Annotated in this window: 48 protein-coding genes (2 of these 48 running past the window's edge); 28 read left to right on the top strand and 20 right to left on the bottom strand. The window is 65.3% G+C overall.

The features are described from left to right. The 6 genes from mobB to RM463_RS02190 all read left to right on the top strand — a co-directional run. A protein-coding gene (gene mobB / locus RM463_RS02215) for a molybdopterin-guanine dinucleotide biosynthesis protein B (protein ID WP_311428806.1) crosses the window boundary here: on the top strand, positions 1-393 show its 3' portion. Its footprint begins 198 nt before the window's first position; 393 of the gene's 591 nt are visible here — the last part of the coding sequence; its start codon lies off the left edge, out of view; the stop codon is at positions 391-393. Then, positions 390-1,658, top strand: a complete 1,269-nt coding sequence (glp, locus tag RM463_RS02210; RefSeq protein WP_311428805.1) for a gephyrin-like molybdotransferase Glp — start codon at positions 390-392, stop codon at positions 1,656-1,658. The genes mobB and glp overlap by 4 nt, the downstream gene beginning before the upstream one ends. Before the next feature lie 11 nt (positions 1,659-1,669). Beyond that, complete coding sequence (gene moaC / locus RM463_RS02205) at positions 1,670-2,482, top strand: cyclic pyranopterin monophosphate synthase MoaC (RefSeq protein ID WP_311428804.1); 813 nt, start codon at positions 1,670-1,672, stop codon at positions 2,480-2,482. A gap of 3 nt (positions 2,483-2,485) precedes the next feature. After that, entirely contained in the window at positions 2,486-2,935 is a 450-nt protein-coding gene (moaE, locus tag RM463_RS02200) for a molybdopterin synthase catalytic subunit MoaE (protein WP_311428803.1), read from the top strand. A 25-nt stretch (positions 2,936-2,960) separates the two neighbouring features. Next, a complete protein-coding gene (gene moaA / locus RM463_RS02195; RefSeq protein ID WP_311429116.1) occupies positions 2,961-3,953 on the top strand; it encodes a GTP 3',8-cyclase MoaA in 993 nt (330 codons plus the stop codon). 227 nt (positions 3,954-4,180) lie between these two features. Next, positions 4,181-4,471, top strand: a complete 291-nt coding sequence (locus tag RM463_RS02190) for a hypothetical protein (protein WP_311428802.1) — start codon at positions 4,181-4,183, stop codon at positions 4,469-4,471. 96 nt (positions 4,472-4,567) lie between these two features. Here the strand turns inward: RM463_RS02190 and RM463_RS02185 are convergent, their stop codons facing one another. The 4 genes from RM463_RS02185 to RM463_RS02170 all read right to left on the bottom strand — a co-directional run bounded on the left by RM463_RS02185 (position 4,568) and on the right by RM463_RS02170 (position 8,734). After that, the gene (locus RM463_RS02185; RefSeq protein WP_311429115.1) at positions 4,568-6,178 is read right to left on the bottom strand and encodes a ribonuclease J; all 1,611 of its coding nucleotides are present in this window, start codon (positions 6,176-6,178) and stop codon (positions 4,568-4,570) included. 335 nt (positions 6,179-6,513) lie between these two features. Next, the gene (locus RM463_RS02180; RefSeq protein ID WP_311428801.1) at positions 6,514-7,275 is read right to left on the bottom strand and encodes an amino acid ABC transporter ATP-binding protein; all 762 of its coding nucleotides are present in this window, start codon (positions 7,273-7,275) and stop codon (positions 6,514-6,516) included. Continuing rightward, a complete protein-coding gene (locus RM463_RS02175) occupies positions 7,272-7,946 on the bottom strand; it encodes an amino acid ABC transporter permease (protein WP_195688207.1) in 675 nt (224 codons plus the stop codon). The genes RM463_RS02180 and RM463_RS02175 overlap by 4 nt, the downstream gene beginning before the upstream one ends. A 17-nt stretch (positions 7,947-7,963) precedes the next feature. Continuing rightward, on the bottom strand, positions 7,964-8,734 hold the full coding sequence (locus RM463_RS02170; RefSeq protein WP_311428800.1) for an amino acid ABC transporter substrate-binding protein: 771 nt from the start codon (positions 8,732-8,734) through the stop codon (positions 7,964-7,966). 235 nt (positions 8,735-8,969) lie between these two features. Here RM463_RS02170 and purU point away from each other — a divergent pair, with 235 nt between their 5' ends. The 5 genes from purU to RM463_RS02145 all read left to right on the top strand — a co-directional run bounded on the left by purU (position 8,970) and on the right by RM463_RS02145 (position 14,526). Next, positions 8,970-9,824, top strand: a complete 855-nt coding sequence (purU, locus tag RM463_RS02165; protein WP_195688205.1) for a formyltetrahydrofolate deformylase — start codon at positions 8,970-8,972, stop codon at positions 9,822-9,824. A gap of 12 nt (positions 9,825-9,836) precedes the next feature. Next, the gene (locus RM463_RS02160; protein WP_311428799.1) at positions 9,837-10,508 is read left to right on the top strand and encodes an energy-coupling factor ABC transporter permease; all 672 of its coding nucleotides are present in this window, start codon (positions 9,837-9,839) and stop codon (positions 10,506-10,508) included. Positions 10,509-10,513: 5 nt separating this feature from the next. Then, positions 10,514-11,878, top strand: coding sequence for an MATE family efflux transporter (locus tag RM463_RS02155; RefSeq protein ID WP_311428798.1), 1,365 nt, complete (start codon positions 10,514-10,516; stop codon positions 11,876-11,878). A 98-nt stretch (positions 11,879-11,976) separates the two neighbouring features. Further along, the gene (locus RM463_RS02150) at positions 11,977-13,158 is read left to right on the top strand and encodes an acyl-CoA dehydrogenase (RefSeq protein WP_311428797.1); all 1,182 of its coding nucleotides are present in this window, start codon (positions 11,977-11,979) and stop codon (positions 13,156-13,158) included. A gap of 162 nt (positions 13,159-13,320) precedes the next feature. Further along, positions 13,321-14,526 (top strand): CaiB/BaiF CoA-transferase family protein, encoded by a 1,206-nt coding sequence (locus tag RM463_RS02145; RefSeq protein ID WP_311428796.1) that lies wholly within the window; start codon positions 13,321-13,323, stop codon positions 14,524-14,526. 56 nt (positions 14,527-14,582) lie between these two features. Here the strand turns inward: RM463_RS02145 and RM463_RS02140 are convergent, their stop codons facing one another. After that, a complete protein-coding gene (locus RM463_RS02140) occupies positions 14,583-15,416 on the bottom strand; it encodes a pyruvate, water dikinase regulatory protein (protein WP_311428795.1) in 834 nt (277 codons plus the stop codon). Between the two features lie 439 nt (positions 15,417-15,855). Here RM463_RS02140 and ppsA point away from each other — a divergent pair, with 439 nt between their 5' ends. Then, a complete protein-coding gene (gene ppsA, locus RM463_RS02135) occupies positions 15,856-18,228 on the top strand; it encodes a phosphoenolpyruvate synthase (protein WP_195688200.1) in 2,373 nt (790 codons plus the stop codon). A 97-nt stretch (positions 18,229-18,325) separates the two neighbouring features. Here ppsA and RM463_RS02130 read toward each other — a convergent pair whose 3' ends face one another. After that, positions 18,326-19,171: a glycine betaine ABC transporter substrate-binding protein gene (locus RM463_RS02130; RefSeq protein WP_311428794.1), complete on the bottom strand. Its 846-nt coding sequence runs from the start codon at positions 19,169-19,171 to the stop codon at positions 18,326-18,328. 185 nt (positions 19,172-19,356) lie between these two features. On the opposite strand from RM463_RS02130, the gene RM463_RS02125 reads away from it, so the two are divergent. Beyond that, entirely contained in the window at positions 19,357-21,192 is a 1,836-nt protein-coding gene (locus tag RM463_RS02125; protein WP_311428793.1) for a gamma-glutamyltransferase family protein, read from the top strand. Positions 21,193-21,221: 29 nt separating this feature from the next. On the opposite strand, the gene RM463_RS02120 is transcribed toward RM463_RS02125, so the two are convergent. Next, positions 21,222-23,120, bottom strand: a complete 1,899-nt coding sequence (locus tag RM463_RS02120; protein WP_311428792.1) for a glycerophosphodiester phosphodiesterase family protein — start codon at positions 23,118-23,120, stop codon at positions 21,222-21,224. Positions 23,121-23,150: 30 nt separating this feature from the next. Further along, entirely contained in the window at positions 23,151-23,636 is a 486-nt protein-coding gene (rraA, locus tag RM463_RS02115) for a ribonuclease E activity regulator RraA (RefSeq protein ID WP_311428791.1), read from the bottom strand. 355 nt (positions 23,637-23,991) lie between these two features. Here rraA and RM463_RS02110 point away from each other — a divergent pair, with 355 nt between their 5' ends. After that, the gene (locus tag RM463_RS02110) at positions 23,992-24,963 is read left to right on the top strand and encodes a DUF523 and DUF1722 domain-containing protein (RefSeq protein WP_311428790.1); all 972 of its coding nucleotides are present in this window, start codon (positions 23,992-23,994) and stop codon (positions 24,961-24,963) included. Positions 24,964-24,988: 25 nt separating this feature from the next. Continuing rightward, entirely contained in the window at positions 24,989-26,203 is a 1,215-nt protein-coding gene (locus tag RM463_RS02105) for a methyltransferase (protein WP_311428789.1), read from the top strand. A 26-nt stretch (positions 26,204-26,229) separates the two neighbouring features. Here the strand turns inward: RM463_RS02105 and RM463_RS02100 are convergent, their stop codons facing one another. The 4 genes from RM463_RS02100 to RM463_RS02085 all read right to left on the bottom strand — a co-directional run bounded on the left by RM463_RS02100 (position 26,230) and on the right by RM463_RS02085 (position 30,885). Further along, positions 26,230-27,408, bottom strand: coding sequence for an extracellular solute-binding protein (locus RM463_RS02100; protein WP_311428788.1), 1,179 nt, complete (start codon positions 27,406-27,408; stop codon positions 26,230-26,232). After that, positions 27,401-29,149 (bottom strand): chloride channel protein, encoded by a 1,749-nt coding sequence (locus RM463_RS02095; protein ID WP_311429114.1) that lies wholly within the window; start codon positions 29,147-29,149, stop codon positions 27,401-27,403. Before RM463_RS02095 ends, RM463_RS02100 begins: the two co-directional genes overlap by 8 nt. 124 nt (positions 29,150-29,273) lie before the next feature. After that, on the bottom strand, positions 29,274-29,666 hold the full coding sequence (locus RM463_RS02090; RefSeq protein WP_311428787.1) for a glutaredoxin: 393 nt from the start codon (positions 29,664-29,666) through the stop codon (positions 29,274-29,276). A gap of 76 nt (positions 29,667-29,742) precedes the next feature. Further along, positions 29,743-30,885, bottom strand: coding sequence for a ChaN family lipoprotein (locus RM463_RS02085; RefSeq protein WP_311428786.1), 1,143 nt, complete (start codon positions 30,883-30,885; stop codon positions 29,743-29,745). 207 nt (positions 30,886-31,092) lie between these two features. Here RM463_RS02085 and RM463_RS02080 point away from each other — a divergent pair, with 207 nt between their 5' ends. The 6 genes from RM463_RS02080 to RM463_RS02055 all read left to right on the top strand — a co-directional run bounded on the left by RM463_RS02080 (position 31,093) and on the right by RM463_RS02055 (position 38,662). After that, positions 31,093-32,076 carry a metal ABC transporter solute-binding protein, Zn/Mn family gene (locus RM463_RS02080; RefSeq protein WP_311428785.1) on the top strand — a complete coding sequence of 328 codons (984 nt, stop codon included), beginning with the start codon at positions 31,093-31,095 and terminating at the stop codon, positions 32,074-32,076. A gap of 3 nt (positions 32,077-32,079) precedes the next feature. Beyond that, positions 32,080-32,889, top strand: a complete 810-nt coding sequence (locus tag RM463_RS02075) for a metal ABC transporter ATP-binding protein (RefSeq protein ID WP_311428784.1) — start codon at positions 32,080-32,082, stop codon at positions 32,887-32,889. After that, positions 32,883-34,097 carry a metal ABC transporter permease gene (locus RM463_RS02070; RefSeq protein ID WP_311428783.1) on the top strand — a complete coding sequence of 405 codons (1,215 nt, stop codon included), beginning with the start codon at positions 32,883-32,885 and terminating at the stop codon, positions 34,095-34,097. The genes RM463_RS02075 and RM463_RS02070 overlap by 7 nt, the downstream gene beginning before the upstream one ends. Then, on the top strand, positions 34,094-35,017 hold the full coding sequence (locus tag RM463_RS02065; protein WP_311428782.1) for a metal ABC transporter permease: 924 nt from the start codon (positions 34,094-34,096) through the stop codon (positions 35,015-35,017). The genes RM463_RS02070 and RM463_RS02065 overlap by 4 nt, the downstream gene beginning before the upstream one ends. Before the next feature lie 114 nt (positions 35,018-35,131). Beyond that, positions 35,132-36,907 carry a mechanosensitive ion channel domain-containing protein gene (locus tag RM463_RS02060; RefSeq protein WP_311428781.1) on the top strand — a complete coding sequence of 592 codons (1,776 nt, stop codon included), beginning with the start codon at positions 35,132-35,134 and terminating at the stop codon, positions 36,905-36,907. 81 nt (positions 36,908-36,988) lie between these two features. Next, positions 36,989-38,662 (top strand): MBL fold metallo-hydrolase, encoded by a 1,674-nt coding sequence (locus RM463_RS02055; protein WP_311428780.1) that lies wholly within the window; start codon positions 36,989-36,991, stop codon positions 38,660-38,662. 27 nt (positions 38,663-38,689) lie between these two features. Here the strand turns inward: RM463_RS02055 and RM463_RS02050 are convergent, their stop codons facing one another. The 3 genes from RM463_RS02050 to RM463_RS02040 all read right to left on the bottom strand — a co-directional run bounded on the left by RM463_RS02050 (position 38,690) and on the right by RM463_RS02040 (position 40,767). After that, positions 38,690-39,595, bottom strand: coding sequence for a cation diffusion facilitator family transporter (locus RM463_RS02050; RefSeq protein ID WP_195688187.1), 906 nt, complete (start codon positions 39,593-39,595; stop codon positions 38,690-38,692). A 160-nt stretch (positions 39,596-39,755) separates the two neighbouring features. Then, positions 39,756-40,361: an NAD(P)H:quinone oxidoreductase gene (wrbA, locus tag RM463_RS02045; RefSeq protein WP_311428779.1), complete on the bottom strand. Its 606-nt coding sequence runs from the start codon at positions 40,359-40,361 to the stop codon at positions 39,756-39,758. Positions 40,362-40,479: 118 nt separating this feature from the next. Continuing rightward, positions 40,480-40,767, bottom strand: coding sequence for a hypothetical protein (locus tag RM463_RS02040; RefSeq protein WP_311428778.1), 288 nt, complete (start codon positions 40,765-40,767; stop codon positions 40,480-40,482). A 287-nt stretch (positions 40,768-41,054) separates the two neighbouring features. Here RM463_RS02040 and RM463_RS02035 point away from each other — a divergent pair, with 287 nt between their 5' ends. Next, positions 41,055-42,599, top strand: coding sequence for a glutamate synthase-related protein (locus tag RM463_RS02035; RefSeq protein WP_311428777.1), 1,545 nt, complete (start codon positions 41,055-41,057; stop codon positions 42,597-42,599). A gap of 9 nt (positions 42,600-42,608) precedes the next feature. On the opposite strand, the gene RM463_RS02030 is transcribed toward RM463_RS02035, so the two are convergent. From RM463_RS02030 to RM463_RS02015, 4 genes are all read right to left on the bottom strand, one after another. Beyond that, positions 42,609-43,319 (bottom strand): SIMPL domain-containing protein, encoded by a 711-nt coding sequence (locus tag RM463_RS02030; RefSeq protein WP_311428776.1) that lies wholly within the window; start codon positions 43,317-43,319, stop codon positions 42,609-42,611. Positions 43,320-43,482: 163 nt separating this feature from the next. Continuing rightward, a complete protein-coding gene (locus tag RM463_RS02025; protein WP_311428775.1) occupies positions 43,483-45,072 on the bottom strand; it encodes a BCCT family transporter in 1,590 nt (529 codons plus the stop codon). 313 nt (positions 45,073-45,385) lie between these two features. After that, positions 45,386-46,543 (bottom strand): alpha-hydroxy acid oxidase, encoded by a 1,158-nt coding sequence (locus RM463_RS02020; protein WP_311428774.1) that lies wholly within the window; start codon positions 46,541-46,543, stop codon positions 45,386-45,388. A gap of 26 nt (positions 46,544-46,569) precedes the next feature. Continuing rightward, on the bottom strand, positions 46,570-47,877 hold the full coding sequence (locus RM463_RS02015) for a divalent metal cation transporter (protein ID WP_311428773.1): 1,308 nt from the start codon (positions 47,875-47,877) through the stop codon (positions 46,570-46,572). 409 nt (positions 47,878-48,286) lie between these two features. Here RM463_RS02015 and RM463_RS02010 point away from each other — a divergent pair, with 409 nt between their 5' ends. The 3 genes from RM463_RS02010 (at position 48,287) to RM463_RS02000 (ending at position 52,641) form a co-directional block, all read left to right on the top strand. Continuing rightward, positions 48,287-49,498, top strand: coding sequence for an SWIM zinc finger family protein (locus tag RM463_RS02010; protein WP_311428772.1), 1,212 nt, complete (start codon positions 48,287-48,289; stop codon positions 49,496-49,498). A gap of 169 nt (positions 49,499-49,667) precedes the next feature. After that, positions 49,668-51,923: an OsmC domain/YcaO domain-containing protein gene (locus tag RM463_RS02005; RefSeq protein WP_311428771.1), complete on the top strand. Its 2,256-nt coding sequence runs from the start codon at positions 49,668-49,670 to the stop codon at positions 51,921-51,923. Between the two features lie 262 nt (positions 51,924-52,185). After that, a complete protein-coding gene (locus tag RM463_RS02000) occupies positions 52,186-52,641 on the top strand; it encodes a YbaK/EbsC family protein (protein ID WP_311428770.1) in 456 nt (151 codons plus the stop codon). Between the two features lie 74 nt (positions 52,642-52,715). Here the strand turns inward: RM463_RS02000 and RM463_RS01995 are convergent, their stop codons facing one another. Continuing rightward, entirely contained in the window at positions 52,716-53,036 is a 321-nt protein-coding gene (locus RM463_RS01995) for a hypothetical protein (RefSeq protein WP_311428769.1), read from the bottom strand. A gap of 150 nt (positions 53,037-53,186) precedes the next feature. On the opposite strand from RM463_RS01995, the gene RM463_RS01990 reads away from it, so the two are divergent. From RM463_RS01990 to RM463_RS01980, 3 genes are all read left to right on the top strand, one after another. Next, the gene (locus RM463_RS01990) at positions 53,187-54,422 is read left to right on the top strand and encodes an EAL domain-containing protein (protein WP_311428768.1); all 1,236 of its coding nucleotides are present in this window, start codon (positions 53,187-53,189) and stop codon (positions 54,420-54,422) included. 80 nt (positions 54,423-54,502) lie between these two features. Further along, complete coding sequence (locus RM463_RS01985; RefSeq protein ID WP_195688176.1) at positions 54,503-55,564, top strand: efflux RND transporter periplasmic adaptor subunit; 1,062 nt, start codon at positions 54,503-54,505, stop codon at positions 55,562-55,564. Beyond that, positions 55,561-57,671 carry the 5' portion of an efflux RND transporter permease subunit gene (locus RM463_RS01980; protein ID WP_311428767.1) on the top strand. Its footprint extends 943 nt past the window's final position, so only the first 2,111 of its 3,054 coding nucleotides appear in the window; it begins with the start codon at positions 55,561-55,563; its stop codon lies beyond the right edge, outside the window. The genes RM463_RS01985 and RM463_RS01980 overlap by 4 nt, the downstream gene beginning before the upstream one ends.

The following is a 57,671-nucleotide window of genomic DNA, read 5'->3' as shown; positions in this document are numbered from 1 at the left end:
CTGCGCCAGGCCGGTGCCAGCCCGATGCTGGTGGCCTCCAGGGAGCGACTGGCGCTGATGATGGAAACCCCGAACCAGGAGGAGGCGGATCTTCAGGCGCTGCTCGCCATGGTGGCAACCCAGCGGCCCGACCTGGTGCTGGTGGAGGGCTTCAAGGCCTGGCCGCTGCCCAAGCTTGAGCTGCATCGCCCGGCCCTGGGAAAGTCCTTGCGGGTGAACGAGGACCCCTGGGTGCGTGCCGTGGCCACGGATGCCCCGCTGGCGTTGCCCGATGGAGTCGAGCGGCTCGACCTCAACGACCTACCAGCCCTGACCGAGTGGATCGCCGCCTGGCCGGCGCGCTGGCCCGCCGAGCGCGAGCCGCGGACGCTGGGGGAGGTAACGCCGACATGACCCTTTCCTGCTTCGAGCTGGGCGAGCGCATGCTGGCCGCGGAGGAGGCCCGTGAGGCGGTAGTGGCGCTGGCTTCGGGACCGCTGCCCGCCGAGCGAGTGGCGCTCGCGTCACTGCGTGGCCGGGTGCTGGCCGAGTCGCTGCTGGCCCCCATCGATGTGCCCCAGAACACCAACGCCGCCATGGATGGCGTGGCCCTGGCCTGGCGGCCGGAGGCACTGCCCTCCAGCGGCTTTCGACGGGTCGCCGAGGTGCTTGCGGGACACTCGCTCGAGCGGCCCCTCGCGCCCGGCGAGTGTGCCGGGATCACCACCGGCGCGCCGCTGCCACCCGGTGCCGATACCGTGATCATGCGCGAGCAGTTGAGTGTCGACACGGAAAGCGATGGCGAGGTACGCGTCCGGGTCGAGCTCCCCGAGCGCGTGCGCCGTGGCCAGAACGTGCGCCAGGCCGGCGAGGACATTCCCCGTGGCGCGCAAGCGCTGGCGGCCGGAACTCGCCTGGGGGCCGCCGAGCTGGGACTGATCGCCTCCCTGGGGTTCGGCGAGGCGAGGGTGGTGCGCCGGCCGCGGGTCGCGGTGTTCTCCACCGGCGATGAGGTGATGGCGCCGGGCGAGGCGCTGCCGAGCGCCGGGATCTTCGATGCCAACCGCTTTGCCCTGATGGCGTTGGTGGAGGAGCATGGTGGCGTGGTGATCGACCTGGGTATCCTGCCCGATACCCGTGACGCCATTGCCGACGGGCTGTCGCGTGCCGCACGCGACGCCGACCTGGTGCTCTCCAGCGGTGGTGTCTCGGTCGGGGATGCCGACCATACCCGGGCGGCGCTGCTCGAGCAGGGCGAGCTGGGCTTCTGGAAGATCGCCATTCGACCCGGACGCCCGCTGGCCTGCGGTCGACTGGGCCCGCGTGGCGTGCCCTTCCTGGGGCTGCCGGGCAACCCCGTGGCCAGCATGGTGACCTTCCTGCAGTTCGCCGCGCCGCTGCTGGCCCGACTGCAGGGGCGTGACGATGCCTGCCCGCCGCGGCTGACGGCGGTGGCCGAGCAGTCGCTGAGGAGCCGCGAGGGGCGTGTCGACTACCTGCGTGGCCACTACGCCAGTGCCAGCGACGGCCGTCTGATGGTGAGCGATATCGGTGCCCAGGGGTCCGGTATCCTCTCCTCCATGGTGCGGGCCAACTGCCTGATCGAGATTGACGCGGCCCGCGGCAGTGTGGCCGCGGGCGAAAGCGTCACCATTCAACCCCTGTTCCGACTTCCATGAGGTGTCGATCCATGTCTTTGACCCATCTCAATGCGCGCGGCGAGGCCCATATGGTCGATGTTGCCGACAAGCCGGAGAGTCGCCGCGAAGCCTCGGCCTCGGGCCGCATCCGCATGCGCCCCGAGACCCTGGCGCTGCTCGCCGATGGTGGACTCCCCAAGGGGGATGTGCTGGCCACGGCACGCATCGCCGGGATTCAGGCGGCCAAGCGTACCCATGAGCTGATCCCGCTGTGCCACGCCCTGGCGCTGTCGAAGGTGGCGGTCGACTTCCACTTCGACGAGGCCGAGAGCTGCGTCACCGTGACCGCCACCTGCCGCCTCAACGGCCGCACCGGCGTGGAGATGGAGGCACTCACCGCGGTATCGGTGGCCTGCCTGACGCTCTACGACATGTGCAAGGCGGTAGACAAGTCGATGGAGATCGGTGCCATCCAGCTCGATACCAAGAGCGGCGGCAGGTCCGGCGACTATCGGCGTGATGCCGTCGCGCCGCGGCCGGCTCCCATCGTTACCGGCGAGGGGCAGGCCGGCGAGGTCAGTCTCGGTAGCCGCTGTGATATCGCCTCGCCCTGCATCCGCGTCAAGTGTCTGGCCGAGCTGCGCGAGCGCCTCGGCGTGGGCGAGGTTGCCGTGGAACTGGATAGCCTGGAAAGCTTCGATGTCGCCGGTCTCAAGGCGGCCCTCAAGGCGCTCGATCCGCGCTTCTCGCGGCTCGATGAGGGGCGGGTGCTGTGCGCCGTCAACCAGGTGATGGCCTCGGACACCACGCCGGTGACCAACGAGGATGAGGTCGCCTTCTTCCCACCGGTTACCGGAGGCTGAACCATGATTCGAGTACAGGAGGCCCCCTTCGATGCCGGCACCGAGCAGCGGGCGCTGCTGGCCGGGCGTACCGATATCGGGGCCGTGGTCAGCTTTACCGGCCTGGTGCGTGACTTCAACGAGCACCCCGAGGTGTCGGCACTGACCCTGGAGCACTATCCCGGGATGACCGAGTCGGCACTGGAGGCGATTGTCGAGGACGCGCGTGGGCGCTGGTCCCTGGATGCGGTCACGGTGATTCACCGGGTTGGACGCCTGACCCCGGGAGACCCTATCGTGTTGGTAATTGTCGCCAGTGCCCACCGCCGTGCCGCCTTCGAGGCCTGTGACTTCATCATGGACTACCTCAAGACGCGGGCCCCCTTCTGGAAGAAGGAACACGCCGGCGACGGTGACTACTGGGTATCGGAGCGGGATTCCGATCACTCGGATGCCCGCCGTTGGGAAGCTTGAATCGGGAGATTGCAACATGACCACTCTGCCCCGCGAATTGATCGACGACTTTGGCCGGCGCGTCAACTATGTGCGCATCTCGGTCACCGATCGCTGTGACTTTCGCTGCGTCTACTGCATGAGCGAGGAGATGACCTTCCTGCCTCGCGCCCAGGTGCTTACCCTGGAGGAACTGGCGATGGTGGCGCGTGCCTTTGTCGAGTTGGGTGTGGAGAAGATACGCCTGACCGGGGGAGAGCCGCTGGTCAGGCGAGATATCGGCTCACTGGTCGAGCAGGTCGGCGAGCTGCCGGGGCTCAATGACTTCGCCATGACCACCAATGGGGCCAGCCTGCGCAAGCATGCCAGGCAGCTTCGCGAAGGGGGGCTGAAGCGACTCAATATCAGCCTCGACTCCCTGGATGCCGAACGCTTCCGCCGCCTGACGCGCACCGGAAATCTCGAGCGGGTCATCGATGGCATTCGTGCCGCCCGCGAGGCGGGATTCGAGCGCATCAAGCTCAATGCGGTCATCCTCAAGGGGCGCAACGATGACGAGGTGCTCGACCTGGTCGAGTTCGCTCGCCACGAGAAGCTCGATATCAGCTTTATCGAGGAGATGCCGCTGGGCGATGTCTCCGACCACAGCCGTGCCGAGACCTTCTGTTCCAGTGACGAGGTGCAGGAGATTATCGAGAGCCGTTATCCGCTGATTCCGACCACCGAGTCGACCCCGGGGCCGTCACGCTACTTCCGCATGGGTGACAGTGATTCACGGATCGGTTTCATCTCGCCCCATAGCCACAACTTCTGCTCGACCTGCAACCGTGTCCGGGTGACGGTAGAGGGGCGGCTGCTGCTGTGTCTCGGCAATGAACACTCGGTCGACCTGCGCCGTGTGCTGCGCTCCCACCCAGGCGACATGGATGCCCTCAAGCATGCCATTGTCGCCGCCATGCCACTCAAGCCTGAGCGCCATCACTTCACTACCGATGGTGATGTGCAGGTGGTCCGCTTTATGAACATGACCGGAGGTTGAGGTTTAAGCGAGCGTTTTCCCGCTTCCTGCCTTCCCGCGAGCGGCGCCCCAGGGCGCCGCTTTTTGATAGTGTTATTCGCCAATGCATCGTCGTATTTTGTGTTCAAGACGTTAGAAAACCCCTCGATATTTCTTGCGACTTTTCTTGCCAAGCGGTGGCAACTGCATATACTTTTCATTGCGTAAGGTAATGTCACCGTCTCATTTATTCGGCTCAGGAGGGACTGATGTCCAGCGAAACCCTGGAACGCATCGCTCGCAACAAGAACGTGGCACGCGCCGCGGCACGCCAGCTCAGCATGGAGCAGCTGCACAAGCTCGCCGAGGTGATCGAGGAGATCATCGAACAGAAAAAGGATGAGGAGCAGCAGCGTCAGCAGGAGGAGGCCGAGAAGGAACGCAAGCGTTCCGAGATCCTCGAGGCGATCAACGAGGCGGGGCTTTCCGTGGATGATCTGGTGGTGGAACCGCCGCGTCGCAAGCGGGGACGTCCGCCCAAGAATGCCAGCAAGGAGTAGCCATCCCGGGAAGCATCGTCGGGGCTACTGGATTCCCATCAGAGAGAAGAACGAAGCCGCTCACGATGAGCGGCTTTCGACTATCAGAGCGAAGGGTTACTCAGAATGGCCAGCCGTCGGGGCCTCCATGGCGAGAATCTGCAGGTGAATCACCGGCAGGCGTCTCAACCGGTCGGCAAACCAGCCCATCAGGCGTGGCTGCAGGGCCAGGCGGAGATCGGCCAGTGTTTCGGCACGCAGTGAGGCCAGGAGGTCATCGAGCCATTCGCACAGGTCGGTCTCGTCGAAGGCCTGGCTCTCGCTGGCATCAAGCATCAGCCGTCCGATGCGTGTCCAGCCGCCCTCGTCGGTGGCGGCCACCGATAGCGCCAGATAGAGGCTGCCGTGGCGGCTCTCCCTGCCTTGCTGGCCGCCCAGGCCGGGGAGCGGTGCCACGGCATTCTGATCGACGATGCAGGGGGGCTGCGGGTGGCGGCTCTCCAGGGTAAGGCCATCGGCATCGAGGCGGATCATGTCGCCGTTCAGGGGCGACAATGGCGCCTGGATACCGAGTGCCTCGGCGAGCTCACGGTGGGCCTGTTGATGGCGGGGTTCGCCATGAACCGGCAGCAGATGGCGGGGCTTCACCCAGCCATAGAGGGTGCGCAACTCCTCCTGGGCCGGGTGGCCCGAGGCGTGCAGCTCGGGATGGTTGAACTCATCGAGTACCTCGACCCCCAGCTGACGCAGTCCTCTCTTGAGGCGTTCGATCAGCAGCTCGTTGCCGGGAATTGCCTTGGCCGAGAAGATCACGCTGTCGCCGGAGCCCAGCTCCAGGGAGCGATGCCGGCCCCTGGCCAGTCGCTGCAGGGCGGCGCGCGGCTCCCCCTGGCTGCCGGTGGCGATCACCAGTACCTCCTCGGGGGGCAGGTAGCCGAGATCGCTGGTGGGCACCAGGGGTGGAAAGTCATCCAGATAGCCGAGTCCCCGAGCGATGGCCACCATGCGCTCCATGGAGCGCCCCATCAGGCTGACCCGGCGACCGCAGCGCTCGGCGGCGCGGCCGATGGCCAGCACCCGGGCCAGATTGCTGGCGAAGCAGGTCACCACCACGCGGCCCTCGCAGCGGGCGATGGTGTGATCCAGCGCCTTGGCCACCTCGCCTTCGCTGCGTGATTCGCCGGGCAGCGGGGCGTTGGTGGAGTCGCCGACCACCAGGTCCACCGGGGCCAGGGCGCGGAAGGTGGCCGGTGATATCGGGGCGCCGAGCAGCGGGTCGGGATCGAGCTTCCAGTCACCGGTGTGCAGCACGCGGTGCTCGCCGGCGGCGATCAGCAGCGAACAGCTCTCGGGAATCGAGTGGGGCACCGGCAGGAAGCGCAGGGTAAAGGGGCCCGTGTCCATGGCCTCGCCGGGTTCGATCACCCGAATGGCGTCGCTGGCGAGCCCGCGCTCATGGAACTTGGCACGCAGCAGGCCGGCCGCCAGCGGAGTGGCGTAGATGGGGCAACCCCATTTCGGCCACAGCCAGGCCGCGGCACCGATATGGTCCTCGTGGCCATGGGTGATGATCAGCGCCCCGGGCGCGATGCCGAGAGCCTCCAGGCTGGCCAGGTTGGGCACCTGGAGCGGCGAGTCGGGAAGATCCTGGCGAATCATCATGCCGCAGTCCACCGCGATCCAGGCGGCATCCTGACCCTCACCATGGCCATAGAGGCTGAGGTTCATGCCGATTTCGCCACAGCCGCCCAGCGGCAGAAAGCGCAGGGGAGGGCGGCGGCGAGGACGGATCTGGACTCGAGACTTGAGCATCACGAAGGAGGCTTCCTAGTATATGACGGTTTCACTATACGGGAAGGCCCCCGGAGGCCACAACGCGCCAGGGCTGTCGCCGTTAGCCGAACCAAGGGGCGCTGGGGACAAGCCGGAGGGGAGGTCCTATGCCATGGACGGCATCGGTAGCGTACAGGGAAGTATTCACCGCGCCTCCTCGTCGGTCCGGCGCTCCGGGGCTTGTCGCCAGATCAGCCCCGAGCTACCCAACGTGGCCTCGGGTATAGGCGTCAGTGCGAGCCCCCCAGCGATACCTGGCTGGCGAGCACCTTGCGCAGGAAATTACGGGTACGCGGGTCCCTAGGCGAGGCGAACAGCTGGTCGGGTGGTCCCTGTTCGACGATGCGCCCCCCTTCCATGAAGATCACTCGGTCCGCCACATCCCGGGCAAAGCTCATCTCGTGGGTGACCACCAGCATGGTCTGGCGCTCTGTGGCCAACTGTTTCATCAAGCCGAGGACCTCCTCGACCCACTCGGGGTCCAGCGATGAGGTCGGTTCGTCGAAGAGTATCACCTCGGCCTGGGCCGCCATGGCGCGGCCGATGCCGACACGCTGCTGTTGACCCCCGGACAGCGAGGCGGGGTAGGCGTCGGCCTTGTCGGCCAGCCCGATGCGCTCCAGGATCTCCCTGCCGCGCGCCAGCGCCTTCTCCTTCGGCCAGCGGTTGACCACGATCAGCCCCTCGGCGATGTTCTGAAGCGCCGTCTTGTTGGCGAACAGCGCATAGTTCTGGAACACGAAGGCGGTTCGCCGGCGTGCCGTGAGGATATCGGCACGGCTGGCCCGGGTGACATCGACATCGAGGTCACCGATGGTCAGCCGGCCGGCATCCGGCCTCTCGAGGAAGTTGAGGCAGCGCAGCAGCGTCGACTTGCCGGTTCCGGAGGGGCCGATGACCACGATGATCTCGCCCTGATCGATGGCGAGGTCGATGCCGTCGAGCACGGCGACCCCACCGAAGCGCTTGATGAGTCCCTCTACCTTGATCATCGCCGATATGCCTCGTTGAGTCGGGTCTCCAGGCGCCGCTGGAACCAGGCCAGCAGCTCGACGATGATCCAGTAGAAGAGAGCCACGGTGATAAAGGCCTCGAAGTAGAGGAAGCTGCCGGCGGCCTCCTTCTGGGTGGCGCCCATCAGCTCGGTCACCCCAAGCGTAAATGCCAGGGACGTGGCCTTGATCATGTCGATGAAGTAGTTCATCAGCGTGGGCACCGCGACGCGGGTCGCCTGAGGCAGCACGATGCGTCGCATCAGCTGGCCATTGGTCATGCCGATGGAGAGTGCCGCCTCGGTCTGGCTGCGGTCCACCCCGACGATGGCGGCACGGATGGACTCCGCCATATAGGCCGAGAAGTGCAGGGTCAGGCCCATGATGGTAGCGGTGATACCATTGATCTGGGTCAGGAAGGCCAGCAGCTGGGGCAGGCCGTAGTAGAACAGGAACAGCTGCACCAGCAGTGGCGTGCCGCGAAAGAAGGAGATGAACAGCAGGGTGGCCGCGTTGAGCCCCGGGATCCGCAGGACGCGGATCACGGCGAGGCCACAGGCGAGCACCAGGGCCAGCGCCATGCCCGCGGCGGCCATCTGCAGGGTCAGTGGCAGATAGCGCAGCAGAACGGGGACCAGCCCCAGCATGTAGTCGAGATCGAGTACGGACATGGGCGCGGCTCAGCGCCTCACGGGCTGGTGATGTCGGTCGCGAACCACGCTTCCGAGATCGTGCGCAGCTCGCCCGATTCGCGCAGGGTGGTCAGGGCTTCATCGACCCGGTCACGCAGGGCGCGGTCCTCGTCGGTGTCCCGGAAGGGCAGGGCATTGCGAATCTGCGAGAAGGGCTTGCCGGCCAGTGCCAGGGGCATCGGCTTCTCCTTGATCACCTGGCTGGCGCTTACCCGGTCCATGACAAAGGCGTCGACGCGGCCCAGGGCGGTATCCTGCTCGATATTGCTCTCATAGGTGCGGATGTCGATCTCGTCGGCGTAGGGCAGCTCGCGCAGCAACGCCTCATAGTTGGAGCCGAGGTTGACGGCCACGGTCTTGCCCTTCAGATCCTCGATGGACTGGATCGTGTCATTGCCCTTCTTGACCACGACCTGGGCACCGTCGTAGACGTAAGGCTCGGTAAAGGCGTACTTGGCGGTGCGCTCTTCGGTAATGGTGATCTGGTTGGCGATGGTGTCGATGCGGCCGGACTCGAGCATGCCGAACAGGCCCGAGAAGTTCGCCGTGATGAACTCGACCTCGACTCCCATCTCCTCCGCCACGGCTTCCATGACATCGACCTCGAAGCCCTGAAGCTTGTCCTGCTCGACGAAGGTGAAGGGGAAATAACCACCGGACATGCCGACCTTGATGGTCTCATCGATAGTTTCATCGTCGGCCTGAGCCAGGCCGGCGACGGAGACGATACCTGCGGCCAGGGTGGTAAGGACAATGCGCTTGAGCATGATGTGCTCCCGTATGGTGTATGGAGTAGCGCTAAGACGACGTAGCCTAATGGCATTTCAGGATGCCCAAAGTAGAGAATATAGCGGCTAAGTTCCAATAGCGCTTGGTTATATATTGGTAATGCAGGCACCACCCATCAATGTCCGGGTGCTCTTCTAACATGTGCCTGTGCGTGCCGGAAAGCGCTGCATTCGCTACACTGTCGCGCCCGTTACGCCCAGCCTGGAGCCTGTGATGTCACATTACTATCGTCTGGTGGTTTCCTGTCCCGATCGAGTGGGAATCGTTTCCCGCGTCTCCGGCTTTATCGCCGGACACGGTGGTTCGATCACCGAGGCCAGCCAGCACTCCGATCTCGAGTCGGGGCGTTTCTTCATGCGCTACGAGATCCTGGCCGACTCCATCGGCATGCCACCCGAGACGCTGCGCGAGGCATTTCGTCCCGTCGCCGAGGAGTTCGACATGACCTGGGCGCTGGCCGATACCCGTCAGCGGCGGCGCGTGGTGCTGATGGTATCGAAGGAGTCGCACTGCCTGGTCGATCTGCTCTACCGCTGGACCGCCGGCGAGATCGACTGCGAGATCGCGGCGGTGATCTCCAATCACGAGACCATGCGTGGCCTGGTCGAGTGGCACGGGATCCCCTATTACCATGTGCCGGTACCGTCGGATGAGAAGCAGGCCGCCTTCGAGGAGGTGGAGAGCATCGTCGAGGAGGTGCGTGCGGATTGTGTGGTGCTGGCTCGCTATATGCAGATCCTGCCGCCGACGCTCTGTGAGCGCTATGCCGGTAGGGTGATCAATATCCACCACAGCTTTCTGCCCAGCTTCGCCGGCGCCAAGCCCTATCACCAGGCTCATCAGCGCGGGGTGAAGCTGATCGGTGCCACCTGCCACTATGTCACCGCGGAGCTCGATGCGGGTCCCATCATCGAGCAGGATATCCATCGGGTCAGCCACTGCCATACCCCCGACGACCTGGTGCGCTTCGGTCGCGACGTGGAGAAGGCGGTGCTGGCGCGAGGGCTGCGCTGGCATCTCGAGGATCGCGTGTTGATCCACGGTAACAAGACCGTGGTCTTCGCCTGACCAGGAGGCCTCATGTCCTTCTCCGAACCGGTGCTGGCTCCCTGGCTGCTGGTGAGTGCCAGCCTGGTCGCCTTTGCCCTGCTGGGATTGGCGCTGGCTCAGCGCCCCTGGCGGATGCTGCTGGCCGATAGCGGGCTGCAGCATCGCTGGCTGGCCGCCACCGTGGCGGTGCTGCTGATGTGGCAGCTGCGCGCCCAGGCGGTGGACTGGTTGACCCTGCATCTGATGTTTACCGCGCTGCTGGTGCTGGTATTCAAGGCGCCGCTGGCGCTGCTCTCCCTGCTGCTGGTCAATCTGGCGATGGTGGTGACCGGCCGGGTGGACTGGACCCTGCTGGGGGTCAACCTGCTGGTGACCGGCGTCGTGCCGGCGCTGACCATGGTGATCATCTGGCGGCTGGTGGATCGTTACCTGCCCGATAACCTGATGGTGTTTCTGTTCGTCTGCGGCTTCTTCGGCGCCGCGCTGTCGTCGCTGGCCGCCGGTCTCTCCGCGGTAGGGCTGATGCTGCTCGGTGCCAGCGATGCCCACGCCCTCTATCAGGCCCTGGAGTACGCGCGCTTCCTGCCGCTGCTGATGCCCTCGGAGGCGTTCATCACCGGCATGCTGATGAGCATACTGCTGGTCTACCACCCGCACTGGGTGGCGACCTTCAACGATCACCGTTACATCGATACCAAGTAGGTCCCATGAGCCCTCCCTCCACTGCATCGCCACGCCGGCCGGCTCGACGCGAACTGCTGGAAGGCCCCATCGCCGCCACGCTGCTGAGAAAGACCCTGCCGGTGATCGGCGGCATGATCGCCATGCTCAGCTTCAACCTGGTGGACACCTGGTTTATCTCGCGGCTGGGTACCGAACCCCTGGCGGCGGTGTCGTTCACCTTTCCGGTGGTCTTCACCGTGATCAGCCTGGCCATCGGGCTGGGCATCGGTACCTCCGCCGTGGTGGCGCGGCGCCTGGGGCGCGGCGAGTTCGAGGTGGTGCGTCGCCGTGCCACCGATGCCGCGCTGCTGGGGCTGATGGTCGGCCTGATCATGACCCTGCTCGGGCTGGCGAGTCTCGAGCCGCTGTTTCGGCTGCTGGGGGCCGATGACGTCCTGATGCCGCATATTCGTGACTATATGGGCGTCTGGTACTTCGGCGCCGCGGCGATGATCGTGCCACGCGTGCTCAACAGCCTGCTGCGCGCCCACGGCAATACCGCGACCCAGGGCCTGATGATGGCCCTGGCCGCCGTGATCAATGTGGTGCTGGACTGGTGGCTGATCTTCGGCGCCGGGCCGCTGCCCGCCATGGGGGTCTCCGGCGCGGCCCTGGCCACGGTGCTGAGCTGGGGGGTGATGGCGGTGGCCCTGCTCTTCCAGCGTGAGCTGCGCGGCCTCGTCGACATCCGCGGGATGACGCGCGGGGGAGTGCTCGAGTCGTGGCGGGAGCTGGGGCGCATCGCCGGCCCCGCGGCGGTGACCAGTGTCTTCACTCCGCTGGCCATGGGATTGCTGACGCGCATCGTCGCCGGCCACGGTCATGATGCGGTGGCCGGCTTCGGAGTCGGCACGCGCCTCGAGGCATTCTCCCAGATCGTCGTGCTGGGCCTCTCCATGACTCTCTCGCCCCTGGTCAGCCAGAACGCCGGTGCCGGTCAGTACGCTCGGGTACGCCGTGCCATCTTCGGCTGCTTCATGTTCGTGCTCGCCTGGCAGCTGCTGGTCTGGGGGGTATTGCAGGCGCTGGCCCCCTGGTTGGTAAGCGCCTATGCCGAAAGCCAGGCCGTGGGCGAGGTGCTGCGCCACTTCCTGTGGCTGGTGCCGCTGGGATTGGGCGCCCAGGGTGTGGTGATCCTGGCGGTATCCTCGTGCAACGCCCTGCATCGCCCGTCCCGGGCCATGCGGCTCTCGGTGGTGCGGCTGTTCGTGCTCAGCGTGCCCCTGGCCTGGCTGGGAGGGCGCCTTGCCGGCACCACCGGCGTATTTGCCGGCATGCTGGCGGCCAACCTGCTGATGGCCGGAATCGCCTGGTGGCAGATACGGGTGGTCCTCTCCCGTTACCGGTAGATTTTTTATCGCCAAGGGGCTTGGCAGGCTCGCGGTTCTGCACTACATTTGATGAAAATGTAGACATTAAAGTCCAGCCACGTCACCGAGGATACCTCATGAGCCAGATCACCCCCGTCACCTGGGACGACCCTTTCCGCCTCGTCGACCAGCTCTCGGAAGAGGAGCGCATGGTCCAGCAGACCGCCCAGGACTACTGCCAGGAGAAGCTCCTGCCACGGGTGCTGGAGGCCAACCGCCACGAGATCTTCCATCGTGAGATCATGAGCGAGATGGGTGAACTGGGCCTGCTCGGTGCGACCATCGATGGCTACGGCTGTGCCGGTCTCAACTACGTCAGCTACGGGCTGATCGCCCGCGAGGTGGAGCGGGTCGACTCCGGCTATCGCAGCGCCATGAGTGTGCAGTCGAGCCTGGTGATGTATCCGATCCACGCCTTCGGCAGCGAGGAGCAGCGCGAGAAGTACCTGCCCAAGCTGGCGACCGGCGAGTGGGTCGGCTGCTTCGGCCTGACCGAGCCTGACCACGGCTCGGACCCGGGTGGCATGTCGACGCGTGCCGTTCGCACCGAGAATGGCTGGCGCCTCAACGGGACCAAGACCTGGATCACCAACTCGCCCATCGCCGATGTCTTCGTGGTCTGGGCCAGGGACGAGGAGGGGGTGATCAACGGCTTTATCCTCGAGAAGGACATGCCGGGTCTGACGGCGCCCAAGATCGAGGGCAAGTTCAGCCTGCGTGCCTCCATTACCGGCCAGATCGCCATGCAGGACGTGGAGGTCTCCGACGCGCAGCGCCTGCCCCACGTCAAGGGGCTGAAGGGCCCCTTCTCCTGCCTCAACCGGGCCCGCTACGGCATCGCCTGGGGCGCCATGGGTGCCGCCGAGGCGTGCTGGCACGCCGGCCGCGACTACACCCTGGAGCGCAAGCAGTTCGGCCGTCCCCTGGCCGCCAACCAGCTGATCCAGAAGAAGCTCGCCGATATGCAGACCGAGATCACCCTGGGCCTGCAGGCGGCGCTGCGAGTGGGCCGCATGATCGATGATGGCCAGCTGGTGCCCGAGACCATCTCGCTGATCAAGCGCAACAACTGCGGCAAGGCCCTGGATATCGCCCGGGTGGCCCGCGATATGCACGGCGGCAACGGCATCTCCGATGAGTATCATGTGATTCGCCACATGATGAACCTCGAGGCGGTCAACACCTACGAAGGCACCCACGACGTCCACGCCCTGATCCTGGGCCGTGCCCAGACCGGCCTGCAGGCCTTTACCAGTTGATGGCGCACAACGACGCTGAATAACGATAACGAAGGGCGCCGGAATCAGCCTAAGGAGAGATCCGAGGACTCTGAGTGGCCAAGGTGGCGTACAGGGAGGTATTGATGTCGCCTCCCTGCAGGCTGGTCGCCGGGCCGGCGCCGAGCGAGCAAGGAGCTGCAGATGAGTGGACCGCTTGAGGGCATCACGGTGCTCGATATGTCACGGGTGCTGGCGGGCCCCTGGGCGGGCCAGCTGCTGGCCGACCTGGGTGCCCGGGTGATCAAGGTCGAGCACCCCGAGCGGGGCGACGACACCCGCGGCTGGGGACCGCCCTGGCTGGCCGAGGAGAGCGAACGCGACCGAGTCGCCGCCTACTACCTCTGTGCCAACCGCGGCAAGCACTCCCTGGCCGTGGATATCGCCTCCGAGGAGGGCCAGGCGCTGGTGCGCAGGCTGGCGGAAGGCGCCGACATCCTGCTGGAGAACTTCAAGGTCGGTGGCCTTGCCAAGTACGGCCTCGACTATGCCAGCCTGCACACGCTCAATCCGCGCCTGATCGGCTGCTCCATCACCGGCTTCGGTCAGGATGGCCCCTATGCCCATCGCGCCGGCTACGACTTCATGATCCAGGCCATGGGGGGGCTGATGAGTCTGACCGGGGAGGCCGATGGCCTGCCGATGAAGACCGGGGTGGCGATCACCGATGTAATGACCGGCCTCTACGCCACCGTGGGTGTCCTGGCCGCGCTGCAGGAGCGTGAGCGCACCGGGGTCGGTCGCCACGTGGATGTGGCACTGCTCGATGTCCAGGTGGCCACCCTGGCCAACCAGGCGCTCAACGTTCTCGTCAGCGGGCAGAGTCCGGAGCGTCACGGCAACGCCCATCCCAATATCGTTCCCTACCAGGCCTTCGCCTGCGCCGACGGCTATCTGGCATTGACCGTCGGCAACGATACCCAGTTTGGCCGTCTCGCCGCCCTGCTGGAGCGCCCGGAGTGGGCGCGGGACCCGGCCTATGCCACCAACGCCGCCCGAGTCGGCAATCGTGAGGTGCTGGTGTCGATGATCCAGGCGATTCTCGTTACCCGCTCTCGGGATGAATGGCTCACCGAGCTGGAGGCCCGCGGCATACCGGCCGGGCCCATCAATACCCTCAGCGAGGTGTTCGAGGACCCTCAGGTGCAGCATCGCGAGATGTATCGCACCCTGAAGCGTGGTGAACTCGAGGTGCCCCAGGTGGCCAATCCGTTACGCTTCGATGGTGCCTCTGCCACCAGCGAACTGGCCCCGCCGCGCCTGGGCCAGGACAGCGACGCCCTGCTTAGCGAGATGGGGCTCACCGCCGATGATATTGTCAGGCTCAGAAAGGCAGGAGTGGTGAGGTAGGGCGAGGTTCGAGGGACGAGCGAGCCCCTCGCCCCTCGAACCTTGTTTCTTGTTTCTCAGCGTGGCGAGAACCGCCGTACCAGCCCCATTTCGGCGATCATCCGGGTGGAGATCTCCTCTACCGAGAAACGTGTGGTGTCGATAAAGGGGATATGCAGCTGGCGGTAGACCCCCTCGGCCTGACTCACCTCCTGAACACACTGATCCATGGAGCTGTAGCGGCTGTTGGGCCGGCGCTCGTGGCGGATTGCCGCCAGCCGCCTGGGATCGATGGTCAGGCCGAACAGCTTGCGCTGGTAGGGGGCCAGCACCCTGGGGAGCTTGAGGGCGCCGTCCTCATCGAGGTCGTCCTCGGTGAGCGGGTAGTTGGCCGCGCGGATGCCGAACTGCAGCGCCAGATAGAGTGAGGTGGGGGTCTTGCCGCAGCGCGACACGCCGATCAGGATCACATCGGCCTTGTCGTACTGATGGGTGCGCGCGCCATCGTCATTGTCCAGGGCGAAGTGCACCGACTGGATACGATCCATGTAGGCCTCATCCTTGCCGATGGAGTGGGTGCGCCCCACGGTATAACTGGAGTGGGTCTTGAGCTCCTGCTCCAGGGGCTCGAGGAAGGTCGAGAAGATGTCGATGTTGAAGCCGTCGGAATCGCTGATGATCTGACGGATATTGCTGTCGACGATGGTGTCGATGATGATCGGTGACTCGCCGTCGCGTACCGCCACTCCGTTGATGACCTCCACCAGTTCGTGCGCCTTCTCGAGGGTGTCGATATAGGGCTTGGTGATCATGCGGATCTCGAGGTTCTCGAACTGCGCCAGCAGGCTTCGGCCCAGGCTCTCGGCGGTGATGCCGGTGCCGTCGGAGATAAAGAAGGCGGTACGGGTCATGGTGGAATCGCTTGGTCGATAAAAGATTCATTGTCGGCCTCCATGCCTTCCACGACAAGCCGCTCCTAATGCTATCGCGGTTACCGACAGGGTGATAGTGAAAGGCGCCGGGGACAGGTCGGAGAGGGGGTCCGAGGACCAGGGACGGCCGAGGTAGCCTACAGGGAAGTACTCGTAGCGCCCCCTCGACGGTCCGGCGCTCCGGGGCCTGTCGCCGGAACAGCCTTGAGCGGTACGGCCATCTGCGAAATCCCTACAGTGCCACCGTGATTTTTGCAGCAGACTACAGAATCACGGGGAAAGTGGGCGGTGTTGTAAAAATCCTCCAGTGACTTCGCTATTAGACCAATGGCGAATATTGCCATCGCTTGGTAGAGTCGCCAGCATTCCGTCATGCCCACTGGCATGACGACTCTTCGTCGCTAGCTAAGGGGGTCCCGTGGACGATTACATTCTGTGGTTCGATGAGCTGGGCATGGACGATGTGGAACGCGTGGGGGGCAAGAACGCTTCCCTCGGCGAGATGATCTCCAACCTGGCCGGCGCGGGGGTCACCGTACCCGGTGGCTTCGCCACCACCGCCCACGCCTACCGCGAATTCCTGTCCCACGAGGGCCTCAACGAGCGGATCAACCAGGCACTGGCCACCCTCGACGTGGATGATGTGGCCGAGCTGGCACGCGTTGGCGCCCAGATCCGTCAATGGATCATCGACACCCCGCTGCCCCCGACCTTCGAGCAGCACCTGCGTAGCGCCTACGATACGCTGCTTGCTCGGCATCCCAACCTCAAGGCGGCGGTGCGCTCCTCGGCCACCGCCGAGGACCTGCCCGATGCCTCCTTCGCCGGCCAGCAGGAGACCTTCCTCAATATCGAGGGCTTCGACAATATCAAGCGCGCCGTGCATGAGGTGTTTGCCTCGCTGTTCAACGACCGCGCCATCTCCTATCGCGTGCATCGTGGCTACGCCCACGAGAACGTGGCGCTCTCCGCCGGCGTCCAGAAGATGGTGCGTTCCGAGACCGGTGCCTCCGGCGTGATGTTCACCCTCGATACCGAGTCCGGCTATCGCGATGCGGTCTTCGTCACCGCCTCCTGGGGCCTCGGTGAGACCGTCGTGCAGGGGGCGGTGAACCCTGACGAGTTCTACGTGCACAAGCCGACCCTGGCCGCCGGCCGGCCGGCCGTGCTGCGCCGCAATCTGGGCTCCAAGCTGATCAAGATGGTCTACGGCCAGGAGGCCAGTGCCGGCAAGTCGGTGGAGACCGTGGATGTGCCGCTCAAGGAGCGCGGCCGCTTCTGTATCGATGATGAGCAGGTGATGGCGCTGGCTCGTCAGGCGGTGACCATCGAGCAGCACTATCAGCGACCCATGGATATCGAGTGGGCGCTGGATGGCGATGACGGCAAGCTCTATATCGTCCAGGCGCGTCCCGAGACCGTGGTCTCCCAGCAGCAGGGTGGCAAGCTCGAGCGCTTCCAGCTCAAGGAGAAGGGGCGCAACCTGGTCAGCGGCCGAGCCATCGGTCAGCGCATCGGCAGCGGTACCGTCAAGGTGGTCTTCTCGCCGGATGACATGGAGAAGGTCAACGCCGGCGACGTGCTGGTCACCGACATGACCGATCCCGACTGGGAGCCGATCATGAAGCGTGCCTCGGCCATCGTCACCAATCGCGGCGGACGGACCTGCCACGCGGCGATCATCGCCCGTGAGCTGGGCATCCCGGCGGTCGTGGGCTGCGGTGATGCCACCGAGATACTCGCCGATGGTCGCGATGTTACCGTCTCCTGTGCCGAGGGCGATGCGGGGCATGTCTACGAGGGATTGCTGGCGTTCGACCGCCAGGTCACCAGCGTCGATGCCATGCCCGAGATCCCCTTCAAGATCATGATGAACGTCGGCAACCCCGACCGTGCCTTCGGATTCGCCAGCCTGCCCAATGCCGGCGTGGGCCTGGCTCGCCTGGAGTTCATCATCAACCGCATGATCGGCGTGCACCCCAAGGCGCTGCTCGATTTCGACACCCTGCCCGAGGAGCTGCAGCAGACCATCGAGCTGCGCACCGCCGGCTACAACAGCCCGGTGGAGTTCTACGTCGACAAGCTGGTGGAGGGTATCTCCACCCTGGCCGCGGCCTTCTACCCGGAACGGGTCATCGTGCGCCTGTCGGACTTCAAGTCCAACGAGTACGAGAACCTGATCGGTGGCAAGCTCTATGAGCCGGGGGAGGAGAACCCGATGCTCGGCTTCCGCGGCGCCTCGCGCTATATCTCCGACAGCTTCCGCGAGTGCTTCGAGCTGGAGTGCCGCGCCCTCAAGCGGGTCCGCGAGGTGATGGGCCTGGATAACGTCGAGATCATGGTGCCCTTCGTGCGTACCACCGAGGAGGCCAGCGAGGTGATCGACCTGCTCGCCGCCAACGGCCTCAAGCGTGGCGACAATGGCCTGAAGGTCATCATGATGTGCGAGCTGCCGGCCAACGCCCTGCTTGCCGAGGAGTTCCTGGAGTACTTCGATGGCTTCTCGATCGGCTCCAACGACCTGACCCAGCTCACCCTGGGGCTGGACCGTGACTCCGGTATCGTGGCGCACCTGTTCGAGGAGAGGAACCCGGCGGTGAAGAAGCTGCTGGCCATGGCCATCCAGGCCTGCAAGGCTCAGGGCAAGTATATCGGCATCTGCGGTCAGGGCCCCTCGGACCACCCCGATCTCGCCAAGTGGCTGATGGAGCAGGGCATCGACTCGGTATCGCTCAACCCCGACGCCGTGCTCGAAACCTGGTTCATGTTGGCCGGGGAAACCATCGGCTAGGTTTTGCGAAGGAATAAGTGTTAGTTACGACAATGCCCGGCTATTGGCCGGGCATTGTCGTGTGGGCTGCCTTAACCCTGCGTAAGGTCAAGCGTGATCAGTCGTCCTTGCCCAGCCACTCAGCGACAAGCTCGGGGTGTGCCTCGACCCAGGCGCGGGCGTTGGCCTCGTACTCGCCGTTGGCCTGGTTGGCCTCCATCAGATCCTGAACGTCATCGGCGCTCCAGGCGAAGCGGTCCAGGATGGCGGCGATCTCCGGCTTCTCCTCGGCGAGGCCCAGGCGCGTGATGGTGTGGATGCTCTCCTCCTGGGAGTAGAGGCCCTGGGGGTCCTCGAGATATCGCAGCGACTGCCCCGCGAAGACAGGGTGCGGGGCCCAGGCGGTGACGACGATGGAATCCTGACGCTCCGTCGCGGCCTCCAGGGTCTTGCTCATGGCCGCATCGCTGCCGGCGACCAGCTGCCATTCATCAAGGCCATAGGCCTCCATGGCCTGCTCGGTCAGGGCCATGATGCCGGCACCCGGGTCGATGCCGTGGATGCGTCGATCGAAGGTGTCGCCGGCCTCGGCCAGGTCCGCAATGGAGGTCGCCTCGACATAGCTCGGCACGGCCAGGCCGACCCGGGCATCGCTGAGGTTGGGGCCGAGATCCTCGACCTTGTCGCCCACGGAATCGTGGTAGCTGGCCTGGGTCACCGGCAGCCAGGCGCCGGTGAAGGCATCCAGCTCGCCCACGGAGAGCCCCTGCCAGATGGCGGCCAGGCTCACCGAGCGGATATCCACCTCATGGCCGGCATCCTCGAGTACCGCCTTGAGCACATAGGTGCTGGCCTGGCCGGTGGCCCATTCGCCGATGCCCAGGCGCAGGGTGTCGGCCTGGGCCATCGGGCTGATGGCGCCGAGCAGCAGGCCGGTGGAAGCGAGCAGCGAACGCAGAGTCATTACAAACATCTCCAGCAGGGGACAGGGGAAAGCGGTCGTCGGCCCCTATGATACCTGTTCTCGCGCGATGACGAATCCGCCGCACTGCCTGGAATGGCATCTCGGCAACGGCAGGGGCGTTGCATGGACCACCTTCGGCTATGCTGACAGACTCTTGCCTGCATCCGATGACAAGGAGCCGTCCCATGGCCACTTCAGCAGCCACGCCCTTCCGCCGCCGACTGCTGGTTCGGCTTGCCGTCTCGCTGCTGGTCGGTCTGCCGCTCACCGTCCTGGGTGAGACGGAGTTCGAGTATCAGCGTCCCGAGATCGCGCCGGAGACCGGCTCGGGAAGCGAGGAGAAGCCCGGCTGGGAGACCCGTAACGTCGCCGTGGCCGCCGCCAACCCGCTGGCCGCCGACGCCGGCTACCAGATTCTCGAGGCCGGGGGCTCGGCCATCGACGCCGCCATCGCGGTGCAGATGGTGCTGACCCTGGTGGAGCCCCAGTCCAGCGGCATCGGCGGCGGCGCCTTCCTGTTGTATCACGATGGCGAAGAGGTCATGGCCTATGACGGGCGCGAGAGCGCCCCAGCTGCGGTAGACGAGACGCTGTTCCTGGATGGGGAGGGTGAACCCCTGGCGTTCGCGGAGGCGGTGGCCAGCGGCCGCTCGGTCGGTGTCCCCGGTACCCTGCGCATGCTGGAGATGGCCCACAAGGCCCATGGCAAGCTGCCCTGGGCCGAACTCTTCGAGCCGGCGATTACCCTGGCCGATGAGGGCTTTGACGTGAGTCCGCGACTGCATCGAAGCATCGCCGCCACCGACGGCCTGCGCGACGACGACCGGGCGGCGGAGTTCTACTACACCGAGGAGGGCGAGCCGCTGCCGTCGGGACACCGGCTCAGGAATCCGGCCCTGGCCGTGACGCTCGAGAAGATCGCCGCCGAGATGAGCTCGGCGCTGCATACCGGCAGGGTCGCCGAGGATATCGTGGCGCGGGTCGAGCATCACCCCGATATACCCGGCACCCTGAGTCTCGAGGACATGGCAACCTACTCGGCGCTGGAACGCGAGCCGCTCTGTACCGACTGGCAGGCCTACCGGGTTTGCGGGTTTCCACCCCCCTCGTCGGGTCATCTGACCGTGATGCAGATCCTCGGCATCATGGAGCAGCTGCCTGCCCTCGAGGTCGGTCTGGACGACGGGCTTCCCGATGCCGAGTGGCTACACCGCTTCCTCGAGGCATCGCGGCTGGCCTTCGCCGATCGTGGACGCTATATCGCAGACCCGGATTTCGTCGAGGCGCCCGGGGAGGATTGGTCGCTGATGCTGGCGCCTGACTACCTGGAGAAGCGTGCCGAGCTGATCAGGGCGGAGCAGAGCATGGGCAGCGGCGGGGCGAGCCCGGGCAATCCCGGCAGCCTGGCCACCGCCTGGGCGGTGCAGCCGACCCAGCCCGAACATGGCACCAGCCATATCAGCATCATCGACGCCGATGGCAATGCCCTGGCCATGACCGGCTCCATCGAGCAGGCCTTCGGGGCGCGCATCCTCTCCGATGGGGGCAGCGGCATGCCGGGAGGATTTTTGCTCAACAATGAGCTGACCGATTTCTCCTTCGCTCCCACGGATGATGAAGGCACCCCCATCGCCAATCGGGTAGAGCCCGGCAAGCGCCCACGCTCGAGCATGAGCCCGACCCTGGTCTTCGACCGCGAGAGTGGTGAGCTGGTGGCGAGCCTGGGCTCCTCCGGGGGGGCGGCGATCATCCACTACACCGCCCGCTCGCTGGTGGCGATGCTCGACTGGGGGCTGAATGCCCAGCAGGCGCTGGACCTGCCCCATGCCATCACCCTCGGCGGGCCGGTCTATCTGGAGGCGGGGCGCTTCCCGGCGGCCATACAGCAGGCGCTGCGCGAGCGCGGTCATGAGCTTCAGGAGCGGGAGCTGACCAGCGGCCTGCAGGCGATCCAGCGCACCGAGGAGGGGCTGTTCGGCGGCGCCGACCCACGCCGTGAAGGTGTGGTGATGGGGGATTAGGGTCGAGGTTCGAGGAGCGAGGTTCGTCCCTATTGCCTGAGCCAGTTATGCAGCTTGATCAGCAGCAGGGCGCCATCGCCGAGCTCCCGGCGCTCGGCGATCAGCTCCGCGAGCAGGGCGGGGCGGTCGGTGATAATGGCATCCACCCCCATGTCGATCAGCTGCGACATGCGTGAGCGCTTGTTGGTCGTCCAGGCGTGGAGTTCGTAGCCGTAGCGTTTCGCCAGCCTGACCTCCTGCTCGTCGATGCGGTTATGGCGCAGGCCCAGGGCATCCAGGCGTCGGCGCTCCAGACTGCCGGGCAGGATCAGCTGGGCCAGCAGGGTCACCCGTTGTTCGGGATAGCGGGACTGTATCGTCCGAGCCAGCCTCGGCGAGGTGGTGGCCAGGCGGGTCTCGGCGGTGACGTCGGGATTGCCGCAGGTCTGCACCGCTGTTGCCTGTGTCGTCGTGCCCGCCACCGCTTCCGTCAGGCAGCGGAGGCGCGCTGCCTGCTCCTCCTGCAGTGCCGCCACCACCGCATCGACCAGTGCCTCCTCCCGGCCAGGGTCGGTCTTCAGGTCGATCATCAGGCCGCTGCGGCCGCGTACCGCGGCCAGCGCCTCATCCAGCCCGGGAATCGACTCGCCCACGAAGGGGTCGCCGAACCAGCTGCCCACATCGACATTGGCCAGGGTCTCGCGCTCGAGCTCGCCGATCCGCCGAGGGTCGCCGGTCAAGCGCTGCAGGCTGCTGTCGTGATAGAGGACCACCTGGTGATCGCGGGTCAGGCGCACATCGAGTTCGACCATATCGGCGCCGTCGTCCAGGGCGCGATGTATCGCCGGCAGGGTGTTCTCGGGGGCGTCCAGGGAGCTGCCGCGGTGGGCGATCACGGTCACCTCGTCCTGCAGCGTGAAGCTGTTGACGATCAGCCACGCCTGCCACACGGCGAAGAGCACCACGCCCAGCTCCACCACCCAGGCCAGGCGGCCGGGGTGGGCATCGGCGGGGGGCGGTGCCGGACGCGCCTCGCGGTGGGTCAGGCGCAGATAGAGACAGGTCGAGAGCAGCGCGTTGGCGGCGATGCCGGCGAAGGTGATCGCCAGGGTCACCAGCACATAGGCGGTCAGGTAGGCGAGGGTGGCCGGAATCAGCACGGCATTGCGTTCCGGCAGCCACCACAGCAATGGGGTGATCAGCCAGTCGAAGGCGAGGGTGACCAGGATCGGCAGGATCAGGATCAGCGCCAGCAGGACGAGGGAGATCGCGGCGATGGAGCGCCGCTTCCCGCGCGTGATCCGGGAGCTGTGCAGCAGCGCACGCCGTGGCGAGAGGGCTTCCAGTGCCACCAGCGGCAGGGCCAGAATCCAGCGCACGTAGAGGGAGGCGGCGAGCCATGCCCAGGCCGCTACCAGGGGCAAAGCCAGGGCGAGGAACTGCCAAAGCGCCGGCGGTCGCACACGCTGCACATAATAGGGGTCGAGGCCGCCAAGCAGGGCCCCATGCAGCCAGACCAGGGTGAGGGCGACCGGCAGAACCAGCAGCAGGTGGGTCCCTACCTGAATGACGACCAGTCCGGCCAGTGCCGGCAGGCGATGCAGGGACCACCACAACGCCTCGAAGGCCAGGCGCACATGGCGGTCGCGGGGGCGGGCCGCCACCAGGATCATCCCCGCCTGCTGCAGGTAGAGCACCAGGAAGGTAAGCCCGATGGCCGCCAGCAGCCATAGGGTACCCGCCGGGCTCAGCAGCAGGTCGAGCAGCTCGGCGCCGCTGATCACCGTGCGCCCGAAGCGACCCACGAGCCCGACCAGGCTCCAGGCCACCGCCGGCAGCAGCAGGCTGGAGGCCAGCACGGTAAAGAACAGGTGGTAGGCCACCAGCGGGCGCAGATGGTCTCTCAGGCTTCGCAGGAGGTCTCGGCTCAGGCTGGTGAGCGCCAGCATGTCAGGCTCCAGGCGTTGGTTGACAGGGTGTCAGTCGAGGGGCAGGCGCTCGTCGGCGACCAGGATGCCGTTGTTGTCGGCATAGAGCCACTGGCCGGGGGTGAGGGTGACGCCGGCGAAGGTCACCGGGACATCGCGCCGTCCTTCACCGTGTTTTTCGCTTCTGCGCGGGTGGGCACCGAGGGCCTGTACGCCGAGGTCGATCTCGGCCAGCACATCGACATCACGCACGCAGCCATACAGGATCACCCCGCTCCAGCCGTTGCCGGCCGCCTGTTCGGCCAGCATATCGCCGAGCATGGCGCAGCGCTGAGAGCCACCACCATCCACCACCAGCACGGCGCCTTCGCCGGGCTCGGCCACGGCCTGCTTGACCAGGGAGTTGTCCTCGAAGCACTTGACGGTACGAATCGGGCCACAGAAGGCCTCGCGGCCACCGAAGTTGATAAACAGCGGGTCGAGGGCGCGCACCTCGGGATGGGCGTCGCAGATATCCGGTGTGACGATCTGGCTCATGGCTGGGCTCCTTGCTTGATGAGGGAGCCCCGATGATGCCATACCGACCGCCCGAAGATCATCGCTCGAAAGAGTGGCCGTTGCAGGGCTTTCGCAGTAGTAGGAATCAAGGGGCGCTGGGGGCAAGCCGATGAGGAGGTCCGAGGACCAGGGACGGCCGAGGTAGCGTACAGGGAGGTATTTACAGCGCCTCCTCGTCGGTCCGGCGCTCCGGGGCTTGTCGCCAGAGAGCCCCGGGCTACCGAGCTGCCAAGCTATCTGCGTTAGCCCTGGGACGCATGGTGGTATCGGCTATGACACAATAAGAGAATAAACGAGGCCAGGCTGAGAGCGTCGAAGGGCGAGGAGCGTGATCATGGGTGACAAGGGTAAGGATGAACAACGGATTCCGGTGGGGATCAGCGCCTGCCTGACGGGAGAGGAAGTGCGCTACAACGGGGGTCACAAGCGATCACGCTACTGCCTGGAGGTGCTCGGTGAGCGTTTCGCGTTCGAGCCATTCTGCCCCGAGCTCGAGGCAGGGCTGGGCGTGCCACGTGAGCCCATCCGCATGGTTGGCCTCGAGGGGGAGGAGCCGCGGGTGGTGGGCACCCGTAACCCCGAACTGGATGTCTCCGAGCGGCTCTCAACGGTGAGTCGTGAGTTTATCGCCCGCCACCGTCATCTGCGCGGCTTTATCCTGATGAAGGGCTCGCCGAGCTGCGGCCTGGAGCGGGTCAAGGTCTACCGCCCCGACAATGGCATGCCCAGCCACTCGGATGCCGGTGCCTTCGTGCGCGAACTCCGCCGCCACTTCCCGGAATTGCCTCTGGAGGAGGAGGCGCGCATGAACGACGCGGTACTGCGCGAGAACTTCATCACCCGGGTATATGCCTATGATGACTGGAAGCGCCATCTGGAGGACGCGCCCAGCTATCACGAGCTGTTGCAGTTCCATAGCCGTCAGAAGTACCTGTTGATGGCCCACGACGTGGAGGCCTATCGGGAACTGGGGCGCTATCTGGCCGAATCCGCCAGGCAGCCTCTCGAGGAGTCCATGGCGCACTATCTGGAGCGTTTCATGGCGGCTCTGGCCAAACCCGCCACCCGCAAGACTCACGCCAATGCCCTGATGCATGTCTTCGGCTATCTCAAGACGGCCCTGGACGGTGAGACCAAGCAGGACCTGCTGGCCGCCATCGATGACTACCGACAGGGACATGTGCATCTGGCGGTGCCGATTCGCCTGCTCAGCCACTACCTGAAGCGCCATGGCTCCGACTATATCCGTGCCCAGACCTACCTCGACCCGCACCCCTACGAGCTCGGGTTGCGCAATACCATCTGATCCTCGATCTGCCTCGGGAGAGCCTGTGTCCGATCCATGGAGTCCGGCCCGGCGCCTCGAGCGCCTGACCGAGCTGCTCGCCACCTGGCGACCGCTATGGCACCCCCTGCCGTTTCAGCACCCCCGGCTACCCTGGTCAGCCGAGTGGTCCGCCATGGCCGAGGCGTTGCTGTCACTCTCCGATGCCGAGGCGGAGCGCCTGCAGGAGGCGCCCTTCATTGAGTCGCCGCTGGCCGACTGGCTGCCGGTGGCGGAGCTCGAGGCGCTGACTCGCCTGCCGCGGCTGTCGGGAGAGGGGGAGCCTCTGCCGGAGCGCTGGGCGGCGCATATGGGGGGACGCAAGTGGCGCCAGGTTCAGGCCTTCCTGCCCAGGGTGTGTCTGCGCCAGGAGGAGTCGCCGCTGGAGTGGTGCGCCGGCAAGGGACACCTGGCCCGCACCCTGGCGCGTCACCACGGCGTCGAGGTCGCGGCGCTGGAGTGGGATGCCACCCTGTGCAGTAGCGGCGCCGCGCTTGCCGAGGCCCAGGATGCGCCGGTGGTGCTGGCCCGCCAGGATGTCATGGCGCCGGGCGTCGAGCGCTGGCTGGCGCCGGGTTCCCACGCCTGTGCGCTGCACGCCTGCGGGGACCTGCATCGCCGCCTGCTGGAGCGGGTCGTGGACACCGGGTGTGCGGTGACCCTGGCGCCATGCTGCTATCAGCGCACCGCCGATGCCTGGTATCGACCGCTCTCGCGTCTCGGCGCCGACGGCATGGCGCGCTTCCGGCTTGAGCTCTCCCGGGATGACCTGTCCATGGCGGTTCAGGAGACGGTCACCGCACCGCGGCATGACCGGCGCCATCGCCAGCGGGCGGGGGCCTGGCGGCTCGGTTTCGACCGCTTGCAGCGCAAGGTGCGGGGCGTCGACGACTATCTGCCGGTGCCGAGCCTGGCCTATGGTCGCATGCCGGCGACCTTCGAGGCGTTCTGTCGCTGGGCCGCGGCCCGCAAGGGCATCACGCTGCCCGGTGGCATCGACTGGGCCGACCATGAGGCATGGGGGCAACGCCGCCAGCGGGACGTGGCGCGCCTGGAACTGGTGCGCCACCTGTTTCGGCGCCCCCTGGAGGTCTGGCTGGGGCTGGACCGACTGGTCTACCTCGAGGAGGCCGGCTATGACGCCGAGCTCGGTACCTTCTGCGAGCGCGAGCTTACCCCGCGGAATCTGCTGATTCGGGGGCGGCGCGGCGGTCCGCCTTGAGGCGGTGGTCGACGCGGCGTTCTAACTCACGGGGTCTTCTGGCGTTGGGTATCCCCGGCGGCGATTTCCGATGCGGCCGGGCTCGGCCCGGCAGCGGCCGGAAAGTCGTCGCCCCGAGCCTCCAGCCAAGCCGCGAAGTAGTCGTTCATGCGCGTCAGGGTGCGCGCATACCAGGCCTCGTCCTTGGTGATGGCGTGTTCGGCGTTGAGCGGATGCGTGGGGATATGCAGGCGCATATCCACGCCGCTCACCGGGTGGCGACCGACCCGGAAGGCGGCAGACTCACGCGCCGGCCCGTAGGGAATTCGCCGGGCCAGGGCGGCGAGCCGCTCGGTGGAGGTGGCGAAGCGGATAAAGTCGCGGGCGGCCCGGGGATGGCGGGCATGGCGGGGAATCACCCAGGTCTCGTGCTCCTGAACCTGACCGTCCCAGAGAATCTCGAGGGGCGCGCCTCGCTGGACCATGGCATTGAAGAAGCGCCCGTTGTAGCCCGATGCCATGACCACCTGGCCATGGGTGAGCAGCTCCACGGGCGCCTCGCCCTCTTCCCACCAGCGGATGGTATCCAGCTGGTCCAGGCGCTTGAGGGCAAGGCTCAGCCCCCGCGGGGTGCTGAGCAGTCGATAGAGCTCTTGGCGGGGGACACCGCTGGCGAGCAGTGCCCACTCGAGATTGACCGCCGGGGTGTGCTGCAGGGCCCGGGGGCCCGGAAAGCGCTGCTGGTCGAAGAGGTCGGCGATGCGAGAGGGGCGCCGCCCCGGGAAGGCGTCGGGACGATAGGCCACCACCGTGGCAAACAGCGTATGGGTGAGGGCGCAGGCGCCGATGGCCCCCGGGATAAAGTCCCGCTCGGCGGGGGTGCCGTCCGGGGCCGGGGCAGCTAGATCCGGCGGCAGAGGCTGCAGCAGCCCCTCGTCACAGGCGGCCATGGCCTCGCTGCGGGTCATGTCGATCACATCCCAGGGCACCTCGCCGGCGGCGATGGCGCGGCGCAGTTCGTCCAGGCCACCGGCGTAGCGCGCCACCTCGATCTCGATCCCGGTCTGCTCGGTGAAAGGGGTGAACAGGGCCTCGCGCTGTGCGCGCTCGTAGGCACCGCCCCAGCTAAGCACCCGCAAGGGCTCGGCCGAGACCACAGGGCCCCAGGCCATCAGCACCCATAGCGCCACTAGCACCACCAGCAGGAAAGGAGTCGGCCTACCCATGGCCATGCTCCTCGCGGCGCAGGGCATCGCTCTGGTCCAGGTAGGCATGGGCGATCGTGATCTCGTAGACCACACCACAGAAGATGCCGTCGTCGATCACGGCCAGGGCCTCGCCGGAGACCTCCTCGAGCAGGGTCATCGCCGCCCACAGGGTGGTGTCGGGACGCAGCGTCGGCCGGGTTGTATCCCGGCACTCCCTGGCCCGTCGGGGTGGGCTCGCCGCCTGCCGCGCCGCCTCCAGATCGGCCAGTGTCACGCAGCCATGAAAGCGCCCCCGGGCATCCACCAGGTAGGCCTCGGCATGGTGCTGCCGGGCGATGCCGACGATGGCCTCGTCCAGCGACGCCTCGGGGGAGAGGGTGACACACTCCCGGGTCAGGTAATCGGTCACGCGGGTGCCCATCAGCAGGGCCTGGTCACGCCCGGAGGAGAGATCCAGGCCCCGCTCGCGCAGCTGAATATCGAACAGCGAGCGCCCGAACATCTGAGCGGCGATGGGGCTGGCCAGGGTCACGCTGGCCAGGGCCGCGGTGGTCAGGGCGTAGTTGCCGGTCAGCTCGAAGACGATCAGCAGGCTGGTCAGCGGGGCGCCGATGACCGGAGCGGTGACGGCGACCATGCCACAGACCGCATAGAAGACGAAGGTCTCCTGGGAGATGCCGGTCATGCCGGCCGCCAGGGTGCCGCAGAGCGCGCCGAACAGCATGCCGACCACCAGGGCGGGGCTGAACACGCCGCCGCTGAAGCCCATGCCCAGACACAGGGCGGTAGCCGCCACCTTCAGGCCCAGCACCAGCAGCAGCTCGCCGCTGCCGAAGGCTCCGGCGATGGTGGCGAAGCGCAGGGTCTCCTGGCCCATGCCGAGGATATCGGGCACCCAGAGTGCCGCCACGCCCAGCAGGGCACCCGCCAGGGCCGGCTGCAGTGCCGGGCGCAGCGGGAGTTGCCGGGCGAGGCGGCCGACGCCGAGAATGGCATGCATGTAGCCCCCGGCCAGCAGGGCGCCCAGCCCGCCGATGGCGACGAACAGGGCGAACTCCCAGGCCTGGGGGACCACGGTCTCGGCGACATGAAAGAGGGCGCCCTGGGCCAGTGCCTGGGTGGCGATCACATGGCCGACGAGGGCCGCGGCGGCGACGGGAGCGAAGGCACGCAGTGCGTAGTGACGCAGCACCACCTCATGGGCGAAGACAATGCCCGCCAGCGGGGCATTGAAGGCGGTGGCAATCGCCGCGGCCACCCCACAGGCGATGGTGATATTGTCGTCGGAACGACTCAGGCGCAGCAGTCGTGCGCCCAGGGAGCCGAGGCTGGCCCCCAGATGCACCAGCGGGCCGTACTGGCCTACCGAGGCGCCGGCACCCAGGGAGAGCAGGGCGGTAAAGGCGGAGACGACCCCGGCCTTGAGCGGCAGCCGGCCGCGGCGCGTCTGGACGGCGGCGATGGCATCGGTAGGCGTATGGGGGCGCCGTTCGGGCAGGAGCTGGTGCAGGTGGCCGACGATCAGTCCGCCCAGGGCGGGCACGGCAACGGTGGTCAGTATCAGCCATTCCGGCCAGGCAAACATCATGCGGCTGCGTGGCGAGATCAGCAGTATCTCGTTGAGCCACAGCACGCCGCGCACGAAACCGGCGGCAAACAGCGCCGCCACGCCACCCACCGTGGCGCCCAGTACCACCAGTCCCAGGAAGCGCAGCAGCGTCACAAGGCCGCGCGGCGTGGGTGGGTCATGGATCTCCATAACCAAGGTGTAGGCGCCAGGGGCATGGAGGTCCAGCCGGGGTTATGGCCGGATCGGCCCCGGGCGACCGAGCTGCCAAGCTATCTGCGTTAGCCCCCGGGATAGATCCCTTATGGATGGACAGTCACGCCGTGGCGAAGCGCTGGTGCAGCCAAGCGTTGATATCGTCGGACTCATAGAGCCACTCGACCTGGCCGTCGGCGTGGGCGATACGCAGGCAGGGAACCTTGACGCGGCCACCGTTCTCGGCGAGCTCGCGGCGATGCTGCTGGTCGAACTGGGCGTCGCGGGTCTCGATGGGCAGAGCCAGGCGGGCGAGCTCCTTGCGCACCTTGACGCAGAAGGGGCAGGTGCGGAACTGGTAGAGGGCGAGGTCTTCACAGGCGCGATCGACCTCGGCCTGCTCTTCCGGTGAGCGCTCCACGGCCCTGGGGGTCGTGAGCTTCTCGGAAATCAGCATGATCGGTGCCAGTACCAGGCGCAGGCCACGGAAGAACAGGCGAATCAGGGGACGCATTGGATCTCGATATCCTCGTGGGTTCTCTGGGGGGGCGGCCATGATGCCATGCCCCCCGGTGAGCGGCCACCCGGGGTCAGGGCATATCAACGGGGAAGCGGGCGAGGATCTCGCGGACCTCACCGTCGCGAACGATCTCCAGTGGCAACAGGGTGCCAGGGGGCTGGCGCCGAATGATCGCGACCAGCTGCCCCACGGTATCCAGCGGGCGGCCGGCGGCGAGGACGATGACGTCGTCTTCGCTTAGGCCGCTCGCCGCGGCCACGCTCGCCGGGGCCACCCGGTCGATCTTGATCCCGGCCTCGTTCGGGACCAGCAGCACGCCCAGTCGTGGCGGTGCCTCTGGCTCATGGCGTGACTCGTCCCCCAGGCCGAACAGCACATCGGCGACCGCCTCGGGGGGCGGGCACTCGCGCTGTGCCGACCAGGCCAACAGCGTGCGATGGGAGCGGAGCCCGAGGTCCTCGAGCTGGTGGGGAACCCCGTGGCCATGCCTGAGGTGTCCCTCTCCCATCAGGCCGACGACCAGCGGCACCCGCTCGGCGGCGCTGGCGAGGCCTTCGGCCATGGCACGATCCCACACCAGCTGGGCCTCGATAAATCGCTCGAGCCCCTCCGGATTCTCGCTGCCCTCCGGGTGCCGGGCATAGATTTCGCTCAGCACGCCGACATAATCGAGTGATGGTGGTGCCGGCGGCGTCAGGCCATGTCGTTCCTCCGGCGCTACCTTCTCCCAGCCCTGTGTGCTTAGTCGCCGGCGCAACTCGGGGGTAACGTTCAGCGCTACCAGCGGGATACGGTTCATGCGCGCGAAGTGCAGGATCGGCAGGTAGAGCTCTGGGTCATAGCCCCAGGCCTGGTGCCAGTCGCTGGAGGAGAGGAAGGCCGCCTCATCGAGCTCTCCTGCCACCCAGGCATCCAGCGCCGGCTGGGCCTTGCGCGGCAGCATCTCGAGACCGATCGCCATCGCGGGCTGGTGGGCATGCAGCGCCGCCAGGGTGTGCAGCTGCCAGCGGTGGTGGGCCTGACGCTCGTGCTGTTCGCCGAGCAGCACGACCCGCCGGGAGGCGAGCTCGCGCATCAGGGTGTCGGCGGGGATCGCATCGGAGCCGTGCTGCCACTCCCCCGGTCGAGGACATTCGCCGGCCAGGCCAGTGGCAGGCAGGCCGCTCAGGGTCAAGGCAAGAAGGGGGGCAGCAAGCAGATGACGGCGCGGCATGGCGTCTCCTCGGGGAGGCAGGGACCTTTCGAGGGGTTACCATACCCCAGGCGGTGAGGCGTCGCGATCTTGTTCGGTGAGCGCTTACGAGCGGGCTGCCTGGAGGATAAGTTGAACGACTGGTAATCGTAGTAATTCCCGTTATCCTGTGTGGTTGTTGCAGCGTACCCCCGGCCTTTTGCCTTGAAACCTGTCCAGGAGCCCCCCGTGCCGAAACTCTCTCGACGACTCGCCTCTCTACTGGGACTCACCTTGATGCTGGCGGTTGCCCCCGCACTCGCCGATTCGCGATTGAACGTGGTGGCCACCACCGGCATGATCGCCGATGTCGTGCGCGAAATAGGGGGCGATCGGGTCGAGGTGAAAGGGCTGATGGGACCCGGGGTCGACCCGCACCTCTACCGCCAGACGCGCAGCGATGTGGTGGCCATGAGCCGCGCCGACGCGGTGTTCTGGAACGGCCTCAATCTCGAGGTGCAGCTGACCGATCTGCTGGATCGCCTGGCCCAGCGAAGCCCGGTCTATGCCGTGGGCGAGGCGGTGCCGCGGGAGAGACTGCTCGCCGACGAGGATTACGCCGACCAGCCCGACCCCCATATCTGGATGGATCCCGGTCGCTGGCGCCATGCGGTCGTTGCCGTGCGCGATGCGCTGATCGAACTGGACCCCGAAGCCACCGAGGAGTTCGAGGCCCGCACCGAGGCATATCTGGAGAATCTCGAGGCGCTGGATGCCTACGCGCGTGAGGTGCTGGACACCATTCCGGCCTCATCCCGTGTGCTGGTCACCGCCCACGATGCCTTCGGCTATTTTGGCGAGGCCTATGCACTGGAGGTAATGGGCATTCAAGGCTTCTCCACCGAGAGTGAGGCGGGGCTCTCGCGTATCGAGAACCTGGTCGATCTGCTGGTCGAGCGCGAGATCGGTGCCGTCTTCGTCGAGACCTCGGTGTCGGAGCGCAGTGTCCGCGCCTTGAGCGAGGGCAGTGCCGCGGTGGGTCACGAGGTGCGTATCGGTGGTGAGCTGTTTTCCGACGCCATGGGCCCCGAGGGAACCTATGAAGGGAGCTGGTTGGGCATGTTCGACCACAACGTGACGACCATCGCCCGCGCCCTGGGAGGCAGTGCGCCGGAGCAGGGCTGGCGGGGCCGCCTGGGCATGGATGCGTCCCATACCGACGAGGAGGAGTAACCCATGCCCGATTCACGCCTCGGCAAGGAAGTGATCGCCAGCCCCCTGGCGATCCAGGGGCTCACGGTCAGCTATGACCACCGCCCGGTCGTCCACTCGGTGGACTTCGTCACCCCGCCCGGCAGCATGAGCGCCATCATCGGCCCCAATGGTGCCGGCAAGTCGACGCTGCTCAAGGCGGCGCTGGGCATCACTCGGCGCCTCTCCGGCGAGGTGCGGGTCTTTGGCCGCCCGCTCGTTCAGGAGACCCGCCACCTGGCCTTCGTGCCCCAGCGCTCCAGTGTCGACTGGGACTTCCCGGCGCGCGTCATCGACGTGGTGGGCATGGGGCTCTACCGGGACCTGCGCTGGTGGCAGTTCGGTTCCCGTCAGCTGCGCCAGCGCGCCATGGAGAGCCTGGCACGGGTCGGCATGGAAGGCTTTGCCGACCGCCAGATCGGCCAGCTCTCCGGCGGCCAGCAGCAGCGAGTGTTCCTGGCTCGGGCGCTGATCCAGGAGGCCGATCTCACCATCCTCGATGAGCCCTTCGCCGGGGTCGATGCCGCGACCGAGACGGCCATCATCCAGGTACTCAAGTCGTTGCGCGACGAGGGCCGAACCCTGCTCTGCGTGCATCATGACCTGGCCACGGTGCGTGACTACTTCGATCATGTGCTGCTGATGAATGTGCGGCGCATCGCTGCCGGCTCGGTCGACGAGGCCTTTACCGAAGAGAACCTGCAGGCCACCTACGGCGGCCGACTCAGCCCGGTTCAGCTGGCGCGGCTCACCGAATCCCCGAGTGGCAGGCGCCAGGAGGAGGGGAGATGGTGATGGAGACCTGGTGGCGGGCACTTACCTTCACCCTGGGCTACAACACCAGCCTGGTCACCGTGGGCGCCATGCTGCTGGCCGCCGCGGCGGGCATGGTGGGTAGCTATATCCTGCTGCGCAAGCGTGCCCTGGTCAGCGATGCCATCAGCCACGCCACCCTGCCGGGGCTGGCCCTGGCCTTCCTGGTCATGGGGCTTTGGCAGGGGGATGGGCGGGTACTGCCGGTGCTGCTCGCCGGTGCCGCGGGGAGCGCCGCCCTGGGGTTGTGGCTGGTGCAACGCATCGCGGAGCGCACTCGACTGGGCGAGGATGCCGCCATCGGTGCCGTGCTATCGACCTTCTTCGCCTTCGGGGTGGTGCTGATCACCGTGATCCAGACCCTTTCGGTGCGCGGCCAGTCAGGCTTGAACAGCTACCTGGTAGGGGCGACCGCCGGCATGCTCTACTCCGAAGCGCTGCTGATCGCCGCCTGTGCCCTGGGTCTGCTGGTGGCGCTGCTGGTGTGGCGACGCGACTTCTTGCTGCTCTGCTTCGACCCGGCCTTCGCCCGCACCCAGGGTTACAATACCAGCAGGCTCGATCTGCTGCTTCTGCTGCTGCTGATGGCGGTCGTGGTGATCGGCCTCAAGGTCACCGGACTGATCCTGATCGTGGCGCTGACCATCATTCCTCCGGTGGCGGCGCGGTTCTGGACCGATCAACCCATGCGCATGGTGGCCCTGGCCGCTCTGCTCGGGGCCCTGGCGGGCTATCTCGGCGTGACGCTCTCCAGCGTGCGTGAGGGTCTGCCCACCGGACCACTGATCGTGCTTTCCGCCTTCGGCCTGTTCCTGATCTCCTTTCTGTTCTCGCCGCGCCGCGGCGTGCTGGCCTCTCTACTCGCCTACCAGCGCCTGCGCCGGCGCGTGCATCTGCGTCAGGGGTTGCTGGCCCTGGATCGCAACGAGCCGATCTTCGATGGCCTGACGCTGAGGCTGCTGCGCCGTCGCGGCCTGGTGCGCCGCGATGGGGTCGCCACCCCGGCGGGCGAGGCGGCGGCGCGCGACGCCGAGCATGAGGAGCGACTCTGGGCGCACTATCGGCGACGCTACCCGGATGATGCCCTGCATCGCGAGCATGCCGGTCTGACCCCGATCGGTCAGGTGCTGTCGGCGGATGCCATCATGGCCCTGGAGGCGGAGCTGCCCCCCGCGGAGGTGACACGATGAACGAGTTCATGATGTTCAGCCTGGTGCCGTTGACGATCGCGATCATCATCTCGATGACCTGTGCGCTGCTCGGCAACTTCCTGGTGCTGCGTCGCCAGAGCCTGATCGGCGACGCCATCAGTCATGTGGCGCTGCCCGGGATCGTGGTCAGCTTCCTGATTACCGGCACCCTGGCCTCGCTGGCCATGATGCTCGGCGCCGGGGTGGCCGCCCTGGTGACGGTGGCGCTGATCGAGCTGGTTCGTCGCCTGGGGCGGGTGGAGGGGACTGCCGCCATGGGCGTGGTCTTCACCAGCCTGTTCGCCGTCGGCGTGCTGCTGCTGGAGTGGCATGGCGCCTCCGGGGTGCACCTGGACGTCGAGCATGCCCTCTACGGCAACCTGGAGAGCCTGATCTGGTTCGATGGGGTTAGCCTTGCCGCCTTGTTCGACCCCCAGGCGCTGGCCGACCTTCCCCCCCAGCTGGGCCGGGCCGCCTGGGTCGGCCTGGTGGTGGTAGCCTTTGTGGTGGTGATGCGGCGTCCACTGGTGCTGGCCAGCTTCGACCCCGACTTCGCCGCCAGCATGCGCACCCGTCCGGCGCTGGTCGACCTGATGCTGGTGACCCTGGTGGCGGTGGCCGCCATCGCCGCCTTCGAGGCGGTAGGCTCGATCATCGTGATCGCCATGTTCATCTGCCCGGCCGCCGCCGCGCGGCTGATGACCAACCGCCTTGGCGTGCAGATCGTCTGGAGTCAGGTATTCGCCCTGCTGGCCGCGGTAGGGGGCTATCTGTTGGCCGGTGAGGCGCCGCGCTGGCTGGGCTTCGATACGTCGCTCAGCGCCGCCGGCATGATCGCCAGCCTGGCGGGTTTGATCCTGCTTGCCGCCTGCCTGTTCGGCCCCTGCCGCGCCCGCACGGGGGCGGCGCATCAGGACTGAATCGACCGCGGAGGGGGTGGACGGTACGGCAAGCATCGAGTGTACTGCCAGGAGCGGAGCCCGGCCGCGGATGGCCGGGTAGGGGAGGCTAACGACGGGTAGGGAGGGACCGACATGAAGCGCTATCTCTCGCGCTGCTTGCCCCAATGGCGCCGGGTATTGCCGACGCCGATGCCGGTGCTTTCTTGGGTATTCGTGTTGCTGGCACTGCTGCTGGCGTGTCCGGTCGCGGTTCAGTCCTCTCAGCATGAGGATGGCCCCTGGTTCACCCTCGAGACGCTCAACAGCGGCCTCGGCGAGCCGCCCGAGAAGGTGCGGCGCCAGACACCCCGTGAGGCGCTGCGCAGCTTTCTTACCCTGAACGGCAAGGGAGATTTCGAGGCGGCGGCGCATCTGCTCAATCTCACCGAACTGCCGGCCGAGGAGCAGGCCACCCGGGGTGGCGAGCTGGCACGCCAGCTTGCGTCGGTGCTGCAGCGGGGCGACTGGCTGCAACCCTCGGACCTCTCCAGTCGGCGCGATGCCATGGTCGAGGACATGTCGGGGCAGCACCCCTTGACGGGGCAGCCGCGCCGTAACCTTCTGTTGACCTCGCTGGAGGCCGACGGCGAGTCCCACGCGATTCGCATCGCCCGCTATCGGGCCGGCGATCAGGAGCCGGTGTGGTTGATCACTCCCGACACCCTGGCATTTATCCCCGTCCTCTATAAGGCCTACGGGCCCTCCTGGCTCGAGCAGCGCATACCCGAGCGACTCCAGCGTTCGCTGGGCATGCTGCGGTTATGGGAGTGGCTGGCGATTCCGCTCTTCTTGACGTTGATCGGTCTGCTGGGGTGGGCCGTGTATCGTTTCACCTCGGCCATGGCGGGCTGGTTGCCGGCCGGCACCCTGGCCAAACGTTTCGTTGCCCGAATACCGGTACCCGTGACCTTTATCGCCATGTCGCTGATGGCCCAGGTGCTGCTGGGCACCGTGGTCTCCTTCTCCGGTGTGGCGACAGCCGGCTTCCGGATCCTGCTTATCGTGATCATGGCCTGGGGCATGGGGCTTGCCGCCCTGCGCCTGGTCGACGCCTTCCTGCACAGGATGACCCAGCGTCTGGTGGGCGAGATCGATGACACCCGTCACCGAGACGAACGCAAGCTGCTGACCTCTCTCTATGCCCTCAGGCGCGGCATCATCCTGGTCACGATCATCGCGGTTACGATCTATATCCTGGCGGAGATCAATCTGTTCGGCACCCTCGGTCTTTCGCTGCTGGCGTCGGCCAGTGTCCTGACGGTGCTGGTGGGTATCGCCGGCCAGGCCGTGCTGGGCAATATCCTCTCCTCCTTCCAGCTGTCGCTGGCCAAGCCGATTCGGATGGGGGATCTGGTGGTGTTCGAGGGGCAGTGGTGCTATGTCGAAGGCATCTTCTATACCTTTATCCGCCTGCGGGGCTGGGACGAGCGGCGCCTGATCGTGCCGGTCAAGCACTTCGTCTCTCAACCCTTCTATAACCTCTCCGCCAAGGATGCACGTCTCTATCGCCAGCTGGCGCTTACCCTGCACATCAGCGCCGATATCGAGTGCCTGCGGCAACGCTTTCACGAGCTCGCCGAGCAGGAGCCCGATGTGATCGAGCCGGACAAGTTGTGCTGCTACGCGACGGCCCAGACCGAGGCAACGGTCGAGGTGCGCTGCTACATGATGACCCGTGAACCCATGGGGGGGTGGGTCGCCGAGGCCCGCCTGCGCGAGAAATTGCTGGCCTTTATTCGCGACGAGCATCCCGAGTGGTGGCCTCGGGAGGTGGTGGCCGTCAGCCGCCGTGATGTGACCATTGCCGAGGGCGCCGAGCTCTCATCCGACCCGAGCCAGGCGGGTGAGGGGCACCCTGGATCATCATGAATCCTCATATCGATAGGGCCCCACATCAGTAACGCCACTAAATCAATAACGCCACTAAGCGATAAGGAGAGGCTGGTCGACATGAGTCACCCTGAGCGAACCCCGCGGGTGCGTCCCGCCGCTACCCTGGCGCTGGTGCGCGATGGCGTGGCGGGCCTGGAAGTCCTGCTGCTGCAGCGTACCTGGCAGGCCGTCTTTCTGCCCGGCTATCACGTCTTTCCCGGTGGCGCCGTGGATGTGGAGGATCTCGAGTCTCGGGCCCTGGTGCGGGGACGCGATGATGCCGATATCAGTCAGGTGATGAGCCTGGAGGAGGGCGGGACCGACTACATGATCGCCGCCCTGCGCGAGTGTCTGGAGGAGGCGGGGCTGCTGCCGGCCATGGGTATCGATGGCACACCGCTATCGGGGGAACACCCGATCCTCGTCGAGGGGCGTGAGGCGCTGCGAGGCGAGCAGGTGGGCTTCCGGGCGCTGTGTGAGCAGTATGACCTGTGCCTGCCGCTGGATCGGCTGGCCTATCTGGGGCGCTGGGTGACACCACCAGGAGCGCCGCGGCGCTTCGACACTCACTTCTTCGTGACCCTGGCGCCCCCGGGACAGCGTGCCGTCCCCGACGGCAGCGAGACGATCGCCCACACCTGGTTGACCGTAAAGGAGGCGTTGCAGGCCCATCGGCGTGGGGAGATGGGGCTGAGCTATCCGACCCTGCGTACTCTTCGCCTGATCGGCGACTTTGCCAGCGCCGAAGCGCTGCTACGCCATGCCCATGCCAACCCGCCGACGGCGCATCCCGGTCGACCCTGGCCGGCCCGGCGCCAGGGGAAGCGCTGCCAGGTGGAACCGGATTCACCGGCCTATGCCGAGGTGCGCCGCCTGGATCCCCAGCGGCACGCCAGCGCCATGGCCGAGATCGTGCCCGGCCGGGCGGTCAGCCTGGCGCCTGGGGTGACCCGGGTGACCGCCCCTAACGCGGGCAGAATGACCGGCCCCGGCACCAACAGCTATCTGCTCGGCGACGGAGGCGATCATCTGGTGATCGATCCCGGCCCCGCCGACGCCGACCATCTGGAGCGGCTGCTCGAGCTTGCCGAGGGAAGGCTCTCCCGGGTGCTGGTGACCCACACCCATATCGACCACTCGCCGGGAGCGATGTGGCTCAAGGCGCGCACCGGTGCCCGGCTGGTCGGGTTGCCACCCCCAGCCGGCGACAGCCAGGACGCCGACTTCATTCCGGACCACTGCCCGCGACACGGGGAGCGCCTCGAGACGCCGGCCGGCACCCTCAAGGTGCTGCATACCCCGGGGCACGCCTCTAATCATCTCTGCTATCTGCTGGAGGATAAGCGACTGCTCTTCTCCGGCGACCAGGTCATGCAGGGCTCCACCGTGGTGATCAATCCCCCGGACGGCGATATGGCCGCCTATATCGCGGCCCTGCATGCCCTGGGCGAGGAAGCGTTCGACACCATCGCCCCGGGCCATGGCTTCCTGATCGGCGAGGCCCATGGTGCCATCGACTTCCTGATCACCCATCGCCTGGCTCGCGAGCACAAGGTTCGCCTGGCGCTGTCGCGCCACGGCCCGGCAAGCCTGGAGGCGTTGACACGCCAAGCCTATGACGATGTGCCGGAAGCGAAGCAGGGACTGGCGACACGTTCGGCGCTGGCCCACCTGCTCAAGCTGGAAGAGGAGGGGCGAGCGGTGCAGCGTGAGGGCATCTGGGACAGCCCGGGCCGTTCATCAAGACGATAAGCCCGATAAGGGCTTGGTCGTCCATGCTTAGGCCCAGCGCTCGTCGGCGGTAAAGGCCACGGTAAACCAGCGCCGCTCCGGTGGAGGGCTGAGGCGTTCGGCGATCTGCTCGCGAATCTCGTCCATCAGTGCCACGCCACGCTCGGCGGCGAAGTCGGTCGTGGTGACGATATGGATCTCGATATAGTGGCCACGCCCCGCCTTGGCCACATGGCTGTAGTAGGTCAGTAGCCCCTCGCGTGTCATCACCGGGGTCATGGCGGCATGGACCTCCGCGTCCAGTGCGCTTGGCGCAATCAGAAAGATCTCCTTGAGCGCACGGCGCACGATGCCGATGGGGACCGGCATGAAACCGGCCGTCAGCAGCATCAGCAGCACCGAATCCACATAGGGCGTGAGATGGGCCCAGGCCGTCCCCTGCAGCAGCCGCGCGATGATGAATGCCACCAGCAGCGCGGTGGTGATCAGCGCGGCCATCAGCCAGCCCTGCATGTCGATGCGCACGAACTCGGAGTCCGCCGTGCGATTGATCTTTCGCTGATAGGCGGTCATCACAAAGCAGGCGATGGCCACCACCACGGCATAGGCGATGGCCAGATCGAAGGCCAGTTCGCGACCGCCCTCGCGCAGGTCGAGCAGTGCGGTCAGGAAGGCGTAGAAGCACAGCAGCATCAGGATGCTGCCGTTGAGGGCCGCTACCAGTGGCTCCAGATGCCAGTAGCCGTGCTGGAAGCGCTGGCTGGCCTCGCGCACGGCCAGCCTTGCCACCAGCAGTGCCAGCCCCGACATGGCGGCATCGATGGTGGAGAAGACGCCATCGAAGAGGATCGACTGGGAACCGGCCAGCAGGCCGACGGCGACCCCCAGACTCGAGACCACCAGGGTCATGATGATGGAGAGTTTCAGCGCGCGCTGCTCGAGGGTGGCTTGCATGGGGGAGCTCGTGGTCAGGGACGTCTCATGTTAGCGAAACGGTCAGGAGTGGGGAACCTGCCCGCTCGATACCGCAAGCGTGCCGGCAAGCCCCGCCAGGGAGGAGGGGCTTGCCGGCACGTCAGTTCAGGGGAGATGTGAGGGTGGGCCGGGAGCAGTCTCAGCCGTTGGCCTTGAGTCGAGCCGCGACCTTGGCCACCGTCTCACCCTGGTAGCGAGCAATCGTCAGCTCACGCTCGTCAGGCTGGCGAGAGCCGTCGCCTCCCGCGATCGTGGATGCCCCGTAGGGGGTACCGCCACCGACCTGGGAGATATCGAACAGCTCCGGGGTGCCATAGCCGATCGGCACGATGATCATCCCGTGGTGCGCCAGGGTGGTCCAGGTCGAGGTAATGGTCATCTCCTCACCGCCACCTGTGCCGGTCGAGGTGAAGACACTGGCCACCTTGCCCACCAGGCCGCCACCGGCCCACAAGCCACCGGTCTGGTCGAGGAAGGTGCGCATCTGCCCCGACATGTTGCCGAATCGCGTGGGTGTACCGAAGATGATGGCGTCGTAGTCGGCGAGCTCCTTGGGAGAGGCCTCCGGGGCCTCCTGATCCGTCTTGCCGCCGGCGGCCTTCAGCGCCTCGGGGGCCATGGTCTCGGGCACGCGCTTTACCGTTACCTCAACGCCTTCCACCTGGCGTGCGCCCTCCGCAATGGTGTTGGCCATCGTCTCGATGTGGCCATACATGGAGTAGTAAAGAACCAGTACCTTGGTCATGGGCTGTATCTCCCGGCTGTGGTTGTGAGCCTTTGGTTTTCCTAACAAGCGGGCAACGGCTTGGATCAATGTTGCCATGGCCTGTCCCCTGTGAAGCAGCGAGACTCGATCGACCCTTTCATGATGTTGCCTTTTTAGCCGGCGTCAGCGGATCGCCGGTCAATTCAATGTTCGTTGCCTGGCGATGCTGCGCTTTCAGCGTAGCACGTGCCTTGGCCATGGCAGTGCTGCTGCCTTCGTTCTCGATCGGTCCGGAAACACTCATCACCGCTTCCTGCGCCGGGGCTTGCTGGGTGGTGGCCAGAGGCTCGTTGAGCTGTGAGGTAAGTGCAGGGGCCTGTCCAGCCTGGGCAGCCATCGGGATAGCGGCGATCAGCAGGGCGGATAGCATCGGCTTGAGTGACATGAAGTATCTCCTTTGTAGGGGTATCGATCTGGCTTCGTTTGAAGCTCTCTGATTGGTGATGAGAATCTTAAATGGTCAATCAGATAGAACAAAAGAGGCATATTTCGGATGTACTTTTCGTAAAAATAGAATGGTTGCTGGATAAGCGGGTGCCAGGGGCCGCCTCGATGGTTCGACAGTGATTGGCCGCCGGACCAGAGTTACTGCAGAATGGAAATGAGGACTTCTTGGCCTCGCGGGGCGCCTCAGCGGGCTTTTGAAGAGGGCCACAGACAAAGGAGCATCATATGAGCCAGCCGGTCATCGCCGACAACAAGCCGAAGAAGGTCACACTGGCGAAGGGCAAGGAGTACGCCTTCTGCCGCTGTGGTCGCTCCGGTGATCAACCCTTCTGTGATGGTTCTCATCAAGGCACAGGCTTCACGCCACTGATGTTCACCGCCGAGCAGGACGGCGAGGTGTTCCTGTGCCGGTGCAAGCAGACGGGTGACGCCCCCTATTGCGATGGTACGCACAAGCAGTTCAGCAAGGAGCAGGTGGGCCATGAGGCACCCGAAGCCGAGTCGGGGGGTGGCAGCGCCGCCCCCAAGGCCAAGGCCACCGAGGAGGAACCCACGGTCAAGCTGATTCATCGTCTGGCACGGGAGGGGCTAGACGGGGTAGGCCCCCACGGACCCATGGATGCCATGGGCGTGCCGCGTCACACCCTGCCCCAATGGGACGACCTACAGTTGATGGTGGCTCAGCTGGCGACCCAGCCGCTGCTCGATGACGCCAAGGTCGATACCCGCCTGGTGATCGGCCCCGAGGCGAAGAAGCCGTTGACCCTCGAGATGCCCCTGCTGGTCTCCGACATGAGCTTCGGGGCACTCTCCGAGGAGGCCAAGATCGCCATGGCGCGAGGCGCCGAGCGCGCCGGCACCGGCATCTGCTCCGGCGAGGGCGGCATGCTGCCCGAGGAGCAGGCCGAGAACTCCCGCTACTTCTACGAGCTGGCCAGTGCCCGTTTCGGTTATGAGGAGCGGTTGCTCGAGAAGGTCCAGGCGTTTCACTTCAAGGGTGGCCAGGCAGCGAAGACCGGTACCGGCGGGCATCTGCCAGCTGGCAAGGTGTCGGCCCGAATCGCCGAGGTGCGGGGCCTCGAAGAGGGCCAGCCAGCCGTGTCGCCGGCGACCTTCGAGGAGCTGCATACGGTCGATGACTTCCGCCGCTGTGCCGATCGCGTACGCGAAATCACCGGTGGCATCCCGATAGGCTTCAAACTCAGCGCCAACCATATCGAACACGATATCCAGTTCGCCCTCGACGCCGGCGCCGACTACCTGATCCTCGATGGTCGCGGTGGTGGCACCGGGGCGGCGCCGCTGATGTTCCGGGACCATATCAGCGTGCCCACCATTCCGGCCCTGGCGCGTGCCCGCCGCTATCTCGATGACGAAGGCGCGAGCGGTCGGGTGACCCTGATCGTTACCGGCGGCCTGCGCCTGCCCATCGACTTCGTCAAGGCCCTGGCGCTGGGCGCCGATGGGGTCGCCATAGCCAACAGCGCCATGCAGTCGATTGGCTGTGTGGCGGCACGGATCTGCCATACCAACAACTGTCCGGCGGGCATCGCCACCCAGCGGGGCGATCTGCGCCAACGCCTCGATGTCGAAAAGTCTGCCGCCCAGCTCGAGCGCTTCCTGCGCTCCTCGGTGGAGCTGATGCAGGTTATGGCGCGTGCCTGCGGTCACGACAGCCTGGCCGGCTTCGGGCCTCGGGACCTGGCGACCTGGAAGCGTGAGATGGCCCTGCTCAGCGGTGTACGCTTCGCCGGTCTCTTGCCACCCTAGCCTGCCAACCTAGTCGAGATAATACTCGATGGTGGTGACTACCCTGACGGTCTTGATCGGCTGCTGCTCTTCGGAGGTGCCTGCCGCCTGGTCGCGAGCGCGTATTTCGAATACCCCCTGATTGGCACGACGCAGGGTACCGATATCGGCATTGGCATCTCGGGCAAATTGTTCGGCTGACTCCCGAGCCGCTGCCGTGGCTTCGGCGATCATCGCAGGCTTGATCTCGTTAAGGTGGTTGAACAGGTAGATCGGGCCGCTGGGACCGTAGTCCGAAGAGAGGACCACGCCGGCGTCGAGCAGCTCGCCCACCGCCTGGGCAGTATCACGAATCTGCTCGATCTCCGTGCTGCGCACCATCAGGGTCTGATTGATGATGAAGCGCTGCTCGCCATCGTTGTTGCCATAGGGGTTGGCGGCGGTGTCGTTGACGTTGAGGCGCTGAAGCTCCACCTGCTGGGTATCAATATCGTGACGCTCGATAAAGGCGAGAATGGCCTCGCGGCTGGCGCGGGCTTCCTCGCGGGCCTGCTGCAGGGTCGTGCCGGAGGCCACGAAATGCAGCGGCCAGAGGGCGAGATCCGCCTCGACCTCGCGCTCGGCGAGTCCCTTGACGGTGACGTAGCGGTCGCCGATACGCAGATGAGTAAGCCCCTCGCCAATCAACGAGGCCGCCACGATGGTGGCGACGGCAAGGATCAAGGCTGAAAAGATCTTCATGATGGCTCCTTCCATGTGATAACGACCAGGTCGTGAAGAGTAGGTACTACCGAGCCTATCAGAGGTTTAGCGTGCCTCACGCTGCAAAAAGAAAAAAGGAGGCACCCGGATGGGTGCCTCCCTGTCTCACTTCTCTTTCCACTTGCCGAGCGTCAGTTGTGGCTCAGTCGGCCTTGGGAATGGTCGCCACATTAGGCGTGATGACACCCTGTTCACGGGCCATGGCATAGGCCGCCTTGGGGCCGGCCCACAGCGAGGGCAGCAGTACCAGTGAGACGGGAATCGCGGTGATCACGATAAACTGCTGCAGTGCACCGATCTGGCCCGACCCCATATAGAGCAGGATGCCGGCCATCACCGCCATGGCGAGGCCCCAGAAGGCGCGCACCAGCGAACTGGGCTCGTCGTGGCCGGCACATACCACGGCGATGGCATAGCTCATGGAGTCGCCGGTGGTCGCCACGAAGATGCTGGTCAGCAGCAGGATGGCTAGTGCCATCAGGGTACCGCCCGGCAGGGCCTGGGCCACGGTCAGGGTCGCCACATCGAACTGGAAGTTGTTCAGCGCCTCGGTGAGGTCGATCGCGCCGATCAGCTGGTAGTGGATGCCGGAACCACCCAGCAGGGTAAACCAGAGGGTGGTGGCGACCGGCGCCATCACCGCCACGGCGAGGATCATCTCGCGAATGGTGCGGCCGCGGGAGATGCGCGCCACGAAGATCGCCATCAGCGGTGCATAGCCGATAAACCAGGCGAAGAAGAAGACCGTCCACCACTGCATCCACCAGGCCGGCGCAGTCTCGGCGCTCATGGTGGCCATGCTGAAGAACGATGACAGGTACTCACCGAAACCTTGGCTGAAGGCGTTGACCAGGTAGAGGGTCGGACCGGCGACCAGGATCACCGCGGCAATCGCCAGCGCCAGGAAGACGTTGAATCGCGACAGGATCTGGATGCCCTTGTGCACGCCGATCATGGCCGAGGTGATATAGACACCCGCCAGCACCACGAGGATGCCGAGCTTGGTGCCATACCCCTGGCTGATGCCGAACAGCTCATGCAGGCCGAAGCTCATCTGGGTGGCGAGAAAGCCGATTGGGCCGACGGTGCCGGCAACCACCGCGATGACGCAGCAGGCGTCGACGATGCTGCCGAGCGCGCCGCGCATGACCCGCTCGCCGAAGACCGGGTAGAGCAGGGTGCGGGGCTGCAGCGGCTGTCCCTTCACGTAGTGGGCATGGGCCAGCACGATGGCGCTGAGGGTTCCCAGCACGGCCCAGGCCAGAAAGCCCCAATGCATGAACGACTGGGCGAGGGCGCCGGCGACGGCCTCGGCGGTGCCGGCCTCCGTGTCGAAGGCCGGCGGCGTCACCACGAAGTGGTAGATGGGCTCACCGGCGGCGAAGAAGACGCCTCCACCGGCCAGCAGGGTACACATGATCATCGACAGCCACTTGAAGGTGCTGATCTGAGGGCTGTCCAGCTGGCCGACCCGGGCACTGGCCGCGGGTGAGATGGCCACGCCGATGGCGATCATGAAGGTCAGCAGCAGCAGTAGCTGGAAGTAGGTACCCAGCGTTACGGCGGTCCAGGCGAAGCCGGCACTGATGCTGTCGGCCACCATGCTGATGTCATAAAACGACAGGCCCACGAAGGCCACGATGAAGCCGACCGTAAGCAGCAGAACGATGGGATCGCCCAGACGCGAAAACGCCGAGTTCCCGGCGGATGCAGGGGCAGTGATGGGGGGCATGAGGGAATTGCTCTAGTTGCGAGAATTTGTGGCGCCGAGGGGGGTGGCGCCGACTAGAACGACGGAATGCTAACAAGAGCTGACTTATAAGTCTAAAGAGGGTTGCTGTCGGCCATGCCTGCCTGGTGACTCGGGCAGTGCGGAGAGCTGTCGATAGCGGCCTGGCTCAAAGGTCATGCATGGTGCCTCAAGATGGGTGCCGCTGCGTAATAATATTCAGTTAAATCAATGAAATAATAGAAATCTGGGTTGGCATCACTGCGCCGCCACGCGAGAGCCGTTGGCAGCTGGCGGCACAGGGGGCGAGGGCGGCTCAGCTCGCCATGGGGTAGCTGCCTGGGCGCAGGATCCGGGTGTCGACATCATGGATATCCCGCAGGCCGCATAACGCCAGGGTAGTATCCAGCTCCTTGTGGATGATCCGCAGGGATTCACTGACACCCTCCTGGCCCATCGCCCCCAGACCGTAAAGGAAGGCACGCCCGATATAGCCGCCCTTGGCACCCAGCGCCAGGGCCTTGAGCAGGTCCTGGCCGGAACGGATACCGCCGTCCAGGTGAACCTCGCAGCGATCCCCCACGGCGGCAACGATGGCGGGCAAGGCCTGGATGCTGGATGTGGCACCGTCCAGCTGGCGGCCGCCATGATTGGAGACCACGATGGCATCGGCACCCGCTGCCACCGCTTGCTCGGCATCTTCCGGCTCGAGGATGCCCTTGATCACCAGCTTGCCGCCCCAGCGCTCCTTGATCCAGGCGACATCGTCCCAGCTCAGGCTGGGATCGAATTGGCCCGCGGTCCACTTGGCCAGTTGCCCCAGGTCTGTGGCGTCCTCGACGTGACCCGCGAGGTTGCCGAAGGTGCGCCGTCGAGTGCGTGCCATGCCCAGACACCAGCGCCACTTGGTAGCGAGGTCGAGCAGGTTGCGAGGGGTGGGGCGGGGTGGCACCGTCAGGCCGTTGATGATGTCCTTGTGGCGCTGCCCGAGGATCTGCAGATCGGCGGTCAGCACCAGGGCCGAGCATCCCGCCGCCTTGGCGCGGTCGATCAGTCGACCGATGAACTCCCGGTCGCGCATCACATAGAGCTGGAACCAGAAGGGGCGCGAGGTGTGCTCGGCGATGTCTTCGATGGAGCAGATGCTCATGGTCGACAGGGTGAAGGGCACTCCGAAGGCCTCGGCGGCGCGGGCGGCGAGGATCTCGCCATCGGCGTGCTGCATGCCGGTCAGGCCGGTGGGGGCGAGCGCCAGTGGCAGGCTCACTCGCTCGCCGAGCATCTCGCTCTCCAGACGGCGATCGCTCATATCCACCATCACGCGTTGGCGAAGTCTGATGCTGGCGAAGTCGTTGGCATTGGCCCGGTAGGTGCTTTCTGTCCAGGCGCCGGAGTCCACATAGTCGTAAAACATCCTGGGCACTCGGCGCCGTGCCAGGCGTTGTAGGTCGTCGATGCAGGTTATGGTCGGCATGCTGAGTCGTCCCTGGTCTCAGAGGGTCAGTGGATAAAGCGCACGAAGAGATACCCCAGCGAGAGCAGCACCAAGGTGGCGATGGCCAGCAGACTCCAGGCGTTGATCAGAAGCGAGGGGCGTTGCTCCAGGGGCACGCTGGCGCCGTTGGCGGTGAAATGGTTGAGCGCCGCCAGAATGGGGCTGAGCAGGAAGGCCGATACCATCACGAAGTCCATGAACAATCGAAAGTTGCCCATCAGGGTGAAGAGAATCAGGATGGCCAGCAGCGACAGGGCAAGCATGGCGATCAGATAAGCATGGCTTCCCTCGATCCTGCGCGTCTCCGCCTCGATCTCCTCGGGGCGAGTAATGGCATGGTAGGCGGCGGTCATCATGCGCGGAAAACCGTCCAGCACGGTGAGCAGCGTGGTCAGCATCACCGTAAAGGCCGAGATTCCCACCACAACGCCGCTCCACTCCCCCAGGGTCGAGGTGTAAAGGCCGACGACCTGGCTGGCGAAACCCACCGCACCGTCGGCAGGAGTGATGCCCTGACCATGCATCACCCCGGCGCCCATGATCACGAAGCATGCGGCAAGGATCGCGGCGCCAATATAGCCGATATCGAAATCGAGCTTCTCCGCCTCGGTGTCGCAGCGCTCGCCACGGGTCTTGTTACGAGCCTCCGACCACAGCGAGTTGAGGATCGCCAGAGTGATATCCGAGGGCATCAGGCCCAGCACCGCCACCAGGGTCACCAGCGTGGCGGCACTGTAGAGCGGCGAGGCGGCGGTTGCGGGATAGAGACTCCAGTCGACCATCGGCCACGCTGCCAGCGTGGCCAACAGGGTGGTCAGGGTGAGAATGACGATAAACACCTTGTTGACCCAGTCCAGCATTCGGTAGCCGCCGGTATAGGTGAGCAGGCAGCCGCCGGTGATCAGCACGGTGGCGATAGCCGGGGCGCTCAGGTCCAGTGACAGCAGGGTGCCGGCCAGGCCCGCCGTGGTAATGGCGATGGCGGCGATGATGATCGCCAGCATCGGCAGCTGCACCAGGGCGAACAGCGCCACCACGCTCCTGCCGAAGGTCTGGCGATAGCCCTCGATCAGCGACTTGCCGGTGACGCTGACATAGAAGGGGCCGAAGAAGAAGGTGGGGTACTTGATCAGGATCGCCAGGAGGATAAACCCCAGCAGGCCGATGCCATACTCGGCTCCGGCGCGAGTCGCTTGCACCACATGGGAGGTGCCGATGGCGGCCCCGGCGAACAGGAAGCCGGGACCGAGGGCCGCCAGGTATTTGGCAGGGACGAAACGAGCGGATGCCGCGGAGGACAAGGGTTGGTTCATGGCATGGCCTGACTGCTGATTCGGGGGCAGATGTAAGGTTGTGTTGGCCGTTCAGGCACCGGGCTCGGCAACGGTGGCGCGGCTCAGACGGCCTTGGTCGCCAGACCGGCTATCGACCAGGCGGTAAACAAGACCGATTACCATACTCGATTTAGCGGTGGGCGAATATGGTTGCCTGACTAACATTCCTCGTGGTTTCGATACGTCGATGTCATCCGCCGTGGTGGGGGATATGAAACGCCTGTCTCGCGTTCCATCGTTGCTTCGGGTATCGGGTATTGGGTTTCGTTCCAATAACGACCTTGTCGTTATCTATCGAGGAATCATTGTGCCGGATGCCCATCTTGCTGCTTCTGAATTGACGCTTTACCGCGCCTTGAAGGATATCCATTGGCAGTCAAGTTTCGATGTGCAATCGTTTGCCCGTGGGCAGGACTATGCGCAGCAGGGCAAGGTGCGTAAGCACCCGCGTATTGAGCATGAGGACGCGATGCTGGTGCTGCGGGCTCAGGTGGATGGCAGCGGGCGTAGCCGCTATCTCACCAGTCTGGCTGTGGATCCCGACAATCCCGAGATGGGCGTGGTCAGCGACTGCAGCTGCCCCGTAGGGCGTCAATGCAAGCATGCGGTGGCGGTGATCCAGAGCTTTGTCGATGCCATGGAGGCCGAGGGCATACCGCCGGAGGATGACACCGCCATGCTGGAGCAGCGCTGGGAGGCGTGGCTGGACGAGCTCCAGTCACCGCTCGGTGGCAAGCGATATGTCGAAGAGCTCGAGGAGGACCACCGCCTGGCGCTGTTCCTGGATATTGACCCGAACTCGCGCACGCCGACGCTCCAGGTATCACCGGTCTGGGTACGGCCCACCAAGCGGCGCGCACGCGGTAACGGCTGGGTGAAGCCGCGACCCATCAATGTGCGGCGTGGTGGGGGGCTTACGCCCAGGCCACCTCAAGGGCTGGCTCCCGACCAGGAGGAGGCCCTGGAGCTGCTGATGCTCGGCGAGCAGGGCCGCCAGCTTTCCGGCACGGGGTACGAGTATGCCTGGAGTTCGGTCACCCACGCCTTTCAGGCACGCGCGCTATGGTCGCTGCTTGCAACGGGTACGGGTATCGGGGTTACTCCAGTCGGTGCCCTGGCCCGGCAGGACCGTAGCGAGGCAAGAGTCATGAATCCCCATGCGACCATCATAAGCCCAGGCGACCATGCATCGCCCCTCTCGGTCGTCGGTGTAGACGTCACCGTGCTGATATCCAAGGACCAGGCCAGTGGCCGGGAAATCACCCTGCAGCGGGGTGACGAAGGTGTGGGTCTGCCACCGCACAGCCACCCCTGGGACGAAAGCTTCAGTGTGCTCAAGGGGGCCGTTCACTTCTCGGCCGGCGACCAGTCAGCGCTCTGTGATGCAGGAACTCTGGCCCACGTGCCCGCCGGCACGGTAAATGCCTTCCACTTCGCCCAGGGCGGCGGAGAGATGATCGAAATCACCCAGCAAGGCCAGGCCGTGGAGATGTTCCGCACCGTTAATGCGCGGGTGCTCCCTGGCTCACCGGATCTGCCGACCCTCCTCGAGATACTGAATCAGCATGGCGTCACGGTGCATGGCCCCGAGGAAGCCTGACCCTGAACGGCGTTTTATTCGCGGGTGCTCTTGGTGTGGATAGGGGCCGCTTCTTGCCGTGCCGTGACCAATGCCCTTGGCAATCTGTGGATTCGGCATGACGACTGGCACCAGAGCTGGGATAATGCCCGGTTTCGTCCGTTCACGCCCAACGCTCCCCCGGTGCCCCATGGAAATCAAGGTCAACTATCTCGACAACCTCCGCCTGGAGGCCAAGTTCGACGACTTCACGGTCATCTCCGACCAGCCCATCCGCTACAAGGGGGATGGCTCGGCGCCGGGGCCCTTCGACTACTTCCTGGCCTCCTCGGCGATGTGCGCGGCCTACTTCGTCAAGGTCTACTGCAACGCCCGGGATATTCCCACCGAGAACATCCGGCTGTCGCAGAACAACATCGTCGACCCGGAGAACCGCTACAAGCAGATCTTCCGGATTCAGGTCGAGCTGCCCGAGGACATCTCCGACAAGGACCGCCAGGGCATTCTGCGCTCCATCGACCGCTGCACGGTGAAGAAGGTGGTGCAGACCGGTCCGGAGTTTCAGATCGAGGTGGTCGAGAACATCGACGAGGACGCCCAGGCCCTGCTGATGGGCGGTGAAAGGAGCAAGGCGCTGGGCGATGGGGAGAGTGACGGCGGTACCTGGATCGAGGGCAAAGACCTGCCGCTGGAGCAGACCATCGCCAACATGACCGGCATCCTGGCCGATCTGGGCATGAAGATCGAGATCGCCTCCTGGCGCAATATCGTGCCCCACGTCTGGTCGCTGCATATCCGCGACGCCGCCTCGCCGATGTGCTTTACCAATGGCAAGGGCGCCACCAAAGAGAGTGCGCTCTGTTCGGCGCTGGGCGAGTTCATCGAGCGGACCAACTTCAATTTCTTCTATAACGATCAGTTCTTCGGCGAGGAGATCGCCAACGCCGAGTTCGTTCACTACCCCAACGAGAAGTGGTTCCTGCCGGGGCCCGACGATGCCTTGCCGGAAGGCATCCTCGATGCCTACTGCCGCGAGGTCTACGACCCGGAAGGGGAGCTGTGCGCCTCGAACCTGATCGACACCAACTCCGGACGGGCGGATCGCGGCATCGTCGCGCTGCCCTTCGTGCGTCACTCCGATGGCGAGACGGTCTACTTCCCGTCGAACCTGATCGAGAACCTCTACCTCAGCAACGGCATGAGCGCCGGCAACACCCTGGCCGAGGCACAGGTGCAGTGCCTCTCCGAGATCCTCGAGAGGGCGGTGAAGAAGCAGATCATCGAAGAGGAGATGGTGCTGCCCGATATCCCCCAGGAGGTTCTGGCGCGCTACCCTGAGATCGTCGAGGGCATCGAGGCGCTGGAGGCCCAGGGCTTCCCGGTGCTGGTCAAGGACGCCTCCCTGGGCGGCCAGTTCCCGGTGACCTGCGTGACCCTGATGAACCCCAAGACCGGTGGCGTATTCGCCTGTTTCGGTGCGCATCCGAGCTTCCATGTGGCCCTGGAGCGGACCTTCACCGAGCTGCTGCAGGGTCGCAGCTTCGAGGGCTTCAACGACTTTCTGCCACCCACCTTCAACTCCATGGCGGTCACCGAGCCCAATAACTACGTGGAGCACTTCATCGATTCGTCCGGGGTGATCTCCTGGCGCTTCTTCAGCTCCCGCTCGGAGATCGAGTTCTGCGACTGGGACTTCACCTGCGGCGGCACCTACAGCAACGAGGAGGAGAGCGCGGCTCTGTTCGGCATCCTCGAGGAGATGGGGCTGGAGTCCTATGTCGCGGTGCGCGAAGAGCTCGGCGCGCCGGTGTGCCGCATCCTGGTGCCTGGTTTCTCCGAGGTCTATCCGGTGGAGGACCTGGTGTGGGACAACACCAATATGGCCCTCGACTACCGCGAGGATATCCTCAACCTGCACCGCCTCGGCGACGGCGAGTTAGCCGATCTGCTCGAGCGCCTGGAGGAGAGCCAGCTCGACGAGCATATGACGATCATTTCGCTGATCGGCATCGAGTTCGACGAGAACACCATCTGGGGCCAGCTCACCATCCTCGAGCTCAAGTTGCTGATCCATCTGGCGTTGGGGCAGCACGAGGAGGCGCTGGAGCGGGTCGAGATGTTCCTGCAGTACAACGACAACACCGTGGAGCGCAACCTCTTCTATCAGGCGGTGCAGGCGGTGCTGGAGGTCGTGCTGGATGACGAGCTCGAGGTGAACGACTTCCGCTATAACCTGGGGCGGATGTTCGGTGAAGAGACCATCGAGGCGGTTATCGGCTCGGTGAACGGCAGCGTGCGCTTCCATGGCCTCACCCCGACCAGCATGGCGTTGGAAGGGCTGGAAAAGCACCAGCGTTTGATCGAGAGCTACCGGAAGCTGCATGCTGCTCGCGCCATCCGGGTCGGCATGCGTATGCAGGACGTCTACGGTTCTGCGGACGCCTGAGCGCTTCCGGGCCTCTTCCAGCGATGAGCCGCCGCACAACAGCGTGCGGCCGACTCCGCTGCCTTCCCGTCGGGTCCAGCAGGGGCAGCCTGAGGTCAGCCACGCGCTGGTTTCAGGCGTCGGCCACTTGCCGGGGCCATCGGACAGCAGACCCGGCCGCAGCATAGCGTTGGCCAAGGTATATATGGAGACGACCGCTCCGATGGGGACTATCCTTGAAATGATAGTCGTGCTTTGACGAGACAACGAGCAGGTGGTCGTCATGTCCATGGAGCGAGTGAAACATTACCTCGATGATCAGAACGTCAAGTATTCGATTCTCCAGCACTCCCCGGCCTATACCGCACAGGAGATTGCCGAGTCTGTCCATGTGACGGGCAGGCACTTCGCGAAGTGCGTGATGGTGAAGATCGACGGACGGCTGGCGCAGGCAGTTCTACCGGCGTCCGATCGAGTGGACTTGAAGCAGATGGCTCACTCCGTCGGCGCCACGTCCGTGGAGCTGGCCGAAGAGGGCGAGTTCAAGGACTCTTTCCCGGATTGCGAGGTCGGTGCGATGCCACCCTTTGGCCATCTTTTCGGGATGGAGGTGTTTGTTTCACCACATCTGACCGCCGCCGACCGCATCGCCTTCAATGCCGGCAATCACACGGATGTCATGCAGCTGTCCTATGGGGATTTCGAGCGGCTTGTGAATCCCATTGAAGTGGCGCTGTGAGGGTAGGTCGGGGCAGAGGGCTGGCTGAAACGGCAGTCCCGGTACAAGCGCTGACACGCCGATCACCGAGGCCATCAGCCAGTTCCCGACGGTGCTCTTTCGGTAGTGAGCTCAACGAGCAGGTGCAGGCACAGCGCGATTGCGGCGACACCGCCGAACAGGAGCCTATAGTCGGTCGGCCGTGACTGGCTGCCCGTCTTTAGATAGAGGGAGAAGGCGATCCACGACAGCCCGGCAGCCATCCCCGCCGCATAGGCGAGCGGCGGCGTGGGCACGCTTCCACTGAAAGTCAGGATCAGGGGCGTCAGCCCCGAGAATGCCACCAGCGCACCCAGCAGCGTCTCGCTGCGCGAGGCAGATCGCCCAGCGCGGGTGGTCGCGCTAATCGATACCATCGCTCTCCGGACTTCAGCACCTGACGTCAAGCAATGCACTTGACCGCGCTGGAGTGTATCGGCTTGTATAGACATAGCGGCGAATGTCGAAATCCGGATAATAATCAGGCAATACTGGGTCAACGTTAGTGGCAAGGGTCAGAGGATAAGATGGAAAATAAGAGTTTGCCGGCATACCTTTTTAATGAAGTTGGTTCGGGTAGCGTAGATGTGAAGTTGAAGAATATGCTATCCATTCTTCGCAAGCATCTTGATATGGATGTTGCCTTCATTTCAGAGTTTGTCGATGGAGAACGTGTTTTCAAGTTTGTCGACGCCGAGGATGAAAACGCTCCCGTTAGCGTTGGAGGTTCGGATCCGCTAGAAAAAACTTATTGCAAGAGAATTGTGGATGACGAGCTTGATAATATTATTAATGATACTCAAATAAATCCTGTCACCCGCAATATGAGCGTCACTGACAAGTTATCGATAGGTGCCTATATGGGAGTGCCTATCATGCTGTCCAGCGGTGAGGTATACGGTACTTTCTGCTGCTATAAAGATGTGCCGGATGAGACGCTTAACAGCAGGGATCTATCTTTTCTGAACGCAATTTCCGAGATAGCGAGCGAGTTGATTGAAGGCGATATCAAGGCCGAAACACTTTATCGAGGCGTTTCCAGCAGGGTTCAGTCGGTACTGGATGAAGAAGGTATCGCCATCCACTATCAGCCAATATACAGCCTGAAGTCCGGTCGGGTGGTGGGCTTCGAGTCGCTTTCAAGATTTATTACTGAGCCCTACAGGGCACCCAATATCTGGTTTGACGAGGCCGCCAGCGTCAATCTGGGCGAAGCCCTCGAGGTGATGGCTATCGGCAAGGCCATCGAAGGCATGCATGCGTTCAGTGCCGATAGTTATATTGCGGTCAACGCGTCACCGGACTCTATCTTGAGCGGGGCGGTACACGCAGCGCTGAAAAATACGGATGCCAGCCGTATCGTTCTCGAGGTTACCGAGCACTCGCCAATTTATAGCTATGCGGTCTTGAGAGAAGCCCTGGAGCCTCTTCGCAAGAGAGGTGTTCGCCTGGCTATCGATGATGCTGGATCAGGCTACGCCAGTTTTCATCATATTCTTGAGCTCGGGGCCGATATCATCAAGCTCGATATTACCCTGACCCAGGACATCCACTGCCACCCACAGAAGTTTCTGCTCGCAAAGGCGCTGTGTGCATTTGCCAAGGCGGTAGGGTGCAACGTGATTGCCGAGGGCATCGAAAAAATCGAGGAGCTGAACGTGCTCAGAGAGCTTGGCGTGGACAAGGCGCAGGGGTACTTTCTGGGACGCCCGGCGCCGATATCCGATGCCTTGTTCCATGAGGGCAGGACGCTAACGGAATAGGGGTGAGCCAATGGGCAGTTGGTGCCGGAATCATCTGGTATGATCGTTTCAAATAATCGTTTGAAATTCCGGGATGCCCAATGCGATATCTGCCCTTCCCACTGTTGCTGCTGGTGCTCGTGGCCGGCTGCCAGGACTCGTCGCCGCCATCGGTGGCGGACTCACCGCGCTGGGTGAAGACGGCCCCGCTGACGGCGAGCTCGGCTCCCACGCTGTCGCTCACCGGGGTGCTGCGCGCCCGCTATGAAACGCCTCTGGCCTTTCGGGTCAGCGGTCAGATCGCCACGCGCCACGTCGATGCCGGCCAGCGCGTTAACCAGGGCGAGGTGCTGTTCACCCTCGACCCCAGTGATCTTGAAGAGTCACTTGCCGCCGCCCGAGCGGAGCTTGCCGCTGCCGAGGCGGCCCTGGACGTGGCCGAGGCCGATCTCTCCCGGGACCGGAAGCTGCTGGAGAAGGGGTATCTCAGCCGTCAGGCCTTCGAGCGTGCCGAGCTGGGGGTGCGCGAGAACAGGACGCGCCGCGAGGCGGCGAGTGCCCGGGTCACCCAGGCGCGTAACGCCCTGGACCATGCGAGCCTGCGTGCCGAGGCCGATGGTGTGCTGATCGATGTCAGCGGTGAACCGGGGCAGGTGGTCGGCGTTGGTCAGGCGGTCGCCAGGCTGGCGCAGGAGGGGCCGCGCGAGGTCGAAGTCAACTTCCCCGCTCGGTCGCGGCCGCCCCAGACGGGCGAGCTGCTGGTGGGGGAGCGGCGCATCACCCTGACCCGCCGCGAGGTGGCGGGAGCGGCCGATCCGGCCAGCCGCACCTGGCGCGCCCGTTACCGTCTCGAGGCGCCGCTCGAGGGGCGCAGCCTGGGCGATGTGGTCCAGACACGCTTTACCCTGGCGGATGCCACAGCGCAGGCGCGCTTCCAGGTGCCGGTGGCGGCGCTGGATGAGCGCGGCGAGGGCCCGAGGCTATGGCAGGTCGTGGAGGGGGAGGCGCAGCCGCTGCCGGTGACGCTTGAACAGGTGACCCGCGAGCACGCCTGGGTCAGCGGTGACGGGCTCGAGGTCGGGCAAGCGGTGATCAGCCTGGGGACCCACCTGCTCACTGATGGCATGGCGGTGCGGCCGCTGGACGCGAAGGAGGCGCCGTGAGCTTTCCCAACCTCTCGGCGCTGGCGGTTCGTGAGCGGGCCGTCACGCTGTTCTTCCTGATACTGGCGCTGCTGGCGGGGGCCTATGCCTTCGCCTCCCTGGGGCGAGCGGAGGACCCGGACTTCACCGTACGGGTGATGATGGTCTCGGCGGCGTGGCCCGGTGCCTCGCCGGAAGAGATCCAGGAGAGCGTGGTGGACCCGCTGGAGAAGCGCATCCAGGAGGTCGACGACCTCTACCGCATCGAGACGACCATCCGTCCCGGGCGTGCCGACCTCAAGGTGGAGTTCGAGGATACCGTGCCCGGTGAGGCGATAACCGAGCGCTTCTATCAGGTGCGTCGTCGCATGCAGGATGCCGCCCCCAGTCTGCCCGAGGGCGTGATGGGGCCGATGATCAACGAGGACTTCGGTGACGTCTACTTCTCCTTGGCGGCCTTGACCGCGCCCGGCATGCCGATGCGTGAGCTGCTACGCGAGGCCGAAGGGGTTCGGGACCGGCTGCAGCGGGTCGAGGGGGTCAACAAGGCCGAGGTGCTGGGCGAGCGCCAGGAGCGCATGCATGTCGACTTCGACCTGGCGCGGCTGCAGAGCCTGGGCATCTCACCCGAGGCCGTCTTCTCCGCCATCCAGGCGCATAACCGACTGTTGCCTGCCGGGCGCATCGACACCTTGGGGCCGCGCCTCTATCTGCGGCTGACGAACGATCTGTCGGACCCCGAGGCGCTGGCCGATGTGCCGATCCGTATCGGTGAGCGGCTGATTCGCCTGGGCGATATCGCCGAGATCTCCCGCGGTTACGAAGACCCACCCAGCTATCTGGTGCGCGCCTTCGGCGAAGAGAGCCTGCTGCTGGGAGTGGTGATGGAGCAGGGCGTCAATGGCCTCGAGTTCGGCGATCGCCTGGATGCCTTCTGGCGGCAGGAGCGCAAGCGGCTGCCGCTGGGCATGTCGCTCGAGGTGATGACCAACCAGGCCGATGCCATCGCCGGCGCCGTGAATCTCTTCCAGGTGAAGTTCCTGGTCGCCGTGCTGGTGGTGATGCTGGTTACCATGCTGGCGGTCGGGTTGCGCGCCGGCATCGTGGTGGGAATCGCCATTCCGATCACGCTGGCGCTGACCTTCGTGACGATGCTGGCGATGGGGATCAATCTGGACCGCGTCACCCTCGGCGCCCTGATCATCGCCCTCGGTCTGCTGGTCGACGATGCCATCATCGCCCTGGAGATGATGATCGTGAAGATGGAGGCGGGGTGGAATCGGCTCGATGCGGCCACCCACGCCTGGAACGTGACCGCGGCACCGATGCTGTTCGGAACCCTGGTCACCGTGGCGGGCTTCGTGCCGATCGGCTTTGCCCAGTCAGCCGTGGGCGAGTACACCGGCAATATCTTCTGGGTGCTGTGTGTCTCGCTGCTGCTGTCGTGGATCGTGGCGGTGGTCTTCACCCCCTACCTGGGCGTCAAGCTGCTGCCCGAGCAGAAGGCGGCCCATGGCCAGCGCGAGGCCTACCAGTCGCGCGGCTATCGTCGCCTGCGCGGGATCATCAGTGGCTGCGTGCGCTACCGCAAGAGCGTGGTGGCGCTTACGGTGGTGCTGCTGGTGGCGGCTGCCGCGGGCCTTGCCGGGCCGGTAGAGAAGCAGTTCTTCCCAAGCTCGGACCGTCCCGAGGTGCTGGTCAGCGTCTACCACCCCCAGGGCACGGCGATCGGCGCCACCGATGCGACCACGCGTCGCCTCGAGACGCTGATCGGCGAGGCCAAGGGGGTGGCGTCGCTCTCCGCCTACGTCGGGGCGGGGGCCCCGCGCTTCTTTATCTCCGCCAACCCCGAACAGCCCAATCCGGCGTTTGCCAAGTTGATCGCGGTGACCGAGGGAGGGGAGGCGCGGGAACGGTTGATCGAAAAGCTCAACGAGCATATCGCCGCCGGTGACTTCCCCGAGGCGCGAGTCCGTGTGCAGAAGCTGCTCTACGGGCCACCGGTCGACTGGCCGGTCAGCTTTCGCGTGCTGGGCGATGACCCCGACCGCCTGCGCGAGATCGGCCATCAGGTGCGTGAGATAATGGCTGATCATGCCGCCATACGCGACCCCCATCTGGAGTGGAA

The organism is Halomonas sp. LES1, assembly GCF_031846005.1.
Lineage (GTDB): Bacteria > Pseudomonadota > Gammaproteobacteria > Pseudomonadales > Halomonadaceae > Halomonas.
The sequence above is the reverse complement of the archived record's forward strand: the minus strand, read 5'-3'. Positions and strand labels throughout refer to the sequence as shown.

Coding starts and splice junctions, on each gene's coding strand:
- glp (WP_311428805.1), top strand. CDS start 390: ATGACCCTTTCCTGCTTCGAGCTGGGCGAGCGCATGCTGGCCGCGGAG.
- moaC (WP_311428804.1), top strand. CDS start 1,670: ATGTCTTTGACCCATCTCAATGCGCGCGGCGAGGCCCATATGGTCGAT.
- moaE (WP_311428803.1), top strand. CDS start 2,486: ATGATTCGAGTACAGGAGGCCCCCTTCGATGCCGGCACCGAGCAGCGG.
- RM463_RS02190 (WP_311428802.1), top strand. CDS start 4,181: ATGTCCAGCGAAACCCTGGAACGCATCGCTCGCAACAAGAACGTGGCA.
- RM463_RS02185 (WP_311429115.1), bottom strand. CDS start 6,178: ATGAACCTCAGCCTCTATGGCCATGGTGAGGGTCAGGATGCCGCCTGG.
- RM463_RS02180 (WP_311428801.1), bottom strand. CDS start 7,275: ATGATCAAGGTAGAGGGACTCATCAAGCGCTTCGGTGGGGTCGCCGTG.
- RM463_RS02175 (WP_195688207.1), bottom strand. CDS start 7,946: ATGTCCGTACTCGATCTCGACTACATGCTGGGGCTGGTCCCCGTTCTG.
- RM463_RS02170 (WP_311428800.1), bottom strand. CDS start 8,734: ATGCTCAAGCGCATTGTCCTTACCACCCTGGCCGCAGGTATCGTCTCC.
- purU (WP_195688205.1), top strand. CDS start 8,970: ATGTCACATTACTATCGTCTGGTGGTTTCCTGTCCCGATCGAGTGGGA.
- RM463_RS02160 (WP_311428799.1), top strand. CDS start 9,837: ATGTCCTTCTCCGAACCGGTGCTGGCTCCCTGGCTGCTGGTGAGTGCC.
- RM463_RS02155 (WP_311428798.1), top strand. CDS start 10,514: ATGAGCCCTCCCTCCACTGCATCGCCACGCCGGCCGGCTCGACGCGAA.
- RM463_RS02150 (WP_311428797.1), top strand. CDS start 11,977: ATGAGCCAGATCACCCCCGTCACCTGGGACGACCCTTTCCGCCTCGTC.
- RM463_RS02145 (WP_311428796.1), top strand. CDS start 13,321: ATGAGTGGACCGCTTGAGGGCATCACGGTGCTCGATATGTCACGGGTG.
- RM463_RS02140 (WP_311428795.1), bottom strand. CDS start 15,416: ATGACCCGTACCGCCTTCTTTATCTCCGACGGCACCGGCATCACCGCC.
- RM463_RS02130 (WP_311428794.1), bottom strand. CDS start 19,171: ATGACTCTGCGTTCGCTGCTCGCTTCCACCGGCCTGCTGCTCGGCGCC.
- RM463_RS02125 (WP_311428793.1), top strand. CDS start 19,357: ATGGCCACTTCAGCAGCCACGCCCTTCCGCCGCCGACTGCTGGTTCGG.
- RM463_RS02120 (WP_311428792.1), bottom strand. CDS start 23,120: ATGCTGGCGCTCACCAGCCTGAGCCGAGACCTCCTGCGAAGCCTGAGA.
- rraA (WP_311428791.1), bottom strand. CDS start 23,636: ATGAGCCAGATCGTCACACCGGATATCTGCGACGCCCATCCCGAGGTG.
- RM463_RS02110 (WP_311428790.1), top strand. CDS start 23,992: ATGGGTGACAAGGGTAAGGATGAACAACGGATTCCGGTGGGGATCAGC.
- RM463_RS02100 (WP_311428788.1), bottom strand. CDS start 27,408: ATGGGTAGGCCGACTCCTTTCCTGCTGGTGGTGCTAGTGGCGCTATGG.
- RM463_RS02095 (WP_311429114.1), bottom strand. CDS start 29,149: ATGGAGATCCATGACCCACCCACGCCGCGCGGCCTTGTGACGCTGCTG.
- RM463_RS02090 (WP_311428787.1), bottom strand. CDS start 29,666: ATGCGTCCCCTGATTCGCCTGTTCTTCCGTGGCCTGCGCCTGGTACTG.
- RM463_RS02085 (WP_311428786.1), bottom strand. CDS start 30,885: ATGCCGCGCCGTCATCTGCTTGCTGCCCCCCTTCTTGCCTTGACCCTG.
- RM463_RS02075 (WP_311428784.1), top strand. CDS start 32,080: ATGCCCGATTCACGCCTCGGCAAGGAAGTGATCGCCAGCCCCCTGGCG.
- RM463_RS02070 (WP_311428783.1), top strand. CDS start 32,883: ATGGTGATGGAGACCTGGTGGCGGGCACTTACCTTCACCCTGGGCTAC.
- RM463_RS02065 (WP_311428782.1), top strand. CDS start 34,094: ATGAACGAGTTCATGATGTTCAGCCTGGTGCCGTTGACGATCGCGATC.
- RM463_RS02060 (WP_311428781.1), top strand. CDS start 35,132: ATGAAGCGCTATCTCTCGCGCTGCTTGCCCCAATGGCGCCGGGTATTG.
- RM463_RS02055 (WP_311428780.1), top strand. CDS start 36,989: ATGAGTCACCCTGAGCGAACCCCGCGGGTGCGTCCCGCCGCTACCCTG.
- RM463_RS02050 (WP_195688187.1), bottom strand. CDS start 39,595: ATGCAAGCCACCCTCGAGCAGCGCGCGCTGAAACTCTCCATCATCATG.
- wrbA (WP_311428779.1), bottom strand. CDS start 40,361: ATGACCAAGGTACTGGTTCTTTACTACTCCATGTATGGCCACATCGAG.
- RM463_RS02040 (WP_311428778.1), bottom strand. CDS start 40,767: ATGTCACTCAAGCCGATGCTATCCGCCCTGCTGATCGCCGCTATCCCG.
- RM463_RS02035 (WP_311428777.1), top strand. CDS start 41,055: ATGAGCCAGCCGGTCATCGCCGACAACAAGCCGAAGAAGGTCACACTG.
- RM463_RS02030 (WP_311428776.1), bottom strand. CDS start 43,319: ATGAAGATCTTTTCAGCCTTGATCCTTGCCGTCGCCACCATCGTGGCG.
- RM463_RS02025 (WP_311428775.1), bottom strand. CDS start 45,072: ATGCCCCCCATCACTGCCCCTGCATCCGCCGGGAACTCGGCGTTTTCG.
- RM463_RS02020 (WP_311428774.1), bottom strand. CDS start 46,543: ATGCCGACCATAACCTGCATCGACGACCTACAACGCCTGGCACGGCGC.
- RM463_RS02015 (WP_311428773.1), bottom strand. CDS start 47,877: ATGAACCAACCCTTGTCCTCCGCGGCATCCGCTCGTTTCGTCCCTGCC.
- RM463_RS02005 (WP_311428771.1), top strand. CDS start 49,668: ATGGAAATCAAGGTCAACTATCTCGACAACCTCCGCCTGGAGGCCAAG.
- RM463_RS02000 (WP_311428770.1), top strand. CDS start 52,186: ATGTCCATGGAGCGAGTGAAACATTACCTCGATGATCAGAACGTCAAG.
- RM463_RS01995 (WP_311428769.1), bottom strand. CDS start 53,036: ATGGTATCGATTAGCGCGACCACCCGCGCTGGGCGATCTGCCTCGCGC.
- RM463_RS01990 (WP_311428768.1), top strand. CDS start 53,187: ATGGAAAATAAGAGTTTGCCGGCATACCTTTTTAATGAAGTTGGTTCG.
- RM463_RS01985 (WP_195688176.1), top strand. CDS start 54,503: ATGCGATATCTGCCCTTCCCACTGTTGCTGCTGGTGCTCGTGGCCGGC.